This window comes from Flavobacterium sp. K77, assembly GCF_021608205.1.
Lineage (GTDB): Bacteria > Bacteroidota > Bacteroidia > Flavobacteriales > Flavobacteriaceae > Flavobacterium > Flavobacterium turcicum.
Genome location: NZ_JAKIHO010000006.1, coordinates 1 through 57671, shown reverse-complemented (window position 1 = coordinate 57671; position 57671 = coordinate 1). Strand labels below are relative to the sequence as shown.

The 57671-nt window shown below is 35.4% G+C and carries 38 protein-coding genes (1 of these 38 running past the window's edge); 28 read left to right on the top strand and 10 right to left on the bottom strand.

Annotation, left to right across the window (positions count from 1 at the left end):
- On the bottom strand, positions 1-4584 hold the 5' portion of the coding sequence (locus L1S34_RS11485; protein ID WP_236364136.1) for a PAS domain S-box protein. Its footprint begins 1458 nt before the window's first position; the window shows 4584 of its 6042 coding nt (coding positions 1-4584); its start codon is at positions 4582-4584; its stop codon lies beyond the left edge, outside the window.
- A 275-nt stretch (positions 4585-4859) separates the two neighbouring features.
- On the opposite strand from L1S34_RS11485, the gene L1S34_RS11480 reads away from it, so the two are divergent.
- The 14 genes from L1S34_RS11480 (at position 4860) to tamL (ending at position 22398) form a co-directional block, all read left to right on the top strand.
- On the top strand, positions 4860-5315 hold the full coding sequence (locus L1S34_RS11480) for a MarR family winged helix-turn-helix transcriptional regulator (RefSeq protein ID WP_236364135.1): 456 nt from the start codon (positions 4860-4862) through the stop codon (positions 5313-5315).
- Positions 5316-5330: 15 nt separating this feature from the next.
- The gene (locus L1S34_RS11475) at positions 5331-5963 is read left to right on the top strand and encodes an NAD(P)H-dependent oxidoreductase (RefSeq protein ID WP_236364134.1); all 633 of its coding nucleotides are present in this window, start codon (positions 5331-5333) and stop codon (positions 5961-5963) included.
- Between the two features lie 29 nt (positions 5964-5992).
- Complete coding sequence (locus tag L1S34_RS11470; protein WP_236364133.1) at positions 5993-6562, top strand: YceI family protein; 570 nt, start codon at positions 5993-5995, stop codon at positions 6560-6562.
- A gap of 345 nt (positions 6563-6907) precedes the next feature.
- The gene (locus L1S34_RS11465; RefSeq protein ID WP_236364132.1) at positions 6908-8308 is read left to right on the top strand and encodes an anthranilate synthase component I family protein; all 1401 of its coding nucleotides are present in this window, start codon (positions 6908-6910) and stop codon (positions 8306-8308) included.
- A gap of 125 nt (positions 8309-8433) precedes the next feature.
- Positions 8434-9000 (top strand): anthranilate synthase component II, encoded by a 567-nt coding sequence (locus L1S34_RS11460; RefSeq protein WP_236364131.1) that lies wholly within the window; start codon positions 8434-8436, stop codon positions 8998-9000.
- Positions 9001-9042: 42 nt separating this feature from the next.
- Positions 9043-10035, top strand: a complete 993-nt coding sequence (gene trpD, locus L1S34_RS11455; protein ID WP_236364130.1) for an anthranilate phosphoribosyltransferase — start codon at positions 9043-9045, stop codon at positions 10033-10035.
- A gap of 75 nt (positions 10036-10110) precedes the next feature.
- A complete protein-coding gene (gene trpC / locus L1S34_RS11450; RefSeq protein WP_236364129.1) occupies positions 10111-10893 on the top strand; it encodes an indole-3-glycerol phosphate synthase TrpC in 783 nt (260 codons plus the stop codon).
- Between the two features lie 37 nt (positions 10894-10930).
- Positions 10931-11596: a phosphoribosylanthranilate isomerase gene (locus tag L1S34_RS11445; RefSeq protein WP_236364128.1), complete on the top strand. Its 666-nt coding sequence runs from the start codon at positions 10931-10933 to the stop codon at positions 11594-11596.
- Positions 11597-11614: 18 nt separating this feature from the next.
- Entirely contained in the window at positions 11615-12796 is a 1182-nt protein-coding gene (trpB, locus tag L1S34_RS11440; protein WP_236364127.1) for a tryptophan synthase subunit beta, read from the top strand.
- A 131-nt stretch (positions 12797-12927) separates the two neighbouring features.
- On the top strand, positions 12928-13245 hold the full coding sequence (locus L1S34_RS11435) for a gamma-glutamylcyclotransferase family protein (RefSeq protein ID WP_236364126.1): 318 nt from the start codon (positions 12928-12930) through the stop codon (positions 13243-13245).
- An 83-nt stretch (positions 13246-13328) separates the two neighbouring features.
- On the top strand, positions 13329-14090 hold the full coding sequence (gene trpA, locus L1S34_RS11430) for a tryptophan synthase subunit alpha (protein ID WP_236364125.1): 762 nt from the start codon (positions 13329-13331) through the stop codon (positions 14088-14090).
- Between the two features lie 222 nt (positions 14091-14312).
- Complete coding sequence (locus L1S34_RS11425) at positions 14313-14750, top strand: acyl-CoA thioesterase (RefSeq protein WP_166133634.1); 438 nt, start codon at positions 14313-14315, stop codon at positions 14748-14750.
- Positions 14751-15113: 363 nt separating this feature from the next.
- Positions 15114-20102, top strand: coding sequence for a translocation/assembly module TamB domain-containing protein (locus L1S34_RS11420; protein ID WP_236364124.1), 4989 nt, complete (start codon positions 15114-15116; stop codon positions 20100-20102).
- Between the two features lie 4 nt (positions 20103-20106).
- Positions 20107-22398: a translocation and assembly module lipoprotein TamL gene (tamL, locus tag L1S34_RS11415; RefSeq protein WP_236364123.1), complete on the top strand. Its 2292-nt coding sequence runs from the start codon at positions 20107-20109 to the stop codon at positions 22396-22398.
- A gap of 63 nt (positions 22399-22461) precedes the next feature.
- Here tamL and L1S34_RS11410 read toward each other — a convergent pair whose 3' ends face one another.
- Positions 22462-24969 carry a M14 family zinc carboxypeptidase gene (locus L1S34_RS11410; protein ID WP_236364122.1) on the bottom strand — a complete coding sequence of 836 codons (2508 nt, stop codon included), beginning with the start codon at positions 24967-24969 and terminating at the stop codon, positions 22462-22464.
- Positions 24970-25204: 235 nt separating this feature from the next.
- Here L1S34_RS11410 and L1S34_RS11405 point away from each other — a divergent pair, with 235 nt between their 5' ends.
- The gene (locus L1S34_RS11405; protein WP_236364121.1) at positions 25205-26632 is read left to right on the top strand and encodes an L-serine ammonia-lyase; all 1428 of its coding nucleotides are present in this window, start codon (positions 25205-25207) and stop codon (positions 26630-26632) included.
- Positions 26633-26685: 53 nt separating this feature from the next.
- Here L1S34_RS11405 and L1S34_RS11400 read toward each other — a convergent pair whose 3' ends face one another.
- A complete protein-coding gene (locus L1S34_RS11400; RefSeq protein WP_236364120.1) occupies positions 26686-27129 on the bottom strand; it encodes a nuclear transport factor 2 family protein in 444 nt (147 codons plus the stop codon).
- A 100-nt stretch (positions 27130-27229) separates the two neighbouring features.
- On the opposite strand from L1S34_RS11400, the gene panB reads away from it, so the two are divergent.
- The 7 genes from panB (at position 27230) to L1S34_RS11365 (ending at position 37744) form a co-directional block, all read left to right on the top strand.
- Positions 27230-28048 carry a 3-methyl-2-oxobutanoate hydroxymethyltransferase gene (gene panB, locus L1S34_RS11395; protein WP_236364119.1) on the top strand — a complete coding sequence of 273 codons (819 nt, stop codon included), beginning with the start codon at positions 27230-27232 and terminating at the stop codon, positions 28046-28048.
- A gap of 27 nt (positions 28049-28075) precedes the next feature.
- A complete protein-coding gene (locus tag L1S34_RS11390; protein WP_236364118.1) occupies positions 28076-28765 on the top strand; it encodes an RluA family pseudouridine synthase in 690 nt (229 codons plus the stop codon).
- A gap of 128 nt (positions 28766-28893) precedes the next feature.
- Positions 28894-30222: an aldehyde dehydrogenase gene (locus L1S34_RS11385; protein ID WP_236364117.1), complete on the top strand. Its 1329-nt coding sequence runs from the start codon at positions 28894-28896 to the stop codon at positions 30220-30222.
- 146 nt (positions 30223-30368) lie between these two features.
- Positions 30369-31163, top strand: coding sequence for a hypothetical protein (locus L1S34_RS11380; protein ID WP_236364116.1), 795 nt, complete (start codon positions 30369-30371; stop codon positions 31161-31163).
- A gap of 180 nt (positions 31164-31343) precedes the next feature.
- Positions 31344-35354 (top strand): PAS domain S-box protein, encoded by a 4011-nt coding sequence (locus L1S34_RS11375; RefSeq protein WP_236364115.1) that lies wholly within the window; start codon positions 31344-31346, stop codon positions 35352-35354.
- A gap of 47 nt (positions 35355-35401) precedes the next feature.
- Positions 35402-36262: a KPN_02809 family neutral zinc metallopeptidase gene (gene ypfJ / locus L1S34_RS11370; protein ID WP_236364114.1), complete on the top strand. Its 861-nt coding sequence runs from the start codon at positions 35402-35404 to the stop codon at positions 36260-36262.
- Positions 36263-36454: 192 nt separating this feature from the next.
- Positions 36455-37744, top strand: a complete 1290-nt coding sequence (locus tag L1S34_RS11365; protein WP_236364113.1) for a DEAD/DEAH box helicase — start codon at positions 36455-36457, stop codon at positions 37742-37744.
- Between the two features lie 213 nt (positions 37745-37957).
- Here L1S34_RS11365 and L1S34_RS11360 read toward each other — a convergent pair whose 3' ends face one another.
- Positions 37958-39493, bottom strand: a complete 1536-nt coding sequence (locus L1S34_RS11360) for a YifB family Mg chelatase-like AAA ATPase (protein ID WP_236364112.1) — start codon at positions 39491-39493, stop codon at positions 37958-37960.
- Positions 39494-39727: 234 nt separating this feature from the next.
- Here L1S34_RS11360 and L1S34_RS11355 point away from each other — a divergent pair, with 234 nt between their 5' ends.
- From L1S34_RS11355 to L1S34_RS11340, 4 genes are all read left to right on the top strand, one after another.
- On the top strand, positions 39728-42721 hold the full coding sequence (locus tag L1S34_RS11355) for an amidohydrolase family protein (RefSeq protein WP_236364111.1): 2994 nt from the start codon (positions 39728-39730) through the stop codon (positions 42719-42721).
- A 66-nt stretch (positions 42722-42787) separates the two neighbouring features.
- Positions 42788-44095, top strand: coding sequence for an amidohydrolase family protein (locus tag L1S34_RS11350; RefSeq protein ID WP_236364110.1), 1308 nt, complete (start codon positions 42788-42790; stop codon positions 44093-44095).
- Positions 44096-44101: 6 nt separating this feature from the next.
- Positions 44102-44479 (top strand): PH domain-containing protein, encoded by a 378-nt coding sequence (locus tag L1S34_RS11345; protein ID WP_166133604.1) that lies wholly within the window; start codon positions 44102-44104, stop codon positions 44477-44479.
- A gap of 304 nt (positions 44480-44783) precedes the next feature.
- Complete coding sequence (locus tag L1S34_RS11340; protein ID WP_236364109.1) at positions 44784-46100, top strand: ammonium transporter; 1317 nt, start codon at positions 44784-44786, stop codon at positions 46098-46100.
- A 137-nt stretch (positions 46101-46237) separates the two neighbouring features.
- Here L1S34_RS11340 and L1S34_RS11335 read toward each other — a convergent pair whose 3' ends face one another.
- The 4 genes from L1S34_RS11335 to L1S34_RS11320 form a co-directional block, all read right to left on the bottom strand.
- Positions 46238-48085, bottom strand: coding sequence for a CocE/NonD family hydrolase (locus tag L1S34_RS11335; RefSeq protein ID WP_236364108.1), 1848 nt, complete (start codon positions 48083-48085; stop codon positions 46238-46240).
- A 233-nt stretch (positions 48086-48318) separates the two neighbouring features.
- Entirely contained in the window at positions 48319-50355 is a 2037-nt protein-coding gene (locus L1S34_RS11330; RefSeq protein WP_236364107.1) for a protein-disulfide reductase DsbD family protein, read from the bottom strand.
- A complete protein-coding gene (gene tilS / locus L1S34_RS11325) occupies positions 50355-51665 on the bottom strand; it encodes a tRNA lysidine(34) synthetase TilS (RefSeq protein WP_166133596.1) in 1311 nt (436 codons plus the stop codon). The genes L1S34_RS11330 and tilS overlap by 1 nt, the downstream gene beginning before the upstream one ends.
- A 24-nt stretch (positions 51666-51689) precedes the next feature.
- Entirely contained in the window at positions 51690-52979 is a 1290-nt protein-coding gene (locus L1S34_RS11320) for an anthranilate synthase component I family protein (protein WP_236364106.1), read from the bottom strand.
- A 250-nt stretch (positions 52980-53229) separates the two neighbouring features.
- Between L1S34_RS11320 and L1S34_RS11315 the strand changes: the two genes are divergently transcribed.
- Positions 53230-54123 (top strand): DUF4349 domain-containing protein, encoded by an 894-nt coding sequence (locus L1S34_RS11315; RefSeq protein WP_236364105.1) that lies wholly within the window; start codon positions 53230-53232, stop codon positions 54121-54123.
- A gap of 50 nt (positions 54124-54173) precedes the next feature.
- Here L1S34_RS11315 and lpdA read toward each other — a convergent pair whose 3' ends face one another.
- Positions 54174-55577 (bottom strand): dihydrolipoyl dehydrogenase, encoded by a 1404-nt coding sequence (lpdA, locus tag L1S34_RS11310; RefSeq protein WP_236364104.1) that lies wholly within the window; start codon positions 55575-55577, stop codon positions 54174-54176.
- 145 nt (positions 55578-55722) lie between these two features.
- Positions 55723-56181 (bottom strand): Lrp/AsnC family transcriptional regulator, encoded by a 459-nt coding sequence (locus L1S34_RS11305; RefSeq protein WP_236364268.1) that lies wholly within the window; start codon positions 56179-56181, stop codon positions 55723-55725.
- A 231-nt stretch (positions 56182-56412) separates the two neighbouring features.
- On the opposite strand from L1S34_RS11305, the gene L1S34_RS11300 reads away from it, so the two are divergent.
- Entirely contained in the window at positions 56413-57615 is a 1203-nt protein-coding gene (locus L1S34_RS11300; RefSeq protein ID WP_236364103.1) for an aminotransferase class I/II-fold pyridoxal phosphate-dependent enzyme, read from the top strand.
- Positions 57616-57671: the final 56 nt, after the last annotated feature.

Below are 57671 nucleotides of genomic sequence, written 5' to 3'. Positions count from 1 at the left end.
TACATCGTAAGCTAATAACTCAGCTGCCTTTTGATTCCACACAATGATTGAAGTATCAGGAGCGTGAACAATGATTCCGGCATCTAAATTGCTAATCAGTCCGCGGTAACGTTCTTCACTTTTAAAGAGCATAAGATCGGACTGCTTTGACTGCGTAATATCACGACTCAAACAAATATAATGCTTCTCATCGCTTGCACTGTCAGACATTGGTGCAACCGACAGTTCAAACCAATGCAAGCCTGATGTTGGTAGGTTAAGTGAATATTGACGTCCCGTTGAATATCCAAATTCACTAGCTTCTTTTAAAGCAGATAATATTAAGTTGGAAGCATCTGCTGGTAATATCTCCGAAAATAATTTCCCAATAAAGTACTCAGGTGTTGCTAGTAGCAATTCGTTGGTACGGGAATGATAATTATATATTTTCCCATCGCCATCTAACTCAAAAAGCATATCAGGAATGGCGCCAAGAATAGCCTCCATTTTTTTATGCATTTTCATAAACTCGTCGTCAATTTTTTTCCGTTCGCTAATATTTCTAACAATTGCCACAATCCTTCCGTCAGCAATCATCTTAGCAGTAATTTCGACAGCGACTAAAGAACCGTTTTTATGTTGCATACTGCGTTCTATTAACGTTTGATGGCCATCTGCTAATTCTTTATACATTATCGGTATTCGTTCGAGCTCTTCAATTTGATATAAATCTTTGACGTTTTTAGAGCACAATTCTTCTTTAGAATAGCCCAACATATTGCAAGCACTTTCGTTTACCTCTAACAAATCACCACAAAGATTATTTATAAAAATAGCGTCTGATGCTTGCTCTATTAAACTGCGGTATTGTTCTTCACTATTACTTAGTTTTTCTTTAATATTTTTTAACTCTGTAATTTCAGTTAGCGCCCCATTTAATCGAATAGCCTTACCATTATGGTCTCGGGTGACGATACCACGGTCGTAAAATATACCATAAGTTCCATCAGCTTTAAGAAAACGAAATTCATCGGACCAACTGCTTTCCGTTCCAGCATAAGTTTCATCTAATTTTTTCGTGACCCGTTCAAAATCGTCTGGATGTAATTTAGAACGCCATAAAACTGTATTTTGTAGCCCGTTAGGTTCTAAACTGCCAAAACCTAATAGATCAATAAATGTTTGATTGTTCCAACTTTGACCGGTAATTAAATCTACTTCAAAAACAGCATCATTTGTAGCCTTTGCAATAGTTTCAAAACGGGAGTTTGCAGTTTTGAGTTCCTCTTCGGCTTTTTTAATTTCAGATAGGTCAAGTCCCATTCCTAACAAACATCGTTCACTGTTGTATTGAATTGGTTTTGAGTTGATAAAATACGGAACCTTCACCTTATTTTTTGTATAAAAAACAACCTCAATTCCTGGCAATTTATCACCTTCTTCAAAGTTTATTGCAAATGCTAGTTCTATTCGATCTCTAATTTTTGATTTTTCATCGTCGTCAAACAAATCAAGCGCTCTTAATTGCCCCATTTCTTCGGACGAATAACCAGTGAGATTTTCAAAGTTTTTATTCCATTTTACAAACTTTCCATCCTCATTGTACAAATAGAAGATTCCTGGTAGATTATTAATAACTACTTCAGACAGCTGCTGCTCTTTTAAAATTGCAACTTCAGATTTTTTGCGTTCTGTTATGTCTGTTATAGTACCAACATATCCAACTACCTCATTTTTAATATTACGTTCTGGTATTGCTTGTCCCATTACCCAAACAATAGTACCATCGGGTTTCAAAAAACGATACTCTGTTATAGATTTTTCCTGTGTTTTTGAGTCCAAATGCCATCTTTTTGCCAAGTATTCCTTATCATCCGGATGCACTGCATCGAGCCAACCGTAACCAATGGCATCCTCAAAAGAAAAACCTGAAATCCGACTCCAATAAGGATTTACATACGTTGTATACCCTGTAATGTCAGTTCTAAAAATTCCAACAGGAGATACTTCTGTTAAAGTGTGGTAGCGCTGTTCGCTTTCAATTATTGCTTCAGATGCTTTTTTCCTTTGTGACTCATTTTCAAGAATTTCAAGTGCAAAGGCAATATCGTTGGTTGCCTCTTGCAATAATTGTATTTCTTCTTCATCAAAAAAGTTCTTTTCACCGGCATAAAACATGATGACACCTATTACTTCCTTAAATTTCTGAATAGGCAATGCTATCACAGATTTATAATTGCGTTTAAGTGCTTCTTCTTTCCAAGGCAACATCATTACATCTATCTCAACATCATTGCAAACTATATATTGGTTTTCAAGAAATGCTCTAGCAGCAGGGCCTTGACCTTCAGGTATATTTGCATTTGTTGAAGGAATTACAATATTTTTAAAATAATCTTGGTGATCACCCGCCATACGAACGGGTTGCAATAACTGCAGTTGCTCATCATACAATCCAATCCATGCCATTCTGAACTTTCCTTGTTCAACTGCAATTGTACAAGCCTCATAGAATAAATTTTCTTGATTAATTGTACGAACAATCATTTGGTTCATGTGACTAATAAAAGAGTATAAACGATTGGCTTTGATGATCTTTTGTTCCGCTATCACTCGAGCAGTAACATCTGTTATGATGCCATGACAAATTACTGTTCCTTGTGGCTCCAAAATTGGCAACGAATTTATATTATGCCACATTAAGCCCTTTGTAGGATGAAAATATCGGTATTCTGTTTGTAGTGGTACCAAATTATTTTTAGTATTGGTAACGCTAGCTAACAAAGGAGCAAGATCATCAGGATGTACGGCAGCATAAATTTGTTGCTGATTGTTTTCTATTTCTTCAAATCTAAATCCAAAAACATCTACAATCGCACTACTGGCGTAGGTATAAGTAAAGCTTCCGTCTAAATTTTGTCGTAACGAATAAATCATTCCTGGCGAGGCTTCAGCAATTTTTAAAAATTTATCCCGTTCCAGCTCCAATTGCATTTGAGCCGCTTTTGCTTGAGTAACATCTCGCATATTGGTAATAATCCCGCGCACATCAGGATCGTGCAAAAGGTTATTAACGTATCCCTCCATCCAAATAAAGTGCCCATCACTGTGCTTGACTTGAAACTGTACCGGAAATGACAAACCCGGATTTTTGATAGCCAAAGCCATTTTTTCTTTCACATATTGTAAATTGTCTGGATGTATAAAATCTAGGCCGCATAATTCTGAAAAATCATCGTTTGTCCAACCTGTGATTTTTTTTGAAGACTCACTTTTAAATAAAATTCGATAGTTTTCGTCTAATAAAGTGATACTATCTTGATTGTTTTGAATAAAAGCCCTAAATCGTCTTTCATTGCGAACAAGTTGTTCTTGAATGTTTTTTTGTTCTGTAATGTCTTTTACAAAACCTAAAAATTTATTTTCGGATAACTTTACAGCTTCGGCAGCCCAGCATCTCACTTCCCCAGATTTTGTTTTGATAAAAATTTCTTTTTTACCAACACCATTTTCTACCAATTTTTTAAATTCCTTAATGTACTCTTGAATCTCTTCTTCAATCGATAAGTCACCAAACTTCATTTTTAAAAGTTCTTCTCTTGAATATCCTGATAATGTGCATGCTGCTTGGTTGACCTCTAAATAATGACCTTTTTCACCTATTACAAAAACGCCATCGGGGGCATTGTCGATATAAGTTTTAAAGTTTGAATTACTTTCTCGCTCTTGTAGTTGCAATTCGTACTCAACTGCCGAAACGTCACGTTCTTTTATTTCTTGTTCGAAATTTTTCTTATTTGTAATGTCTTGAATCGTTCCTTTTAAATGGCGTACAACTCCATCTTCATCAACAATTGGAAAAACTTTCACATTTAAATACTTCCTCTTTCCATTTGATAAAATCGCACATTGTTCAAATACTAATTCTTCTTTTTCACTAGCGCAAGTTGCTATTTTGTTTAAAAAAAGGGCAGCAGATTCCTTAGTTAAAACTGATAAAAACTCCTGATAAAAATCTAATTGTGATATTTTTTCAACTTCATAAATAGCAAGCAATTGCTGCGACCATTGCATTTTTTTTGATCTGAGATCGAGTTCCCAACTGCCTATTTTTGCAATTTTTTCAATATCATTGGAAACTGTTTCGCCATCGAATAATAATTTTTGTGTAGTTTCTAAAACAGCAACTTCCCTACCAACACATTGGATGCACTTATTTTTTGATGACAGTATCAATAGCCATTCAAAATCAAAAATTCTTCCATCATTCCCTAGCAATCTATTGTTTAAAATAGTTCTAGAAACACCACTAGCTAACAAGTCTAATGCTTCCACAGTTTTTTCATGATCATCCGGATGTATAAAATCTAAAAAGGAACGACTGAGTAAATCTTGGTCTGAGAAACCAAATTTAGCTGTGAAAGTGCTTTCAATTTGCTTAAATAAACCATCGAATGTGACCATGCACTCCACTTCGTGGGACTGATAGAAACCATTTTCAAAATTTTTGAGTTCAGCATTTTCTTGCTCCAACCTACTAATTTGTTGCTCTTGGGCTTTGAGTTGCCTGATTAGATCGTCATAGGATGGTTCTTTTGATTGCATATTGTGAAAATATTAAAGAAAAAGCTAAATGTATAAATTTTTAAAACTTAAATCAAGTTTACTTTTTTCAAATTAAAACCTTCAAAAAATCAACAAATCAAATCATTAGACATTTAAAAATGTTTTAAAATTCAAGTTTAAAAAATGCATTTACATAACTTTGAATTGCTACTTTTCCTTGGCTCTTAAAAAATTAACAAAAATTTAATCAACATTTGTATATACAACATTAAATAAATACTACATTTGTACCCACAAATGACATATATACAAATATGAAAATTGAAGAAATATTAAAATCTACTGTTGCGATGGATAATTCTAAGAAAATTATCCTCAATATCATGTACACGCAAAATGTACTAGCAGAAAATTTTAATGAAATTTTGAAACCTTTTGAAATATCAAGTGAGCAGTACAATGTACTGCGCATTTTAAGAGGACAAAAAGGCAATCCAGCAAATATGTGCGTCATTCAAGAGCGTATGTTAGCAAAAACAAGTAACACCACTCGGTTAGTAGATAAATTACTTTTGAAAAGTTTTGTAACTCGTAAGGTTTGCTCGGACAACCGCCGAAAGATTGAAGTTTTGATTACGCAAAAAGGACTCGATATCCTTGCAGCATTAGACGAAAAAGTTTTGACTCACGAACAGTCTTTTTCAAAAAAGTTAACAGATCAAGAAATTGAAACACTAAATCAATTATTAGAAAAATATAGAAATCCATAAATACCAAAAACAAAAATGAATAGATTCTTAGAAAATCAAAATTGGAGATATGCAACAAAGAAATTTGATGCTTCCAAAAAAGTAAGCGCTGAAGATTTAAATACTTTAAAAGAGGCTATTAGACTCAGCGCTTCATCGTATGGTTTACAGCCATACAAAATTATCATTGTTGAAAATCCTGAATTAAGAGCTAAAATTCAGCCATCTGCTTGGGGACAAACACAAATCGTTGATGCTTCTCACCTATTGGTTTTTGCTAACGAGGTAAATTTTGGAGCTGAAGGAATTGATGCTGTGATTACCAACATGAGTGAAACAAGAAGTATTCCTGTTGAAAATTTAAAGCCTTATGCTGACTTGATGAAAAACAACCTGACTACACTTCCTGAAGAAGTACGTAACACTTGGGCAGCAAAACAGACTTACTTAGCAATGGGTAACTTATTGAATGCTGCAGCTGAACTAAAAATTGACGTTACGCCAATGGAAGGATTTGTTCCTGCTGATGTAAATGCAATATTAGGACTGAACGAATTAGGCTTGAACGCTTCTTTGATCGCGACCGTAGGTTACAGACATGAAGAAGATGCAACTCAATTTGCTAAGAAAGTACGTAAATCAACTGAAGAATTATTTATTACACTATAATTATTAATCCACATTAAACAAAAAAACAAATGAAAAATCTAAAATCAATTGCATTAGCAGTAGTAGTAGCTTTAGCTACAGTAACAGGAAACGCTCAAACTAAAAAAGTAGATGCTACTCAAAGCTCTATTAAATGGGTTGGAAAAAAAGTAACAGGTGCTCATGAAGGTAACATAAACCTTAAGAGTGGTAACCTTGTTTTTAAAAGTAAAAAATTAGTTGGTGGAAACTTTATTGTTGACATGAACTCAATGACTGTAACTGACTTAAAAGCAGGTCAAGGAAAAGAAAAATTAGAAGGACACTTAAAAGCTGATGACTTTTTTGGAACTGACAAATTCGCAACTTCAACTTTAGTGTTCAAAAAAGTAACTGCAAAATCTGCAAACGTTTACGCAGTAACAGCTGATTTGACTATCAAAGGAATTACTAAACCAGTAACTTTTGACTTGACTACAACTGCAAACACTGCAAATGCTAACGTAGTAGTTGATAGAACTAAATACAAAATTGAGTACAACTCAGCTAGTATCTTCAGCGCAATTGGTGACAAAGCCATCAACGATGATTTCACATTAGCTGTAGCTTTAAAATTCTAAGAATTTATAGCCCTCACACTATAACCCCAACAAGCAATTGTTGGGGTTCTTTTTTATACCAACTAATCTTCAGTCAGGATTTAACAAAATAGCGTGATAAGTGCTTCATTTTTAACAACCGTTTTATTTGCAAGTCCAATAATCATTTCTATATTTGCACTATAGAAAATAAAAAATGAACACAATTTTAAACAATACTTGGTGGTGGAACAATTTACGTCAGTCGTCGTGAAGAGAGCTCCTATAGTATGTTTAAAACTGCTTATACAAAAAGGCTTGTCATGACGACAAGCCTTTTTTTTATGTATCAAAAAATCAAACCCAATCAACTAAAAATACAAGATCTTGAAATCATTTGCTTTACATACCCACTACAAACAAATTCTTGCAGACACCATTACGCCTGTAAGTGTGTATTTAAAAATTAGAGATAAATTCCCTAACAGTTTACTGCTTGAGAGTAGCGATTACCATGGTAACGACAATAGCTTTTCCTATATTTGTTGCAATCCCATCGCTTCAATAAAAATAGAAAATGAAACGGTTTACAAGCAGTTCCCTGATGGAACTTTTGAAAAAGCGACAATCGAAGCTAGCACAGATGTACCGTCAATTATTCAAGAATTTTCAGGACAATTCAAATCTGAAAAAAATAATTTTAAATTCATCAACAATGGCTTGTTTGGGTATATTTCGTATGATGCAGTGCGTTATTTTGAAAAAGTAACTATTGCCAAAAAAGAGAATAGCAATACCATTCCCGATATTTATTATGCGGTTTACCAAAATATAATTGCCATCAACCACTTTAAAAATGAAGCTTATATTTTTTGCCACAGCATAAACGGTCACAATAATATTTCAGAAATTGAGCAATTGCTTCAGTCTCGCAATATTGCTTCGTATAAATTCACCAAGGAAGGAGCTGGATTTTCAAACTTAACGGATGCCGAGTTCAAGCATAATGTAGCTTTGGCTAAAAAACATTGCTTCCGCGGAGACGTTTTTCAATTGGTACTTTCACGCCGATTTACGCAAGGGTTTAAAGGAGACGAATTCAATGTATATCGCGCCTTACGCAGCATCAATCCTTCACCTTATTTGTTTTTCTTTGATTATGGCGATTTTAAAATATTTGGGTCGTCGCCCGAAGCGCAAATCATCGTAAAAGATCGTAAGGCTGAAATTCATCCAATAGCGGGAACTTTTAAACGAACTGGCGATGACGAAAAAGATGCTGAATTAGCCAAACAATTATCAGAAGATAAAAAAGAAAATAGCGAACACGTTATGCTTGTTGATTTGGCTCGAAACGATCTCAGTCGACATGGCCACGCAGTAAACGTGGAGCGCTATCGTGAGGTTCAATTTTTCTCGCATGTAATTCATTTGGTGTCAAAAGTAACAGGACATTTGCATGAAAATGCTACAACCATGCAAGTAGTAGCCGATACATTTCCAGCAGGAACCTTGAGTGGTGCTCCAAAACATAGAGCCATGCAACTGATTGAAGAGTACGAAAAAACAAATAGAAATTTTTACGGAGGCGCCATTGGTGTTATGGATTTTGAAGGCAACTTTAATCACGCGATTATGATTCGTACTTTTTTAAGTAAAAATCATCAATTGCATTGCCAAGCAGGCGCAGGAATTGTAGCAGGATCAGATGAAGAAAACGAAATGCAAGAAGTGTACAATAAATTAAGAGCATTAAATACGGCTTTGGATTTGGCGGAGACCATTTAAAAACTAATTTAAAGATTTAATAATTCAAGAATTTAAAGATTGTCAAAAAACAGAATTTTTTACACGAGCCTGAAAAACGAACTGGCGAAGCAATCTTTAAATCTTTCAATTTTTCAATAATAAAAATGAAAAAAATACTAGTCATAGACAATTACGATAGCTTCACTTACAATTTAGTGCACTACCTAGAAGATTTAAATTGCGAAGTTACGGTGTACCGAAACGATGAATTTGAGTTGGACGAAATTGCTTCGTTTGATAAAATTTTACTCTCGCCAGGTCCTGGTATTCCTGACGAAGCTGGTTTACTCAAAGCGGTTATTCAAAAATATGGACCAACAAAAAGTATATTTGGAGTATGCTTAGGGCAACAAGCTATTGGCGAAGTATACGGCGGAACATTAACCAACTTAGATAAAGTCTATCACGGTGTAAGCTCAATTGTGCAAACCACGGTTACTGATGAAGGTTTGTTTGAAGGTTTGGGTAATTCATTTGAAGTAGGACGTTACCATTCGTGGGTTGTCGAAAGCAATTTACCCGAAGTACTTGAGGCCACTTCTGTTGATGAAAACGGACAAATTATGTCTTTGCGACATAAAACTTTTGATGTTCGCGGCGTCCAATTTCATCCCGAAAGCGTTTTGACACCTAATGGCAAAAAGATATTAGAGAATTGGGTGAAAAATTAGTCCTAAGCTCGAAAGACTCTCAACTTTAAGACAGATACAAAAATGAAAAATATATTAAATCGCCTAATTAATCATGAAATACTTTCTAAGCAAGAGGCCAAGGAAGTATTGATTAATATTTCGAACGGAAGTTACAACAGCAGCCAAATCGCTTCTTTCTTGACCGTTTACATGATGCGAAGCATTACCATTGATGAGCTTGCAGGATTTCGCGAAGCCTTGCTAGAATTGTGCATTCGAGTTGACTTGTCTACCTATAATGCTATCGATTTATGCGGAACAGGAGGCGATGGAAAAGATACTTTTAATATTTCAACATTGGCGTCATTTGTGGCTGCGGGTGCTGGTATAAAAGTAGCAAAACACGGTAACTATGGCTTATCATCTGTTTCAGGATCGAGCAATGTCATGGAAAAAATGGGAATTAAGTTCAGTAACGACCCTGAGTTTTTAGAGCGTTCTATCGATCAAGCAGGTATTTGCGTATTGCATGCGCCACTTTTTCACCCTGCCATGAAAAATGTAGGACCAATTAGAAAAGAATTAGCAGTAAAAACCTTTTTTAATATGTTGGGACCGATGGTGAATCCGTCTTTTCCTAAAAATCAATTGGTAGGTGTTTTTAATTTAGAATTAGCTCGAATGTATGCCTATCTCTATCAAAATACCGAGGTAAATTTCACAATTTTGCACTCACTTGATGGCTATGACGAAGTATCGCTAACAGGTGCTACCAAAACCATCAGCAATACAATGGAAGGCATGTTGCACCCTGAAGATTTTGGGGCTAGCCTATTACTTCAAACAGATATTGAAGGCGGAAAAACAATTGACGAATCAGCTCAAATGTTTACTAACATCATTTCAGGCAAAGGTACTGAGGCTCAAAATAATGTAGTTTGTGCCAATGCAGCAATGGCTATTGCAACGGTTACTAAATGCAGTCCTTTAGAAGGATTTCAAATAGCAAAAGAAAGTTTAATATCCGGAAAAGGACTTTTATCTTTGACCAAATTGCAAGAATTGAGTAAATAACAAAAATTTAGGGTTTAAAGTAATTGATTTGAAAAACTTTAAACGTTAAACAAAGAAAACGTTAAACAAATAAGAATGAATATCTTAGATAAAATCATAATCGACAAAAAACGAGAAGTCATTCTCAAAAAAAATATCATTCCTGTTTCGCAGTTAGAATCGTCAGTGTTTTTCAATAAAGAAACCATTTCATTGCGAACTAATTTATTAAACAGCAGTTCCGGAATTATTGCCGAACACAAGCGCAGATCACCATCAAAAGCAGCAATAAATTACGACTTCACTGTAGAAGAAGTAACAAAAGGTTATGAGAATGCGGGTGCTTGCGGAATCTCGGTTTTAACCGATGGGAAATATTTTGGCGGATCGCTTGACGATTTACTTCTAGCAAGAGCAAGCGTAAATGTTCCGCTTTTGCGAAAAGAATTTATTGTTGACGAGTACCAAATTTTAGAAGCCAAAGCACATGGCGCCGACTTAATTTTACTAATCGCTGCAGTTTTAACGCGAGAGGAAATCAAATCATTATCTGAATTTGCTAAGAGTTTAAATCTAGAAGTTTTGCTCGAAGTACACAACCTTGAAGAGTTACACAAATCGATAATGCCTTCCTTAGATCTTATCGGCGTAAACAATCGCAATTTAAAAACATTCGAAGTCAGTTTAGATTTCAGTAAAGAATTAGCATCTCATATTCCGGATGAATTTGTTAGGGTTTCCGAAAGTGGTATTTCATCAGTAGCGGCGATTCAAGAATTAAAACCTTACGGATACAAAGGTTTCTTAATTGGAGAAAACTTCATGAAAACCGATAACGCAGGCGCAGCAGCTACTGAATTCATTCAACAATTAGGTTAAATAAAAAATTACAATAAACACTCTTAAATCGCGCACAATGCACAAACAAGAAATACCAATTACTGCAAAACCTACTGGCTATGCCATGAAAATTTGCGGCATGAAGTACTCTGAAAATATTCTAGAAGTAGCTGCGCTTTTGCCAGATTACATGGGTTTTATTTTTTGGGAACATTCGTCACGGTATTTCACAGGAACTATTCCAACCTTACCAGCATCAATAAAAAAAGTTGGCGTATTTGTAAATGCAAGCGTGATAGAAATACAAGCAAAAGTCAATCAACACGATTTACAAGCCGTACAATTACACGGACACGAATCTGTTGCATTTTGCCAAGAATTAAGAGAAGTTTTGGGTTTTAACATCGAAATTTTTAAAGTCTTCTCCGTCGGGAGTGATTTTGATTTCGAAATAATTAAAGAATTTGAAGACAGTTGCGATTTCTTCTTATTCGATACCAAAGGAAAATTACCGGGAGGCAACGGAACAGTATTCGACTGGAAAATGCTAGAAAATTATCCTTCACAAAAACCATTTTTCTTAAGTGGCGGAATTGGTCTTGATGAAGTAGCACAAGTAAAAGAAATAACAAAAAGCAACTTACCCGTATACGCCTTAGATTTGAATAGTAAATTTGAAATTGAGGCAGGATTAAAAAATAGTAATGCATTAAAGCAGTTTCAGGAACTACTGAGACAATAAACTTTTAAAAAAAATATCATGAGTTACAATGTAAACGAGAAAGGTTATTACGGAGAATTTGGTGGTGCATTTATCCCTGAAATGTTATATCCAAATGTAGAGGAACTACGTCAGAATTATTTAAAAATCACAGCCGAACCTTGTTTTCAAGAGGAGTTTGACAGTTTATTGCGTGAGTATGTAGGTCGCCCTACTCCACTGTACTTTGCCAAAAGATTATCAGAGCAATACAACACCAAAATTTACTTAAAGCGTGAAGATTTATGCCATACTGGTGCACATAAAGTAAACAATACAATCGGTCAAATTTTGTTAGCTAAACGCCTAGGAAAAACCCGCATCATTGCTGAAACTGGTGCAGGACAACACGGTGTAGCCACAGCAACTGTATGTGCATTAATGGGCTTAGAGTGTATTGTGTACATGGGCGAAGTCGACATCAAGCGTCAAGCTCCAAATGTGGCTCGTATGAAAATGTTAGGCGCTACCGTTCGCCCCGCAACTTCAGGATCAAAAACTTTAAAAGATGCTACTAACGAAGCAATCAGAGATTGGATTAACAATCCGCTTGACACTTATTACATCATTGGTTCAGTGGTGGGGCCGCATCCTTACCCTGATATGGTCGCGCGCTTCCAATCGGTTATTTCAAAAGAAATCAAAGCACAATTGCTTGAAAAAGAAGGCCGTGAAAACCCTGATTATGTGGTAGCTTGTGTAGGTGGCGGTAGCAATGCAGCCGGAACGTATTACCACTTTCTTGACGAAAAGGACGTGAACATTATTGCCGTTGAAGCAGCAGGATTAGGCGTTGATTCTGGCGAGAGTGCTGCAACCTCAGCACTAGGTAAAGTGGGTGTAATTCACGGTAGCAAAACTTTGTTAATGCAAACCACCGATGGTCAAATTACAGAGCCTTACAGTATTTCGGCTGGTCTTGATTATCCTGGTGTAGGTCCAATGCATGCGCACTTATTTGCTTCCGGACGTGCACAATTCATTTCAATTACCGATGCGCAAGCAATGGATTGGGGTATCAAATTATCAAAAACCGAAGGATTAATTCCTGCCATCGAGAGCGCTCACGCCTTTGCAGTTTTAGACGAAATGAAATTCAAGCCAGAGGATATTGTAGTCATCAACCTTTCTGGGCGTGGCGACAAAGATTTAAATACATACATTGATTATTTCAACTTATAACATCAGTATATTTGGGGCGTTTCCCGCCGGGTCGGGCTGTACGCTGTATCTTTTTCATGGCAAAAAAAGCCATGAAAAAGGATGCCGCTTCCATCCCTAACGCACACCAATAACCAGAAATCAAACTACTTATGGAATATTTATTCTCCTACGGTACCCTGCAGTCCAAAGAAATTCAGATGCAAGTTTTTAATAAACTTTTAATCGGAACCGAAGACCAGCTTACAGGATACAAACTAAAAGGTTTGCAAATTGAAGAAGAATTTGGAATGGAAGATTATTTTGTAGCCATGCCAAGCGATAATCCCGCTGATGCAATCACCGGAATTGCTTTTGCAGTTACCAGCGATGATCTTATCAAAGCAGATCAATTTGAATCAAACGCTTACAAAAGAATTCAAATCACATTAAAATCAGGCATCACTGCTTGGATTTTTATTGAAAGTTAATAGATAACAGTAATCGCATCAAACACAAAAAATAAATCCTTTAGCTCGATAATACCTTGCTGAAAGACACAAAAAAGTTTACAATGAACAGAATAAACCAGAAATTACAAGAATCAAAAAAAATACTTTCCATCTACTTTTCAGCTGGCTACCCAAGTTTAAATGATACCGTTCAAATCATTGAAGATTTAGAAAAAAATGGTGTCGATATGATCGAAATTGGTTTGCCATTTAGTGATCCTTTGGCTGACGGACCAACCATTCAAGAAAGTTCTACGCAGGCCTTACACAACGGTATGACCACGCAGGTCTTATTTGATCAACTAAAAGACATCCGTAAAACCGTTTCTATTCCGTTAATAATTATGGGATATTTTAACCCAATGTTGCAATATGGAATCGAAGAATTTTGCAAACAGTGCGCAGCTATTGGCATTGACGGACTCATTATTCCAGACTTACCCGTTGACGTTTATGCTGATTCCTATCAATCTACTTTTGAAAAATACGGTTTAAAAAACATTTTCCTAATCACTCCTCAAACTTCTGAAGCGCGCATTCAATTTATCGATAGTGTTTCTGACGGATTCATTTATATGGTAAGCTCGGCTAGTGTTACCGGCTCACAAACCGGATTTGGAACCTCGCAAGAATCCTACTTTGAACGCATTGCCAATATGAATTTGAAAAACCCGCAAGTAGTAGGTTTTGGTATCAATAATGCAGCTACTTTTCAACAAGCCACACAGTACGCAAAAGGAGCTATTATTGGAAGTGCATTCATCAAACATCTCACGGAACAAGGAACAGGAACCATTGCAGAATTTGTAAAAACGATTCGCTAAGCATTTCCACAAACAATTTCACAAATACAGATCAGCCTCTACCAAGAGGCTTTTTTTTATAAGATTAATAAAAAAACGAAGGCGCAAGAATGATTTCAACCACATACATTCAGTAGTAATTTCTTTTCCCCACAGCTCATTTTTCGTCAAAAACCACAAGAAATTGTCAATCTTTTTTTGCAATTTAGCAACAAATATATTTTATACTTTAAAACACCAAAAATGAATTCATTTACCAAAGAATTATCCTTTAGATGGTCTGATCTTGATCCTAATTTTCATGTTCGCCATAGTGCTTATTATGATTTTGGTGCACAACATCGAATTGAAATTTTAGAAAGCTTGGGGTTGACTATGAGAGTCATGCAAGCGCAAGGTTTTGGTCCTATTTTATTTAGAGAAGAATGCGTATTCAGAAAAGAAATCAAACTTTCGGATCGCATTGTCATGCATACCAAAACCTCAAAAGTTAATGAAGATGGCTCCCGCTGGTCTATCATTCACGAATTCAAAAACGAGCAAGATCAAGTGTGCGCAACCATAACCGTTGATGGCGCTTGGATGGATGTAAAACTGCGTAAACTGGCCTCTCCTACTCCAGAATTGGCTATGCAAGCTTTGAGTATTTTTCCTAAAAGCGATAATTTCTCAACAAAATAATTCAAATTATAACGCTCTCTTTTAAACCTATTTTAAAGGAAACAAGGTTTGCGTACCTACAAAACTAGGAGGATTATTATAAAATTTTCCTAGTTTTTTATTGACCTTCTTATTCAGTCTATTTTCAAAAAACATTTCGGTGCTTCTAGTTAAAAGCCTCTCAAAACTAATTTCTTATTAAAAATATTTTTGTTCAAATTTTAAAGTAAAAACTAATGCTTTGGCGAAAAGAGAAATTATACAATTTTAAACAAAAGTTTTATAAGCAATTGTAAGGCAAATTAGCGACCTTTGTAACAATTGAGTTCTCATCAGGACTGCAAAATTGCAACTAATAGTTGGTTTAAATTTAAATTGCTACGTTTGAAAAAATACTTACAAAAAAGTTTAAAAATCGCATTATGGATTTTGGGTGGTTTATTTACCCTTTTTCTACTGCTTTTGATTGTCATTCAAATTCCTTCTGTTCAGCTTTATGCCAAAGACAAAGCCGTAGTTTATTTGCAAGACAAAATTAAAACGAAAGTAAAAATTGAGCATCTCTCAATTGGTTTTCCCAAAAATGTAATCTTGCAAGGCGTTTACTTTGAAGACCAAAAAAAAGATACCCTTTTAGCTGGCGAAAAACTTGCGGTTGATATCAGTATGTTTCAATTGTTACGCAATAAAGTCGAAATTAATAGTATCGCACTCGAAGGAATCACAGCTAATATTTCTAGGTCAAAAAATGGCGTATTTAACTTTGATTATATTACTCAAGCATTTGCATCACCTCCAAAAAAAGAAGATAAAAATAGCACACCAATGACATTTTCGGTGGAGTCTATTGCGCTTGACCGTATTCAATTGCGCTACAAAGATGCGTCTGCCAACAATGAACTAAATACCAAAATCAATCATTTTCAAACGACCATCAAAAAGTTTGATTTGGAAAAGATGGATTTTGACGTTCCAAAAATTAAAATAAATGGGTTAGCAGTTCTTTACAAACAAGGGAAATCAGCTCCTAGCAATACAAAAATTGATGCTAACAATTCGAATCCAGCAACGCCTTTGCAATTAAAACTAGGCGTATTGGATTTTGGTAAAATTAAAGTAGCGTATGCGGATGAAAACAACAAAATCAATACTCAATTTTACTTTAAAAAACTGCTCGCAACAATTGATAAATTTGACCTCAACAACCAATTTGCAATTCTTGAAAGCGTTGAATTAACCGGAGTTGAAGGAGAATTAGCCCTGGATAAAAATACCACACAAAAAGTAGAAAAAGTTCAAGAAGTAGCTGCAACAACGGGTTGGGAAATCAAAATAAAGAAAACAGCTTTGCAGCGCATTGATTTTAAATTTAATAACAATAACGCGGCTCATGTTGCAAAAGGCATTGATTACAACCACTTGCACTTGCGCAACTTTAATATGGATTTAGAATCTTTAAACTACAATCCAGAAAACATTTCAGGAGACCTTACCAAACTTACAATTAAAGATAAAAGTGGTTTAAACATTCAATCTTTGAAAGGAAACTTCTTTTATGGAAAAAAGAATTCATTTATCAAAAATCTCTATCTAAAAACCCCAACTACTGAGCTTCGCGATGAAATTCAAGTTGGCTATCCTTCGCTTGAAGCACTATCTAAAAATCTGGGAGATTTAAGTGTCATCGCGCGTCTTAAAAAGAGTCGTTTGGGTGCTCAAGATATTTTGATTTTAGCACCTGCATTAGCCAGTAATCCACCGTTTAAAACCAATCCCAAAGCTATTATCTTGATTGATGGTGCCGTAAAAGGAAAACTTAAAAATTTGGTAATTCCCTCACTTGAGGTTAGCGGAATTGGCAGTACCAAATTAGCTGCAAGTGGTATAGTAAAAGGCTTACCAGACATGGAAAAAGCGGTTTTCGACTTGAAGATTAAAGAGTTTAAAACAACAGCAAAAGATATTTATTCGTTTGCTCCAAAAGGCATAATTCCAAATACGATTCAACTCCCGGCACTATTGAGCTTAAATGGTACTTTTAAAGGAACAATTCAGTCTTTCAAAACAATGCTCAATTTAAATAGCAGCATGGGAATCGCAAAAGTAAATGCTAGTTTGGATCAAAGAAGAAAAAACGCGGAACAGTACCAAGCGCAAGCTACCTTTGTAAATTTTGACTTAGGGAAACTACTAAAAAACGATTCTATTGGTAAAATAAGTGCTACTGCCAATGTAAAAGGAACTGGTTTTAATCCAAAAACTGCAACAGCGGCATTAAATGCCAATGTTGTAAAAGCATATTTTAATAAATACAATTACAAAAACATTGCTTTAAAAGGCGCTATCAAAAAAGGATTATTTCAAGCAACTGCCACGGCAAAAGATCCTAATTTGAATTTCACCATGTTGAGCTCGGGAAGTTTTAGAGACAAATATCCAACTGGGAAAATCAAGCTCAATATGGATATTGCCGATCTTGAAAAATTAAATCTGCATGCAGGTCCTTTAAAACTAAGAGGCTTTGTAGATGCTGATATCCAGTCGGCAAATTTAGATTTTCTGAACGGAACAATTGTGGCACAAAATATTGAAATTACAAATGCAAAAGAGCAATTTGTAATTGATTCTATTCAAGTTACAGCAAAATCTACAGCGCAAAGCAATGTTATAGAATTGAAAGCACCATTTATGAATGCTGCTGTAAATGGACGTTTTTCGTTATCACAATTAGGAACAGCTTTATCCCAATCAATCGCTGCTTACTACACTACAAATCCTGTTCAAAAGAAAAAAAATACAGCACCACAGAACTTTGATTTTAAAGTAGCCCTACTAGATCATCCTATCTTATTTCAATTGCTACCAGATCTTAAAAGTCTAGAGCCAATTGCATTATCAGGTCGATACAATTCGGTTAACGATACAATTATAATGCAAGGAACCGTTCCAAAAATGGTATATGCAGGTGTAACCGTTACTAATGCTGCTCTAAAGGTTGACACCCAAAATCAAGCTTTAGTGTATGAGTTTTTGGTGGATGACATCCAAAACAGCGCTTTAGAATTGCCTCATACAGAATTGAAAGGCAGTGTGAAAAATAATACTGTCGAATACCTATTACAATTAAAAGATAAGAAAGATAAAGAACGCTACCTTTTGACAGGAGAATTAGTTGCTATAAATGGTAATCAAGAACTGTCTCTCGATAGTAATCGTTTCGTTTTGAATTACGAACCTTGGGAAATTGCCAACCGTAATCGCATTCGTTTTGGTAAAAAAGGACTATTGATTACCGATTTTAACTTGAATAAAAACGGAAGCGGGATACAAATTCAATCGGAACCAAATACCGAAAATGCACCTTTGCAACTAGAATTTAATGATTTTGACATCAGTACAATTACAAGTTTTGTTGAGAAAAACGACTTGCAATTGAGCGGTAAAATTAATGGTTCAGCAAAGGTTACAATCAACACACCAAGTCCACTTTTTACTTCTGATTTGGATGTTCAGAATCTAACCTTTAAAAAAGATACCGTTGGTAACCTGCAAATTAAAATTGATAACGCAATAGCCAATCAATATAACGCCAATATTGAAATAAGTGGTCAAGAGAATCAAGCGGAATTGAAGGGAATATACAATGCCCTAAACAGTACTTTTGACTTGAATATCGATCTAAAAGCGTTACAATTAAAAAGTATTCAAGGCTTTACATTAGGTAATTTAACTGAAAGCAATGGCTTTCTATCGGGTCAATTGAATCTAAAAGGAAACACCTCACAACCTGAACTTTTAGGAGAAGTACAATTTAACTCTGTTGGTTTTACAGTGAAACCCTTGAACGCTAAGTTTCAAAAAATCAATGATAAAATTACTTTCACACCCAATACTGTTGTACTGAATCGCTTTACAATCAAAGATGAAAAAGAGAATGACCTTATTATTGACGGCAAAATAGACATTAGCAACCTCACTAATATGGGATTTGATTTAGCCATCGATGCTAAAAACTTTAAAGCTGTCAACTCGAAAGCCAAAGATAACGATTTGTATTATGGTGAATTGTATCTTGACAACCAATTACAAATTAGCGGAACATTAGACAGCCCGCAAATTGAAGGGACAGTTAAAATTAACAAAGACACCAAATTTAACATTGTTTTACCACAATCAGACCCATCGATCGCCGACCGCGAAGGCATTGTTGAATTTATTGATCAGGACAAACCAAAAGCTGCAACAGCAATCGCACTACAAGAATTTAGCAGCAGCACTGAGGTAAAAGGAATTAACGCATCGGTAAATATCGAGGTTGATAAAGACGCTGAACTTTCAATTATTATCGATAAAGCAAACGGTGATTTCTTAAAACTTAAAGGTGAGGCACAATTAAACGGCGGTATTGATCCATCAGGAAAAACCAGTTTAACGGGCCGCTACGAACTTTCTGAAGGAAGTTATGAAATGAATTTTAACGCCATCAAAAGGAAATTCGATATCAAATCAGGAAGCTATATTTTATGGACAGGCGAGCCAACAACAGCTGATATTAACATCACTGCAGTATACAAAACTGAGGCCGCTCCTATTGATTTGGTTAATGATCAATTGGGCGATGTAAGTGCATCAGTTCGCAACACCTACAAAGAGAAAATTCCGTTTGAAACCGAGCTTAAAATGAATGGCGAATTGCTACAACCAACTATCTCTTTTGATATTGTTTTGCCAGATGGCAATAATAATGTGGCTACCGAAATTATCAATTCGACTCAAGCCAAATTAGCACAGATTAGAACGCAGCAGGACGAATTGAATAAGCAAGTTTTTGCGCTTTTGCTTTTGAATCGTTTCATTGGTGAAAATCCATTTGCCAGCGAAAATGGCGGCACCTCAGTTTCGGCTTTGGCTAGAGAGAGTGCTAGTAAACTTTTATCGCAACAATTGAACAATTTAGCAGGCGATTTAATTCAAGGTGTTGAACTCAACTTTGACTTAAATACTTCCGAAGATTTCACCACCGGCCAGCGTGAAAACAAAACCGATTTAAGTGTAGGGATTTCGAAAAAATTGTTAAACGACCGTTTAAAAGTAACAGTTGGAAGTAGTTTTGGCCTCGAAGGATCTCAGCAAGCCAACCAAAACGCAAGCAATATTGCAGGTGACGTAGCTCTTGATTATCAGATATCAAAAGATGGAAGATACAAAGCGCGCGCCTATCGAGTAAACAAATACCAAGTAGCACTGCAGGGTGAAGTCATTGAAACTGGTGTTTCATTTGTAATTACGATGGATTACAATAAATTCAGCGAATTGTTTAAAAAGAGTCAAGCACCAAAAGAAAAATCAAAAAAAGCAACACCAAAAAAATAACAACATGAAGAGTCATTATTTACCATTGGTACTTTGCCTATTTTTGCTATCTGCTTGCAGCGGTACACAATTTTTACCCGAAGGTGAACTTTTATACACTGGCGCTAAAGTAATGGTAAAAGATACCGCCACCTCAAAGGAAGATCAAAAATTACTAAAAAATAGTCTAGAAGATTTGGTACGTCCAAAACCAAACGCAAGTTTTTTTGGTATGCGACCAAGATTATACCTTTACGCTTTTGCGGGTAATCCAAAAAAAGAAAAGGGTTTCAGGTATTGGCTGAAAAACAAAGCAGGACAAGCGCCCGTACTTTACAGCCAAGTAGATCCTGAATACACCAAAAATGTGCTGCAAAATTATAGTGAAAATTCAGGATTTTTTACAACACGAGTTACAGCCGACTCTACCACGAAAGGCAAACTAGCTAGTATTAGGTATACCGTTAAACCGGGGAAACCGTATACGATTAAATCTGTAAAATTCCCAACCGACTCTTCTGCAATTGGTAAAGCAGTAAACGCTGCGATGCGCCGTAGCCTTTTAAAAATCAATAAACCATACAGCTTAGAGGTTATAAAAGAGGAACGCATTCGTATTGACAGCCGCTTAAAAGAAAAAGGGTTTTACTATTTTAATCCAGATTATATCTTAGTGCAAGTGGATAGCACTGTAGCCAAAAATCAAGTTGATTTAATTGTAAAAATCAAAGAAGCTACGCCAAAATTAGCCTTAACGCCATACAAAATAAACAAAATAATCGTTTATCCCAATTTTTCTATTGGTCCAAATAGCATCAAACAGTCAGCAGATTCTATCACGAAATACAATGATTTAACTATTATTGATTCTACAAATTTATTCAAACCACGCATTTTCGACAGAGCACTTTACTTTAAAAAAGACGATTTATACAATCGTACTAATCATAATTTATCTTTAAATAGATTGGTGAATTTGGGTACTTTTAAATTCGTAAAAAATCAATTCACAGTTTCAGATACTACAGCTAACTATCTTGACGCGTATTATTACCTCACTCCTTTGCCAAGAAAATCTTTGCAGTTGGAACTTCTTGGTAAAACCAATTCTGCGAACTATACAGGTACAGAACTCAACTTGAATTGGAGTAACCGAAACACTTTTCGTGGAGCCGAATTACTGACAGTCTCTGCTTTTGGAGGTGTCGAAGTTCAAGTATCAGGGCAAAATAACGGTTTTAATGTATATCGTGTGGGAACCGAAGCTAATTTAATTTGGCCACGATTGATATCACCATTTAAACTAAAAGCGCCAACTGGCTTTGTACCAAAAACAAAAGCAACACTTGGTTACGAATTTCAAAACAGAACCAATTTGTACTCTTTGCAAACATTTAAAGGTTCGTTTGGTTATTTGTGGAAAGAAAACGAACGCAAAGAACACGTTTTGCAAATTTCAGAGATTACCTATGCAAGTCCTCAAAACGTAACCGATCTTTATTTACAACAAATTGCTAGCAACCCTACTCTAGAAAAAGTTATCGAAAAGCAGCTTATTTTTGGTCCTACCTATTCGTACACGTACACCAATACGATGCAAAAAAGGAAGAAAAACACTTTTTATTACAAAGGAAGTATTGACTTGGCAGGGAATATTGCAGGTTTAGCAACGGGTGCAAACATTCAAAAAGGAGATACCATATCTATCTTTAATGTTCCGTTCAGTCAGTTTATAAAAATTGAAAATGATTTTAGACATTATTATAAATTGGGTCGCGAGTCGCAATTGGCTACAAGAGTAATTGCAGGTGTAGGTTACGCTTATGGAAACTCGAGAGAAATGCCGTTTATCAAACAATTTTTTATTGGTGGCACAAACAGTTTGCGTGCTTTTAGAGCGCGCTCAATTGGCCCAGGAAGTTTTGATGGATCAACTACAAACAGCAATGCCTTTTTACCTGATCAATCAGGAGATATCAAACTTGAGTTTAACACGGAGTATCGAGCACAAATTTATGGTCCCGTAAAAGGAGCTCTTTTTGTAGATGCTGGAAATATCTGGTTGTTAAACGAAAATAGCGACAAGCCAGGAGCTAAGTTTACCAAGAATTTCATGAGTGAACTCGCAGTAGGTGCCGGAGCCGGACTAAGATTTGATTTTTCATTTCTAGTTTTGCGAACCGATTTTGCTTTTCCTTTGCGAAAACCGAATTTACCCTCAGGAAATCGTTGGGTTTTAGATCAAATCAATTTCGGAAATGGAACTTGGCGCAAAGAAAACCTCATCTTCAATCTAGCCATTGGATATCCTTTTTAAACAAGCATAAAAAAAGAGCATCATTTTGTAATGATGCTCTTTTTTATTTGAATTAGAGTTGGTTTAATTTACCAAGAACAAAGCATTGCTGAACAGTAAGTTTCCGTTTTCCCAAAAACCTCTAAACAAAGGATTATCAACCATATAAATAACGGTTCCGTTTCCTTTATAATCAACAGCAAAACTTACCGTGTTGTCTAATTTTTTGCGAATATTACTTCCAACAAAGCCATAACTTTTAAAATCTTTAGGTACGTAAACCACATTTGTTGCTCCTTTTAACAACGAATAATGTCTGTCATCGGTACGCAAACTAAAATATTTGTCGCCCAAACCAAAAGCCAACGGATGTGTTTTGTTTAATACATTTTCAATAATTGCACCCGGAATTGATTTTGAAATCGATCTACGTTCTGCATCTTGAAAATCCAAAAAACGCTCTTTTAGTTCGGCTTCGTCATCGGCTTTCGCTGCATTTTCTTTTTCTTCATCAGTGGCAAAAGGCGTAAGAGCGAAATTTTCTTTACCATCAAATAGAGAAAGCGCATTGTTCATTGCAATTACTTTTCCACCATTGGAAACCCACTCGGCTAATTTTTTTTGTTGCTCTTCCGACAAGGAATAATAACCATCAGCTAATATTAAAGTAGTATAGCTGTTCCAGTTCACTCTATTGAAATTAGCAGTCTCGACAACACTCACAGGATAACCAATTGTTTCTTGCATATAATACCACGCGGCACCAAACTCAGTACTTGAAACTCCTTTTCCTGATAACAAAGCTACTTTTGGCGCTCGTAACAAAACGAAATTTTCTCCACCAATATCTTTCGCATTAGATGAATATCCCGTTTGTATAAAATTGTAATCGTTCTTAACTTTGATAATATTAGAAACGGTATTTTCAAAATCAGCCATTTTGATATTATCTGTTTTGGTCACAATCAATCCACCCGGCTCCACCACAACATCACCAAAAACAGCTTTTTTCATGGCTGAACGCACTTTGATATTTTTTTGATGCAATGCAGACAAAACTTGTGCTGAAACCCTGTTATTCCACGGAATATAAAAAGCATATACCTGTTTTGGAACTACTTTTTCAGCGTTTTCAATACTCTTTTTTGTGGGAACAAGAAGGTTGTTTTTTAAAGCATAACCCTGAACTCCGTAAGCTAACGGAAGTGCCCACGCAGTGATATCATAGGATAAACTATCGTTTAATTTTTGATTCGGTTCAAATAAAACTTGTGCAAAAACTGCCTTTTGCTGGTCCACTTTTACAATCATATCATTTGGCTCTACCGAAAAAGCCTTATCGGATTTTGTGTAATAATCAAACCCTGTTGCTTTTTGAGAACCTGCTGCATAGCTGTACTCGATATTGTTTTTAACGAGCAAATCGGCTAGTTGTACTAATTTAGGGTTTTGCTTTAAGACATAAGTTTTGTAATTCCCTTTTACCGTTTTACGAGAATTATTCATAAAACCTCTAAAGCCTTTCAATAAAACATCTGCTTGCCCTGCTGCTGATTCTACCACCGTTAAGACTGCAGTGGCATGATGGGTTAAACGATCTTTTATAGTTAAAACAGTTCCATTACTCATCAATACTGCACGTCCTGCGCCTATTCCACCCTGCTCCATCGTCATTCCAACTGCACCGTTGTAGGTTGGATAAGTATCTCCATAACTAGGATAAAACAAATCAAAACGCTCACTTGTATTGTACATCCAGTTTTGGGCATCGAATTTCTTTGAGATATTTTGGCCTAAAGTAGCATGAAAATCTTTTTGATAGGGTTCAATGTATTCGTGCAAAGGTTCTGCTGATGGCGGGAAAAAATAAGGAGAATCATACCCCATTTCGTGCACATCGGTATGTACTTGCGGCATCCATTGGTTGTAGAGCGCTATGCGTTGCTGCGACTCAATTTGCGTTTGCCAAGCCCAATCACGATTCAAATCGAACATATAATGATTGTAGCGCCCGCCTGGCCAAGCTTCCATGTGTTCTCTATCTGATAATTCAGGGTGCGTTTGCTTTCCAGATATTTCGCGTAACCAATTTCCATATCTTGAATATCCGTCTGGATTAATACAAGGATCAAGAATAACGATCGTGTTTTCTAACCATTTTTTAGTGGTTGCATTACTTGGATTGAGTAATTCATAAGCCACTGTCATGGCACTTTCAGTTCCCGCAAACTCGTTTCCGTGTACGTTAAAACTCAACCAAACAATCAATTTATCGCCAATACTTGCAGTACGATTGGCTGACATACCAATAGCTGCAAGATTATTATTTCTGATAGCATCTAATTGCGATAAATTTTCTTCTGAGGAGATAAAATAAACACTCAAATCGCGTTGCTCAGCAGTTACTCCATACTTTTGATGTTTAATCAGAGGAGATTTTTCGGTTAAATGTTTGAAATAATTTTCTACTTGGTGGTAGTATGAAATTTGTTTCCCATAAAGAGGTAAAAATTCCGAAGGACTTTGAACTTGCGCCTGCATATTCCAGACAAAAGCAAGCAGTAGTCCGAAAGAAAAAATAGTTTTTTTCATATTGTTTCAATTAGTTATGCCTCAAAAATAGCCATTTAGTGTATTATCCACAAACTATTTTGAACCGAAAAAGTAGCTTTGAATAACTCATTATACATCCATCAAAATCAACTATTTTTTATCAAATACTGATAATACAGCGACAATCATTACTAAAAAAACAATAATATTTAATTTTTAACTAGCATCATTGCCACATTCTATTATATTTGCAAGCAACAAAATCACACTACAAATGGAAGAATGTATCTCTGTTTTTGACATGTTAAAAATTGGCGTTGGCCCATCGAGTTCTCACACTTTAGGCCCGTGGAGAGCGGCAGAGCGTTTTTTGACAGAACTTCGTGAAGCAACTATTTTTACAGAAGTAACGCGAATCAAAATCGATTTATACGGATCTCTTTCGCTAACGGGAAAAGGACACGCTACTGACCTTGCCGTGATGCTTGGGTTAAGCGGACAAGATCCAGAGTATATTCCGATTGCCAACATCAACAGCATCATTCAAAGCATCGAAAACACGAATACATTGTTGTTGGGTGACGAAAAAAATATTCCATTTTACTTTTTACAAGACATAGTTTTCAATAAAAACTTTTTACCTTTTCATGCCAATGCGCTCACTTTTACTGCCTATTTGAGCGATGAAAAAGAGTATGCTTCCACCTTTTACTCCATTGGTGGCGGATTTGTAGTAAAGGAAGAACGTGTAATTGCCAAGGAAAAATTAAAGATAAAATGCTCCTTCCCCTATCCTATTGACAAAGCAACCGAATTATTAGCCATTTGCCGTCAGGAAAACAAATCGATCTCAGAGATTGTTTACGAGAATGAAAAATCAATGCGAAGCGAAGATATCATTGATCACGAGTTATTGCGCATTTGGCATACCATGTTAGAATGTATGTATATTGGTTGCCATTCAGAAGGTATATTACCCGGAGGACTGAATGTACGTCGTCGTGCTTTCGACATGCACCAAAATTTAATTGGTTTATCTAACTATAATTCGCCACAAACTTGGTTGGAAGAAATCAGAAAAACCGAAGTTAAATTCAGACAAATTTTGCAATGGGTTTCTACTTTTGCCCTTGCGGTAAATGAGGTAAACGCTGCACTCGGACGTGTAGTTACGGCTCCTACTAATGGTAGCGCAGGAGTAATTCCAGCCGTATTGATGTATTATTTGGTCATTGAAAATCATCAAGCAGGTAACAAGGAAATTAAACAATTTTTGATGGTTGCGGGTGAAATTGGAAGTATTTTCAAAAAAGGATCTACAATATCAGCAGCAATGGGAGGCTGTCAAGCAGAAATTGGCGTATCATCAGCGATGGCCGCAGCCGCTTTGTGCGAGGTAATGGGCGGAACTCCAGAACAAGTTTTGATGGCTGCTGAAATAGCGATGGAACATCACTTGGGACTTACCTGCGACCCAATTGGCGGATTGGTTCAAATTCCGTGTATTGAGCGCAATACTATGGGCGCCATAAAAGCGATCAATGCCGCTGAACTTGCCTTGCAAACCGATCCTAAAAATGCAAAAGTACCGTTAGACAAAGTGGTCGATACCATGTGGCAAACAGCTAAAGACATGAACAACAAATACAAAGAAACATCCGAAGGCGGTCTTGCCATTGCAGTAAATATGGCCGACTGTTAAAATGATGATCCTATCATTTTGTTAGACCTTCAGCCCAAATGATTCGATAAACTCTATTTTTTGCGAGTATCAATCAGGTGCACAATTTGCCAAGTATCAGCATTTTTCACGAAAGTGAAAGCGTTAATACCAGTATGACTCAGTTTGCCATTCACCGAAAAAACATAAGGCGTCCAAGCATGTGCCATAGCGCCATTTACTTGAATATGAAATCCTTTTAACTCCTCCTTAAAGGCCATTCCCGCTGGAATTGAAGCAATCGATTTCATAAAACTGGCCACGCCATCAGCAGTTACCGTTGCAGTTGTCAGCTTTTCTGCTATGGATTGCATGAGCATTTTAGGGTGACAAAATGTTTTGAGTTGTGCCGTGTCTTTGGCATGAAAAGACTCAAAAAACTGAATTATTGTAGTTTTTACTTTTTCTTTTTCTTGTTCCTGTGCTTGCAAACTTCCCACAAAAAAGCACAAAATCATTACGGTAACTATACGCTTCATATCTTCCATTTTTATAATTAGTACTTTTACAAACTTAGTGTTACATTTTTGATTAAAAAATATTCATTTTAGTACCTTTACCGCCTCAAATAAAAGAATTATGTCTGTAGCAAAAAAAGATTACAAACGCATCACAACAAAATCATTGATCGAGATGAAAGCCAATGGCGAGAAAATCTCGATGCTTACCGCTTATGATTATACCATGGCCAAAATTGTTGATACTGCTGGTATTGACGTTATTTTAGTTGGAGATTCAGCATCAAATGTTATGGCAGGTCACGAAACGACTTTACCAATTACGTTAGATCAAATGATTTACCACGCCTCATCAGTAGTGAGAGCTATTGAAAGAGCCTTAGTTGTGGTTGATTTGCCTTTTGGAAGTTACCAATCAGACCCAAAAGAAGCATTACGCTCTGCTATCCGAATCATGAAGGAAAGTGGTGGTCACGCTGTAAAATTAGAAGGCGGTCACGAGATTAAAGATTCGATTAAAAAAATACTACATGCTGGAATTCCGGTGATGGGACATTTAGGTCTTACACCGCAATCTATCTATAAATTTGGTACGTATACAGTTCGTGCAAAAGAAGAAGAAGAAGCAGATAAATTAATCGAAGACGCCAAATTATTAGAGCGTCTAGGATGTTTTGCTTTGGTTTTAGAAAAAATTCCTGCGCACTTAGCTGAAAAAGTAGCGCAAAGTATATCGATTCCTGTAATTGGTATTGGTGCTGGTGGTGGTGTAGACGGTCAAGTATTGGTTATTCACGACATGTTGGGTATGAATAATGAATTCAGTCCTCGTTTTTTACGTCGCTATATGAACCTTTACGAAGGAATGACGAAAGCCATTGGACAATATGTGGCCGATGTAAAATCGTCTGATTTTCCAAACGCTAGCGAACAATATTAAGCCCTAATCCCCTACTGGGAAATCCGAATGAAAATAATATCCAATAAAAGCAACCTTCAAATTCTGCACGAAGACAACCATCTTATTGTTGTTAATAAACGTGTAGGAGATCTTGTTCAAGGTGACAAAACCGGAGACAAACCCTTACCAGATGTTGTTAAAGAATATATCAAAGAAAAGTACAATAAGCCAGGTGCTGTGTTTCTAGGAGTTGTTCATCGTTTGGACCGCCCAACTACAGGGATTGTAGTTTTTGCAAAAACCAGTAAGGCATTGAGCAGAATGAACGAATTGTTTAGCAATCGTGAAACTCAAAAAACCTATTGGTGTGTGGTTAAAAACAAACCGCAAAAAAGCCATGACAAATTGGTGCACTACTTGAAAAGAACCGAAAAAAACAATACTTCTAAAGTACATTTAAAAGAAGTACCCGACAGTAAATTGGCCAGTTTAGATTATACAATCATAAAAGAACTTAATAATTATTGTGCCCTTGAAATTAATTTGCACACCGGGAGACACCATCAAATTCGCGCCCAATTATCTGCAATTGGTTCTCCTATCAAAGGTGATTTAAAATATGGTTTTGACCGCAGCAATCCCGATGGAGGAATTCATTTGCATGCCAGGAAATTAGTTTTTGACCATCCGGTTACAAAAGAAAAACTAGAAATTATTGCTCCAACACCCGATGATGTAATTTGGAATGCCATTTAAAAAACCCATTCCTTCTAATTTTAGAGACACGAAAACCAAATACGGCGAGCTATGACAGCTCGCTTTTTTATTAAAATCAAAATTGGCTTTGAACTAATTAAATTGTACTTTTAAAATAAAATCATCTGATGAAATATAAAACCGATCTAGAGTACCGAAAAGAATCGTTAAAAAAATTGCTTGACGTAATTACGCAACACGAAGACGAAATTATTAAAGCCCTATATGATGATTTTAAAAAACCCGACTTTGAAGCTGTTTTAACCGAAACAAATTATGTTATTAGTGACCTTAAAGCAACGATCAAAAATTTTGACTCTTATACCAAACCTAAAAAAGTTCGCACTTCCTTACTCAACTTTCCTTCATCTGACTACATCTACAGCGAACCTTACGGACATGTTTTAATTTTGTCTCCTTGGAACTATCCTTTTCAACTTGCTTTTTGTCCGCTTGTTGCAGCTGTAGCCGCGGGTAATGCTGTTACACTAAAACCCTCAGAACTCACACCAAATACCGCTGCTATAATTGCTAAAATTGTTCGTTTAACTTTTACCGTACAACATGTCGTAGTAGTTACTGGTGATGCCAAAGTAGCAGCAGATTTATTAGAAAAACGATGGGATTACATCTTTTTTACGGGTAGTGTGGCAGTAGGTAAAATAGTTGCCACGGCGGCAGCACAACATCTTACACCAGTTACGCTAGAGTTGGGAGGTAAAAGTCCCTGCATTGTTGATGAAACCGCCAATATTAAAATTAGTGCACGAAGAATTGTTTGGGGAAAAATTGTAAATGCTGGCCAAACTTGCGTAGCACCTGATTATGTTTTGGTACATGAATCTGTTAAACAGCAATTGATTGAGGCGCTGCGTTTTGAAATTATTGCGGCATTGGGCGAAAATCCAAAAGAGTCTCCAGATTACGCTCGCATTATCAACCAAAAAAATTGGGAACGACAACTACAACTCCTCGAAAACCAATCGATACTTTTTGGAGGACAATCGGACAAAAATAGTTTTTACGTAGCTCCAACATTAGTTGACGAACCCAAAAAAGATAGTTTGCTAATGACAGAGGAGATTTTTGGTCCAATACTTCCAATAATCTCCTACTCTAATATTTCTGAAGTAGATCAAATTATCAACAGTTACGAAAAACCGCTTGCACTCTATTTGTTTTCTGAAAACAAAAAATATGTTGATTATGTTTTGCAAAATCATTCTTTTGGAGGCGGTTGCATCAATGACACAGTGGTGCATTTGGTAAACGAGAGGCTTCCATTCGGTGGTGTAGGACATTCCGGGATGGGCGCTTATCACGGAAAGCTAAGTTTTGATATTTTCTCCCATCAAAAATCGATCGTAAAAAGAGGAACTTGGCTTGATCTACCGCTGCGCTACGCACCTTATAAAGAAAAATTAAAAACCATTCGCAAACTACTAAAATGGATGTAGTTGCACAAAATATTCGGAGCCGCACAATCTTTTTATGATAAATAATATTTGAAGAAGTAGTAGATTCATAAAATTATTTAAAACAAAAAATGAAACTTTTTACAAAAAATGCGACTATTAAAACATAACAATCTAAAACCAAACCGATGCAAACAACCTCCAGCACGTACACAAAAAAACGTCTAGCCGAAATCAAAGAACAAGGATACGAACTTGATTTTGGAACCGTATTCAACAATACCATAGAAAACTATAAAAAAATTGCCTGGTATGGAGGTTTAATGATTTTTGTGTTTTTTACTCTTTTTAGTTTAGTTCTTTTCGGAATAGCCATTGCTTTTATTGGATTTCCTGAATTAAAAGCCATTTTAAAACCAGAAAATTTACAATTAGAAACTTTACCTCTGGAAATTTTACTATATGTTTCTGTCGCAACAGTATTTATTGCTGCTATTACATGTCCTTTTCCAGCTGGTTTAACAAAAATGGCACAAAGCGCTGACAAAGATGAAGAATTTGGTATTGCCACTATGTTTCAATATTATAAAGCACCCTATTTTACTGAACTCTTAGTAGCTACAATATTATTGGCTATAGTAGGCTCAGTAACGCAAAACACCATTGCCTATTTTCAAATTCCTTTTTTAAGCTCCGTTTTATCAATGATAATTTCGCTTTTTACCTTTTTAACAGTCCCTTTCATTATTTTTGGCAACTTAAAAGCTATTGAAGCAATTAAGGCTAGTGTACTTGTGGCCTCTAAACAGCCATTGATTCTTTTAGGATTAATTGTAGTAAGCTCGATTGCAATTTGTATCGGATTATTGGGATGTTGTATTGGAATTGTGTTTACGATTCCTTTTATATATTCATTATACTACGTAGTTTACAAAGAAATAATAGGTATTGAAACTCCTGAAGATTTAGAGTATAATGGCTAGAAAAGTTTTTTTTTAATAAGAACCAAAACAGACCGATTACTTGTTTTGGTTCTTATTAAAAAATTACTTAATTTTCAATCAAATTAGAAGTACTTTTCAAATTTTATTGAATTAAAGCCAAAACAAATCATGACTTACGCTTGTAAAACTATAGCAGCTTTACAATTAAAAAATTCCTTGATGGAAGAGATATCTGTGCTTGCGAGTGCTGTCCCTGTCTCATTCATTGATAAACTTGCGATGAATAATAATTTATTCCGCATTCTTAATCCTTTTATTTTACTTCTATTGTTTTTGATTATTTTCAAATTTTCAAAAATCACACAGCTTCTTTTTCCCGATTTCATCAAAAGAAATTCTGTAAAAGACTCAAAAAGTGAGGAATACCAGCTTTATTTTTTGTTTATTGGAATTATAATTCCTTTTCTAGAAATTAGCTTTGAAATTTTTGAAATAAGAGATTCCAGCTTGTTAGCTACAAATTCTTTCATAGGTATTTTCTTTTTGGGACTTTATTTTTTAAGCAAAAAAAATGATTTTATTTACCGGAATGGAGAGAAAATTTTCCGAGTATTATTCTTAATAGCTCTAGTTTACATTGCTCGAAATATCATTTTATACTCTCCTGATATCATTCCTTCTATTGCATTTGTTACTGCTTTTTTCTTCTCGTATTCTATAGTAAAGCCACAAAAATGGTATTGGACTTTAGTAGCAATTGTTTTCATTTTCTTGCTTGTATTAATGGTTTTTGAAATCATTCCTATAAACACTGCCATCATTTTATTCAATTATTGCATAGCAGTTGTGGTGGTTAATTACATAAGACAGCTTTCTATTTTAAATTTAAAAAACAAACTCAATTTTAACAACCAAATTATTAACAAAGGGAACTCGTTAATTTTAGCAACGAATATTAAAGGTGAAATCGTATTTTGTAGTGAAAATGTTGAAACTATTTTAGGATATTCTGTAGATCAAGTAATGGGCTTAGGTTATTGGAAATTAACTGAGGATACGGAGTTTTATGGCGAAGATTATCACAAAAAATTTCAAGTAGATCGCGTATTTACACGCCGACTCAAGTGTAAAAATGGAGATTACAAGATCATTAGGTGGAATGACAAAAAATTTTCGGATGACCTCATCATTGGAATTGGCCAAGATGTTACTCATGAGATGGAAATGCAAAATCAATATGAAAACCTCATTCAAAACGCAATTGATTTAATTTATGAAGTAAATAACAGGGGGCAGTTTGTATTTGTAAACGAATTCTCTATCAAAGCTTTAGGATACAAAAAAGAACAAATAATTGGTAGTTATTTTACTGATTTCATACGTAAGGACTTTGAATCTTCCATGACTGATTATTATTTAAATAACACAACTGATAAAAGTTTTTTCCCTACCGTTGAATTCCCAATGATTAAAAGCAATGGCGATGAATTGTGGGTATCGCAAAAAGTAATTATTCGTCGTAACGAGCAAGGTAAAATTATTGCTTACTCAGGTATCGCCAGAGATATTACAAAGTTCAAAGAAATTGAATTCAATACCAAAACGCGACAGAAAAAATTAGACGAATACAACAAAACCATAACAAAACTATCTACAACCAATTTTAGTAGCTATACTAACCTTGAGCTTGGTATAAATCAAATTATTGAGACTGCCGCTAAAGTCATGAAATGTAACAGGGTAAGTTACTGGAAATATGAAAAAGACAAAATTATTTGTGAAAGTTTGTTCGAATTAGATCGAAATTGCTTCAGCAAAGGTGAAGTATTATACCAAGAAAATTTCCCTTTATACTTTGAGAAATTAACTACTCGGAAACAAATTTGTGCATCCAATGTTCTTAAAAAGAAAAGCTTAAAAGAACTTAATGCCGAATATTTCACAAAACATAATATAAAATCACTTCTAGATATTCCGCTAATTTTAAACGGTGAATTGTTTGCTATTTTATGTTTAGAATCGACCCATTATAAAATAAAATGGGACAACGAAGATATCAGTTTCGCTAAAACAATTGCAGATATTATTGCTCTAAATATTATTTCACAAAGCCGCTTTGAAACAGAAGGTAAACTCGCGTACAAAAGTGAACTTTTGTCTGCAATGGCTTTGTGTACCGAAAATTTCTTAAATTCTACTAATCTCAACGATATCTTTGAAGATGCTTTGATCATTATGGGTAAAGCAACCAAATCCCATCGATCTTATTACTACGAACACAATCAAGAAACAGGATTAATTAGTCAAAAGCACCGTTGGTTTGTACAAAACGATAAATTAACCGCAACCAACCCAAGACTTCAAAACATACCTCATTCAGAATTTGAAGATCTTTTAATTCCGTTATTAAATAACGAAATTTACGAGGCTACTATTTCGCATATCGAAAATAAATCGCTTCGCCAAAAACTAGAGGGTGTTGATGTAAAATCGCTAATATTATTTCCAGTTTTCATTAAAGATAAATTCCAAGGCTTTTTAGGCTTTGATGATACAGTAACTGAGCGCTATTGGAGCGAAGACGAGGTAACCATTTTAAAAACCTTGGCGCGTAATATTGCCTCTTCTATAGAACGCATTACCAATGAAACCGCCATTTATGAAAGTGAAGAGAAATTTCGTTCCTTAGCTAACAACATACCTGGAACGGTATATTTGTCAAACTACGATGAGAACAATACTAAAATTTACATAAACGATGAAGTAGAAAAATTAACAGGATATCCAAAATCTGCTTTTTTAAATAATGAATTATCGTTTATCGATCTCATTCATCCGGAGGATAAAATGAAAACGATTAACGAGCAAAAAGAAGCAATTGAAAATAAAAAGTCTATTCGACAAACATACCGCATTATCCATAAAGAAAATCGCGTAGTTTGGGTTGAAGAATTTGGAGATGCCATCTACAAAAATGACAAAATTGCTTTTTTAGAAGGAATTTTTATTGATATCACTGAGCGTGTAATTGCTGAAACCGCAATTCAAGAAAAAGAGCTGGCTGAAGCGGCCAACAAGGCAAAATCAGAGTTCTTAGCCAATATGAGCCATGAAATACGAACACCTCTTAATGGTATTATCGGCTTTACAGATCTGCTCATGAAAACGACGCTAGGACCTACTCAAAGTAAGTACATGAAAACCATTAGTCAGTCTGCACACTCTTTGCTTGATATCATCAACGACATTCTGGATTTTTCGAAAATTGAGGCTGGAAAACTAGAGTTGTACGTCGAAAAATGCAACATTATCGAACTTTTACATCAAGTGATTGATTTAATTTTAATTGAGTCTAATCAAAAAAAGTTAGCATTACAATTGGATATCGCAGAGGATTTGCCAAAATTCTTCTTGTTGGATAGTGTTCGACTAAAACAAATTTTGATTAACCTATTAGCCAATGCAGTAAAATTTACTGAAAAAGGAAGTATCAAATTAGAAGTAAAAATGCTCAACCCTCTTCAGGATGGTAGCGCTACTATTCGCTTTGCAGTAAAGGATACAGGAATAGGAATATTGGACGAAAATAAAAAGAAAATCTTTCGTGCTTTTTCACAAGAAGACGGATCTACAACAAGAAAATTTGGAGGAACTGGTTTAGGACTTACCATATCTAACCAGTTACTTGGACTAATGAATAGCAAGTTGCAGCTCGAAAGCACTTCCAAAAAAGGTAGTACCTTTTATTTTGACATAAAATTACAAACTTGCTCTGAAATTATTGTTAGCGAAAGTCTCTTTGATACTGATTTTAACACCATAAAAGACATGGTTGTAAAAAATAAAATAAGCTCAAAAATGGCAACCATACTAATTGTAGAGGACAATAAAGTAAATATGCTGTTATTAAAAACAATTTTAAAAAACCTTTCCTTTCCTACTACAATTCACGAAGCCGCAAATGGATCACAAGCTGTAGAGCAATTTGAAAAATGGAAACCTGATTTTGTATTTATGGATATCCAAATGCCAATCATGAATGGTTACGAAGCCACAGAACAAATACGAAAATTAGAATCAGGCAAACAGGTACCTATTATTGCAATCACTGCCGGAACCGAAAAACAAGAAAGAGACAACTGCCTAAAAGCCGGAATGAACGATTATATACCAAAACCAATCATTAAAGGCATTGTCGAGGAAACGTTTTTCAAATGGCAACAAGCGTAACAAAAACAGAAATTAAATAAAAAAAAGTAACAGTTAAATTAAAACTTATGAAATGGAGTGGCAGACGCGAAAGCGGAAATCTTGAAGACCGCAGAGGAATGTCTTCTGGTGGTAAAACAATTGTTGGCGGAGGAATAATAGGAATTATAATTCTTCTATTAAATACTTTTGGTGGTGAAAATGCGCAAATGCTAACTCCTATATTAGAACAATTAAATCAAGGCGGTCAAAGTGCGCCAACCGAGCAAAGAGACCTTACGCAAGCTGAGCTTACAGAGGGCAAAATGGTAGATGCGATTATAACTGACACTGAGGATGTTTGGACCAAAATTTTTCAAGAAAACAACTTACAATACAAAGAACCAACTGTGGTTTTATTTTCAGATGCTGTAGATACGGAGTGTGGAAGTGCGACATCAGCGTCAGGACCTTTTTACTGCCCTGCTGACCAAAAAGTTTATATGGACTTGACCTTCTTTAATGATCTAAAAACCAAATTTGGTGCTCAAGGAGGCGATTTTGCAACAGCCTACGTAATTGCGCATGAAATAGGACACCATGTACAAACCTTATTGGGTACATCAGCCAAGATGCGACAAATGCAACAAGGAAAAAGTCAAGCCGAAGCAAACAAATTATCAGTAGCTCTCGAGTTGCAAGCTGATTTTTATGCCGGTCTATGGACACATTACAATCAAAATATGAAAAACTTCCTTGAAGAGGGAGACCTAGATGATGCACTTAGCGCTGCACATGCCGTAGGCGACGATGCAATTCAGTCGAAAATTCAAGGGCATATCGTTCCAGAATCATTCACACACGGTACTTCCGCGCAACGTAAACAATGGTTTATGAAAGGCTATAAAAGTGGTGACATTAGACAGGGAAATACTTTCGAAGAACTATAAAGGTCTTAATGAATTAAAAAGAAAGATAGGGTTCGACCCTATTTTTTTTTACTAAAAAAACAATATTATAGTTAAAAGATTACAAAAAATAAGTAATGTTCGCTATAAACCAGCATATCAAAAAATTAGCAGTACCTTCGCGCACAATTAAAAGAAGTATTTTTTTATGTAAATACTTCGTAAAAACCATATATGTCATTCAAATCGTTAGGATTATCTGATGAGCTACTCAAAGCGATCAGCAAAAAAGGTTACACTACCCCTTCACCAATACAACAAAAAGCAATTCCACCCATTTTAGATGGAAAAGATGTATTAGCCTCAGCTCAAACCGGTACCGGAAAAACAGCTGGATTTACATTGCCAATTTTACATACGCTCGCTCAAGGAGTACAACTCCGTAACCGCCCAATTAGAGCGCTAATACTTACACCAACACGTGAATTAGCAGCTCAAATTTTAGCAAATATTAAAGAGTACAGCATCTTTTTAGACTTAAAAAGTGCCGTGATTTTTGGTGGAGTAAATCAAAATCCGCAAGTAACTCAATTACGCCAAGGCGTTGATATTTTGGTTGCAACCCCAGGACGATTGATCGATTTAAACAATCAAGGTTTAATAAGCTTGAATAAAATTGAAATCCTTGTACTAGATGAGGCTGATCGCATGCTCGACATGGGATTTTTAAGAGACATTGAGCGAATTTTAAAAATCATTCCTGCCAAAAGACAAAACTTATTATTCTCAGCCACGTTTTCTCCAGATATCAAAAAACTAGCAATGGGTATTTTACACCAACCCGTTCATGTTGAGGCAACTCCTGAAAACACAACTGTTGAAGCAATTGCTCAAAAAATATATCCTGCAGCCAAAGAGAAAAAAACCGAATTAATCATCAAATTGATTTCGGAGGGTAATTGGAAACAAACACTCGTTTTTACGCGCACCAAACAAGGTGCCAATAAATTGTGCGAGAGCATGAACAAAGCCGGAATTGTAGCTGCTGCCATCCATGGAAACAAAGGACAAGGTGCACGAACAAAGGCTTTAGACGGCTTTAAAAAAGGAACTGTCGCAGTGCTTGTAGCAACCGATATTGCTGCAAGAGGACTCGATATTCCATTATTACCGCACGTAGTTAACTTCGAATTGCCAAATATTCCTGAAGATTATGTACACCGCATTGGTCGTACAGGTCGCGCGGGTGCCAGCGGCGAAGCTATTTCATTGTTTAGTCCTGACGAAACACAATTTTTAAGAGATATCGAAAAACTAATTGGATTGCGCTTGCCTAAAGAGCAAATTCCAGGTTTTGAGGCCGACCCAAATGCATCTACCGCTCCTATTAAACAAGGGCAAGGCAGACCGCAACGCAATTCCACACCAAAGCAACCTAAAGCTGATGCTAGTAAACGTACAAGCTCAAATAGCTTTGGACCACGAAAACCTAAACAAAATAACGAAAGACGTTCATCTAACTAATATTGGTTGTTTTAGGAGCAGAAAATCTCATTTCAGATCCTAACTTGTCCCGCTTTCCATTGCAATCTCCCGAGAAAAATCGAGAGGATTTACACTTCAATCGGGGCTAAAATCACGTTTATCTTTCAAAATTAAAATCAAAACTACTTTCATTTACGAGAGTAGTTTTATTTTGAATTTATACTACCAATTTTCAATGACACTTTAATAGAACTAGCCCAGCCAACCATCGCGATCCAAACTTCGGTACTGAATGGCTTCTGTAATATGCATAGCTAAAACATTCGGAGCCGCATCTAAATCGGCTATCGTTCTTGCTACTTTCAAAATCCGATCATACGCTCGAGCCGACAAGTTCAACCGCTCCATCGCTGTTTTTAATAATTGTTTTGAACTTTCGTCAAGCATACAGTATTCACGAATATGCTTGGTATTCATTTGTGCATTGTAATGAATGTGGTCCATTTGCTCAAAACGCAATGTTTGAATTTCTCTTGCTGCCGTAACTCGCTCACGAATCGAAACACTATTTTCTGCCTTGCGATCATCTGATAATTTATCAAAAGGAACAGGAGTTACTTCAATGTGAATATCAATGCGGTCCAATAAAGGCCCAGAAATTTTACTCAAATACCGCTGCATTTCATATGGGGAAGAAGTTTGTGGAGCATCAGGATCGTTAAAAAATCCACTCGGACTCGGGTTCATACTGGCCACCAACATAAAAGAAGATGGATAAGTTACTGTGAATTTAGCTCGTGAAATAGTTACTTCTCGATCTTCAAGTGGCTGTCGCATCACCTCCAAAACATCTCGTTTAAACTCCGGCAACTCATCCAAAAACAATACACCATTGTGTGCCATTGATATTTCACCCGGCTGCGGATAACTACCTCCACCCACCAAAGCTACGTTTGAAATCGTGTGGTGCGGACTCCTGAATGGCCTTTGATTCATCAAGCCTACTTCTTTTAATTTTCCAGCTACACTATGAATTTTGGTGGTTTCAAGCGCTTCGCGTAAAGTCATTGGTGGTAATATACTTGGCAATCGCTTGGCTAACATGGTTTTTCCTGCTCCAGGCGGACCTATTAAAATAATATTGTGCCCTCCAGCTGCTGCAATTTCCATACACCGCTTAATGCTCTCCTGCCCCTTCACATCCGAAAAATCAAACTCAGGAAAGTCTAAGGTTTTATAAAACTCAGCTCTCGTATCTATTTTTGTAGGTTCCAAAGTACCCTTGCCTTCAAAAAAATCAATTACTTCTTGTACGTTCTCAACACCATAAACATCTAAACCTGCAACGATAGCGGCCTCTTTTACATTTTGCTTTGGCAGAAAAAAACCTTTAAAACCCTCTTCTTTCGCTTTAATTGCAATAGGCAAAGCACCTCGAATAGGTTGTAAACTGCCATCGAGTGACAGTTCGCCCATAATAATATACTCAGCCAACGCTTCGGCTTGAATTTGCGCAGAAGCTACAAGAATACCCATCGTCAAAGTTAAATCATAAGCAGAACCCTCTTTTCGTAAATCAGCAGGAGCCATATTAATTGTAATTTTTTTACCAGGCATGGCAAATCCGTTATTTTTAAGAGCGGCTGCTATGCGGTAACTACTTTCTTTTATGGCATTATCAGGCAATCCTACTAAATGGTAGCCAATACCTTTATCCATGTTAACTTCTACGGTTATTGTAGTTGCTTCGACTCCAAAAACAGCACTCCCAAAAACTTTAACTAGCATACAATCAATATTTTATTTTTAAAAGTAAATAAAATTTTAAATTATACCTACAAATCTTACATATTTTATCAATTATTGAACATTAACTAAAAAAGATTACATATCTCTGTAAATTTTTATTAAAATCACTTCAAATTGGTTGATTAACTATCAAAAATAAATGTTAAAATGTATTAAAGACAAGGAGAAATATTAACATTTTTTTACTTTTAAGGACTAATTATAAACTAAACTATGAAAAAAATCGTACTACTGCTGGTTTTAAGCATTTTCATGCCTAAATCCTATGCACAGGAGTACTTTCCTAACAACGAAAGTATCCCCAACAAGACCAACAATTTTACGGCATTTACTAATGCTAAAATTTATGTAACACCCACACAAATTATCCAGAAAGGAACTTTATTAATCCAAAATGGAAAAGTAGTAAATGCGGGAACTAATGTAACAATCCCAAAAAATTGCACTACTATTGATCTAAATGGTAAATCGATTTACCCATCGTTTATCGATTTGTACACTAGCTTTGGAATAGAGAAACCAAAACCTGCAGCAACAGCGGGTCGTGGTTCATTATACGATACCAAACGCGTGGGTTATTATTGGAATGAAAACATCAAATCAGAGCAAAACGCTTACCAAGCCTTTAAGTACGACCAAACTAAGGCCGAAGAATTACTAAAAGCTGGTTTTGGTGTTGTAGGTTCGCACATCCCTGACGGAATTGCTCGCGGTACAGGAACTCTGGTTGCATTAAATAATTTTGATAACAGCAATCAATTACTAACTGATAAGTTGACTAATCATTTTGCCTTTTCAAGAAGTGTAACAACGGCGCAATCTTACCCAAGTTCATTGATGGGAATGATGGCACTATTACGCCAGATGTACTACGATTTGGACTGGTACAAAAAAGGAAATTCCAAAACAAAAGATTTATCTCTTGAAGCATTGGCGAGTAATGAAAAATTGGTACAAATTTTTACTACCGAAGATAAACTGAACAGTTTACGTGCTGCCAAAATTGCAAAAGAATTCGGTCTAAACTACATTCTTAAAGGAAGCGGTAACGAATTTGAACGTATTGAAGAAATCAAACAAACGAATTCGAAATTCATTATTCCAATCAACTTTCCAGAGGCTTATGATGTTTCCGACCCGAATCAGGCCAACCAAATGGAGTTAAAAGATTTAAGATATTGGAATCAAGCACCTAGTAATTTAAAAGTATTGTCAGATAACGGAATTGTTTTTGCTTTGACCACTGATAAATTGAAAAAAATTGAAGATTTTAGAACCAATCTTTTAAAAGCCATCCAATACGGTTTTGATAGTACCAAAGCATTAGAGGCATTAACAACAGTTCCTGCAGCACTTTTAGGAAAAAGTAATGAAGTAGGATCTTTAAAAAATGGAAGTTTAGCCAATTTCGTGATTACATCTGGAGCAATATTTGACGCTAAGACGGTAATGTATGAAAACTGGGTACAAGGAAATAAATTCGTAATCAACGATTTAAACACCAAAGATATCAGAGGAAACTACGATTTAACCATTGGAAATGAAAAATTAAAATGGAAAATCAACGGAGAAATCAACGCTCCTAAATCAGAAATTACAACAACTGATGCTAAAAAAGTGAATTCAAAATTGACATTCACAAACAATTGGGTTTCTACAGTGGTAAAACCACTTGATTCGACCAAAACAAACTTTACTAGATTAATTGGTTATGTTGACAATACCGATAATTTATCTGGAAAAGCGGTTTTGTTTGATGGATCAGAATTGAAATGGGCTGCTGTAAAGACGGCTGCATTTGCAAAAGCAGTAGATTCTTCAAAAGTAGAAAAAGGACCAGCAATAATGCCTGTTACTTACCCGAACATTGCTTACGGAAACGCAAAAAAACTAACAGCAACTACCCTTTTATTCAAAAATGCAACTGTTTGGACGAACGAAAAAGAAGGAATTCTTGAAGAAACAGATGTACTTGTTAAGAATGGAAAAATTGCTGCCGTTGGAAAAAATCTTTCAGATGCAAGCGCCACTGTGGTAGATGCAAAAGGAAAACACCTTACTAGCGGTATAATCGACGAACACTCGCACATTGCCATTTCAAATGGGGTAAACGAAGGAGGTCACAACTCTAGCGCCGAGGTAACTATTCAAGACGTGGTAAACTCAGAGGATGTTAATATTTATAGAGAATTAGCTGGTGGAGTAACTACTTCGCAATTGCTTCATGGATCAGCAAACCCTATTGGTGGTCGCTCTGCCATTGTAAAATGGAAATGGGGTGCTGCTGCAGATGAAATGTTATACAAAAACCAACCAGGCTTTATCAAATTTGCACTTGGTGAAAACGTAAAACAATCGAACTGGGGTAATGTAAACCCAACTCGCTTCCCACAAAGTAGAATGGGAGTCGAACAAGTATTTACGGATTATTTTCAACGTGCAAAAGATTATGATACTGCTTGGAAAGCATACAATTCAAGCAACAAAAAAGGGAAAGCACCTCGCGTAGATTTAGAATTACAAACCTTAGCTGAAATTTTAAACAAAGAGCGTTTTATTTCTTGTCACTCTTACGTACAGTCTGAAATCTTGATGTTGATGAAGGTGGCTGAGAAATTCAACTTTAGAGTAAATACATATACGCATATCTTAGAGGGATACAAAGTTGCCGACAAAATGAAAGAACATGGTGTTGGAGCTTCTACTTTCTCTGATTGGTGGGCCTACAAATTTGAGGTGAATGACGCTATTCCGTTTAACGGACCTATCATGCACAACGCTGGATTGGTTGTAGCTTACAACTCTGATGATGCCGAAATGTCAAGAAGATTGAACCAAGAAGCTGCAAAAGCAGTTAAATACGGTAATGTATCTGAAGAAGATGCTTGGAAATTTGTAACCTTAAACCCTGCAAAATTATTACACATTGATGATAAAGTAGGAAGTATCAAAACTGGTAAAGATGCTGATATCGTGTTATGGAACGCCAATCCGTTATCGATTTATGCCAAAGCAGAAAAAACTTTAATTGAAGGTGTTGTATATTATGATATTCAAAAAGACGAAGAACAAAGAAAAGCAATCACTAAAGAGAGAAGCGAATTGATTGGACAATTATTGCAAGAGAAAAACAAAGGAATGAGCACACAACCTGCTAAAAAGAAAGAAAAAGTAGAATACCACTGTGATTCTCTTGAAGAATTGTAGTTAGTAGTACAATCGATTTCTTTAAATGTAGAGCACTGCTCGAATCAATCCTAAAATTTTAAAATTATGAACTATAAAAAAATAATGCTTGCAACCTTGATGCTTGGTGCATCTACTCTTTTGCAAGCGCAACAAACTCCAGCCAATAAGCAAACCAAGTCTGTTTTGATCTTGAATGCAACTGCACACATCGGTGATGGAACTGTTATTGAAAACAGCGCCATTGGTTTTAAAGATGGTAAAATAACGCTAATTGCCGATGCAAAAACGATCCGCTTAGCTGCAGATGCTTATGATACAACAATAAACGCGGGAGGCAAACACGTATATCCTGGCTTTATTGCACCCAACTCTACACTAGGTTTAGTTGAAATTGATGCCGTAAAATCATCTGATGATGAAAGCGAAATTGGAAGTATGAATCCAAATGTTCGCAGTATAATTGCTTACACAGCTGATTCTAAGGTAATCGAAACCGTACGACCAAACGGAATTTTAATGGCTCAAATTACGCCAAGAGGTGGAATCATTTCAGGCTCTTCTTCAATTGTACAATTGGATGCTTGGCATTGGCAAGACGCTTTGGTTAAGGAAAACGATGGAATGCACTTGAATTTTCCATCTACTTTTAGAAGAAGCGGTTGGTGGGCAGAGCCAGGAGCAATTGAGGCGAATAAGGACTATCCAAAACAAGTGAATGATCTAAGTTCTTTTTTCACCAATGCAAAAGCCTATTTGGGTGATACGGCAAAAGAGAGAAACTTGGTGTTAGAGTCTACAAAAGGACTATTTGATGGTACGCAAACATTGTACATTCATGCTAATGAAGAAAAACAAATCATTGATGCCGTACAATTTGCCAAACAAAACGGAATTAAAAAAATGGCAATTGTTGGAGGTTACGAAGCGTATAAAGCAGCTGAATTATTGCAAAAAAACAACGTGGGTGTATTGTTGAAGCGCGTACATGACATGCCAGAAAACGATGATCACGATGTTGATTTGCCTTATAAAAACGCAAGACTATTGACCGAAAAAGGAGTTTTAGTGGGGTTAGAAAACAGTGGCTCACACGAAAGAATGAACACCAGAAACTTACCATTCCTTGCAGGTACTTGTGCCGCTTATGGTTTAGATAAAGAAACAGCATTACAATTAATTACTTCAAATACTGCTAAAATTTTGGGTATTGATGAACAATGTGGTACCTTAACACAAGGTAAAGACGCGACTTTATTTATATCAGAAGGGGATGCTTTGGATATGAGAACAAATAAACTTACCAACGCCTTCATTCAAGGAAGAGCTATTAGTTTAGAAACACACCAAACCCGATTAAACGAGCGCTACAAAACAAAATACAATCAAAAATAAAAGAAAATGGGACTATTTAATGCAATTTTAGGAAATGCCTCAGAAGTCGATATCGAAAAAATTTCAGCTGAGTTTGAGCCCATCTTGATCGATGGAGAACATATTGAAAAAGCATACAAGCTAATCAAAGATCTCTTTTTGTTTACAAATAAGCGACTTATATTGGTCGAGAAACAACTTGTAGGCACCAAGGTAGACTATCTTACCATTCCCTATTCTAGCATTAAAAAGTTCTCAAAAGAAAGTGCTGGAATCTTAGATATGGATGCAGAGCTAAAAATTTGGCTGAATCATGATAATGCTCCAATTACAAAACAATTTGGAAAGGGAGGCAACAACATTAATGAAGTCTATAAAATTTTAAGCAAGCATACTTTAAAGTAAGTACTTTTAAATTCAAAGTCAAAGCGCTATTCGAGTCAAATCGAATGGCGCTTTTTTTATGCAGTGCATTTGCTTACTAAATTTATAGTGACTAATCTATCGGAAAGACCTCAATTGTAATTTGTACCCACTAAAGCGTTAACCTTATTTTAACAAATTACAAAATTAATGATTCAATAATTATATACCTATAAAAAAACAGGGGTGCTAATGTAAAAATGATAAAAATTTTATAGTAACTATTATTTTTTATAGGGTATAATGATGATTTTTATACTTTTATCAAAATTTAAAACAAACAACTATGAGAAAAATTATTTTAAGTGTGATTTTAATCGCCATTTTGCTACTGACCCTTTTTTCAAATTATTTTATAATTGATAGTCCCGCTCCTACCGAACCCGTAAAATTTGATACAGGAGATACGGCTTGGATGATTGTAGCAACAGCACTTGTTTTAATAATGACTCCTGGATTAGGATTTTTTTACGGAGGAATGGTTGGCAAAAAAAATGTAATTAGTACCATGCTGCAAAGTTTCATGGCCATGATAATCGTAACTGTATTATGGGTTATAGTTGGCTTTGGTTTATCATTCGGCCCAACAGTTAACGGAATTATCGGTAATCCACTACCAAATTTAATGTTTCAAGGCGTAGGAACAAATACCGCTTGGAGTCTTGCTCCAACAATACCTTTCTTATTATTTGCTTTGTTTCAGGCGAAGTTTGCTATCATTACTCCCGCATTAATCACGGGTGCATTTGCTGAAAGAATCCGTTTTTGGGCTTACCTTTTATTCATGGTATTGTTCATTTTATTAATATACACCCCTTTAGCACACATGACTTGGCATCCTGAGGGGATATTCTTTAAAATGGGAGTATTAGATTTTGCTGGTGGAACAGTTGTACACATGAGTGCAGGTTGGGCAGCATTAGCAGGAGCCATTTTTTTAGGAAAAAGAAAAGCACAAAAACCTAATCCTGCCCGTATCACTTATGTATTATTAGGAACAGGTTTATTATGGTTTGGATGGTTTGGTTTCAATGCTGGATCTGCATTAGGTTCTAACGGCTTAGCAGTTCAAGCACTTGGAACTACTACTGTTGCAGCTGCAGCAGCAGGAATGGCATGGGTATTTCTTGACAAAATCCTTGGACAAAAATTATCAGCAATGGGCGCATGTATTGGTGTAGTTGTAGGTTTAGTAGCTATTACTCCAGCAGCCGGTTTTGTTAGTATTTCCCACGGGATTTTTATCGGTGCCTTTGCAAGTATCGTAAGTAATCTTGTTGTAAGAGCTTTCCATAAAGGTAAAATTGACGATGCTTTGGATGTATTTGCTTGTCATGGTGTAGGCGGAATGGTAGGAATGCTTCTTACAGGAGTTTTTGCATCAAAATCAATCAACTCAGTAGTTGGCGATAACCAAGGACTTATTTTTGGAGATACCACTTTATTTCTAAATCAACTAACTGCTTTGGTAATTGTATCTGTTTTTGCCTTTACTGCTTCATACGCTTTGTTTTTCATTGTAAATAAAATTACTCCACTTAGAGTAAGCGAAGAAAAAGAAGAACTTGGACTTGACATCACACAACACGGTGAGTTTTTATAAGAAGAACAAACCAATTTAAATAAAAAAACACTCTGAAAATTCAGAGTGTTTTTTGTTTGGTATAATTTTATTTTAAGTAGAAATTTTAAAGCAAGCCTTTATCTACTATTTAAAAGAATATAGAATAAGTATTTCATTTATTTTAACACCGTAAATTCAATACTTGAATCGTTATAAATTCGATGTGTTTGTTTTTGAAAATCTTCTGGCTTGGCATAAAAAATATTTTCAACAAAAGTCTGTGGATTCAAATCAATTAAAGGAAACCAAGTACTTTGGACTTGAATTTGGATTTTATGTCCTTTTTTGAAAGTATGAAAAACATCTTGTAACTTAATGGCAACAGCTGTTTTTTCATTCGCAACAAATGGTTCTGGTTTAGAAAAACTATTACGGAAACGCCCACGCATCACTTCGCTACGAACCATCATTTGGTAATTACTCATTTTTAAATAAGGAGCAACGTCTTTTGTTTCTGGTTCATCAGCAGGAAAAACATCAATAACTTTTACAATCCAATCAGCATCAGTTCCTGTGGTTGCAACTTGTAGTTTTGCTAAAATTTCACCTGCCAGAGTCGTGTCATCTTGTAAAACTTCTGTTTCAAAAACAACTACATCAGGGCGTCTTGCCGCAAAACGCTGATCATCGGTCATGTATTTTCTGGGTGTAAGACCTTGCTGCTTGATATCTTCTGAATACGGAACTGGTTTTTTAGGATCACTCACAAATTCTTCAAAAACAAAACTTTTATTAGCTTTCCTAGTTAACTGATTGCCTTGTAAATAAAAATTTTGCTTCTCTGTATTTTGAGGTGGCCATGTTTCGTAGGTTTTCCACTCTTTTTTACCTGTATCAAAAACATAAGCCTCTGGTAATTTATTTTCTCCTTTGCCATTATTTTTTAAGAAATGACGGAAAAAATTCGCCTCAATATTTTTTTGGTAATAAGCTGAAATACTATCCCCAAAATTGATATTACCAATAACTTGCTTAGCAGAATTGCGAGCCCAATCACCGTGACTCCATGGTCCCATAACGATGGTATTGTAATTTTTGCTGTTTTTTTCAATAGTGCTGTAAGTATTTAATGGACCATACAAATCTTCCGCATCAAACCATCCACCCACTGTCATTACCGCTGGCTTGATATTTTTTAAATGTTGCAATAACCCTCTTTTTTGCCAAAAATCATCATAGCTTGAATGGTCTTTCAATTGCTGCCAAAATTCATTGTCTTTAGCATAATACTTGTCTAAATTAGATAAAGGTCCTGCATCAAGGAAAAACTGATAATCGTCATTCGTTCCTACATTACTAAATTTATACCACGGTTCAGTAGTGCGCTTCGTTTTTTGTGGTCCAAACAATGGTGTTACCTTCCAGTAACTCAATAAATATGCCCCATTGTGATGAAAATCATCAAAAAAGAAATCAGCAATACACGCTTGCGGAGAAACCGCTTTTAAAGCTGGGTGATTACTTAGCAAAGAATAACTCGCGTAAAATCCAGGATATGAAATACCCCAAGTACCTACATTTCCGTTATTATTTGGAACATTTTTAACCAACCAATCAATCGTATCGTATGTATCAGAAGCTTCATCAACGGCTATTTTTCCTTTTTTGTTTGGTATGTATGCTCGCATATTGTCATACAAACCATCGCTCATAAAACGTCCACGTACATCCTGATAAACAACAATATAACCTTCTTTCATCATAGTCTCACTAGGCCCAACAGCACGCTTGTACTGCCCTTCACCGTAAGGTCCAGAATTATAAGGAGTACGCTGCATGATGATGGGATATTTTTTAGAAACATCCTTTGGAGAATAAATAGAAGTGAATAAGGATTGCCCATCGCGCATTTTTATATGTACCTCTTTTTTAGTATAGTTTTCGGCTACATAATTGGGCACTTTTTCTTGTGCTAAGAGAATCGTACTGACAAAAAGCAGTACAACACTGAATAGTTTTTTCATAAGTTTTTTAATTAAAAAATAGTGTTTAAAGATATAAAAACTACTCGGAATTAAGAGCCAATAGCCCGCATTTTTAGAAAGAAATCAAGTAATTAATTCAAAAAAGAAATTAAAAATAAATGCAATTTTAATAGCTATTGTGACCTATACAAATTACCCTAAAAACAAAAAAACACTAAAAACACTTTTATTCAAGTGCTTTTAGTGCATTTTTGTTAAGTAAAAAAATGTATTTACTTTTTGTTGAAAGCATCTATACCCTGACGCAACCATTCTTGATAAGCCGTAGCATCTGAATTGTAACTTTCCGGTTTTTTTGATAAAGAATTACCATCATGATCTAAAATAATATAGTACGGCTGAGCATTGGACTTGAATTTTGTAATTTGAAAATCACTCCATTTATTTCCTATTGTTACGATTTCTTTTCCAGTTTCTTTCGAAACGTATTGTTCGCTTTTTGGCAACTCTTTTTTAGAATCGACATACAATGAAATTAGAACAACTTCCTTTTGTAAAATAGATAAAATCTTAGGCTGAGACCAAACATAATCCTCCATCTTACGGCAATTTACGCAGGCATAACCAGTAAAATCAAGTAAAACAGGTTTGTTAACCGATTTCGCGTAAGCCATACCTTTTTCATAATCTTCAAAAGCAATTAAATCATGTGGCCCAAGATGAGCTCCATCAGGCAACGATTGACTTGAACTTGCTGCAGTTCCTTTTGAATTTCCCACACCATAAGGGCTTTCACTGTAAGTCATGGGCGGTGGAAAACCAGAAATAATCTTTAGTGGCGCTCCCCAAAGTCCCGGAATTAAATAAACAGTAAAGGCTAATACAACTAATCCGAGTGATAATCTACCAACAGAAATACTGCTCAAAGGGCTATCATGCGGTAAAGTAATTTTTCCTAATAAGTACAAAGCAAGAGCACCAAAAATTGCAATCCAGATAGATAAAAATACTTCACGCTCTAACAAATGCAACTGCAATACTAGATCTGCATTTGATAAAAATTTGAATGCCAATGCCAATTCTAAAAATCCTAAAACGACCTTAACAGTATTTAACCATCCTCCTGATTTTGGTAAAGAATTCAACCAACCTGGGAACATAGCAAACAACATAAAAGGCAAGGCTAAAGCCAGTGAAAAACCAAACATTCCCACAACAGGAGCAATTCCGCCTTTAGAGGCTGCTTCTACTAATAACGTTCCAACAATTGGTCCCGTACAAGAAAAAGATACAATTGCTAAAGCCAAAGCCATGAATAAAATACCAACCAAACCACCTCTGTCAGCTTGCGAATCGACTTTATTTGCCCAAGAGTTAGGCAACATTATTTCGAACGCTCCTAAAAATGAAGCCGCAAAAACAACTAAAAGAATAAAAAAGATAATATTGAACCAAACATTTGTAGACAACGCATTCAAAGCATCGGCACCAAAAATAGCAGTTACCAATAATCCTAAAACTACATAAATAAAAATAATAGATACGCCATAAATCACTGCATTACGAATTCCAGCTGCTTTGGTTTTACTCTGTTTTGTAAAAAAACTCACGGTCATAGGAATCATAGGAAACACACAAGGTGTTAATAATGCTGCAAAACCAGATAAAAATGCAATAAAAAAGATAGATAGCAAACCCTTTTTCTCTGTGGTATCCTCCACTTTTACAACTTCAGTAGAAGGCACTGAAGCTGTAGATTGTTCTTGAACTGTATCCGCTGTTGGCGCAACAACTGAATCAGTTGCTGATTTAATGGTATCAACTTTTGCAATTGTAGGCATTGTAGCTTGGATCGCAGTAGCTGCAGGAACTTTTAAAGTAAAATTTTTCTCCTGATTGATACAAACCTCTTTACAAACCTGATAATTAAGGTCAACTTTTATTTCGGTTAATTTCGGATTTATAACCTTGATTTCTTGTTGGATTTGTGCTTTCTTCTCGAAAAAAGTTTCATTCACTTCAAAAATATCATTGTAGGCAGTTCTAGTTTTACTTTCTTTGGCTTTACCAACCAAAGTATAGCTGCCTTTTTGATTTTTAAAAATAATTTCTAATGCTAGAGGACCGCCATCTGGTGTGAATTGAGAGTACAAGTGCCAATCATTTTCAATAACAGCATTAAAAGTTAATAAATAAGTAGAGCCCCCTTTATTTTCAATTTTGGTAGTCCACTTAGCAGGATCTAAAACTTGTGCACTTGAATTAGCGTATACCAAAAAAGCACATAAAAGAAAGAATAATTTTTTCATTACCGTAGTTCTATTTTTAAAATATTTTTAGTTGTTTCGGTTACTTTAAACCGTTCGTCTGGTCTTAATCCAACAATCCAAACAATTTTTTCATCGGAATATAGCAACCAAGTTTGCTCTTTTTCATTTAAAGACAATTTTTCATCTTTAAAAAATTTACTGACTTTTTTTGACTTCCCTTGCATACCAAAAGGATGAAAAACAGCTCCCTCACTCCACTTTTGCAATCGTAATGGGTAGTGTAACAAATCTGAGTCTACAAAGATAGAAGTATTTGTGGCGATACTAATGTCGGCTACTTTGCAAAACGTCAGATTTAAGGGAATATTAACTTCTTTTTGATTTTCAGAAATAAAATATTCCTCAGCAGGATTTACGTAATTTATTGGACTTAGGATTAAATAATTCCTGTCTTTTAATAAGCGATATGTTGGCGAATAAACAAACTTACCCGTCTGACTTTCGACCAAATTGTAAATATCATCCCAAGCCGTAAAGCCAAATTCATTAAGCCATTGGTATAAATAGGATTGGTAATTTGGTAACTTTTTTAATTTATTTAAATCAAAATAAATTGAATCATCCTCTTGTTTTGCTACTTGCTGGTAAATCATGATTGCTGCATCTTCAACCATTACTTGCGCTTCTTGCAAATAGTTTTGCGTTTTTTGAAAGGAAACCAAAAAATTCGAATTTAAATCCTTTAGAATAGGAACTAAATGATGACGAATTTTATTCCGAAGATACTTATCAGAGGCATTACTGCTGTCTTCGCGCCATTCAATACCGTTTTCAGCCGCATACAACTCAATTTCTTCTAGGGTAAATGTAAGCAGCGGACGAATTATTTTATCGTTTTGCTCAGGAATGCCTGTCAAACCCTCTATACCTGTTCCTCGACTTAAATTGATCAAAAAAGTTTCTAAACTATCATCTGCATGATGTGCAGTAATTACATAATCAAAGTTCTCGGTTTCTAACAATTCATAAAACCAGTTGTAACGCAATTCACGTGCGGCAACTTGAGTGGAAACCTTATAATCTTCGGCAAAAGCTTTTGTATCAAATTGTGTTATAAAAACTGGAATGCCATGATTTTCCGCATAAGTTTTTATAAAATTTTGATCCTCGAAACTTTCAATACCACGCAATTGAAAATTACAATGTGCGATTGCAAAATCGTAATTCAAATTCTGAAACAAATGCAACAGAACCATGCTATCCTTTCCGCCGCTAACAGCCAACAACAGTCGCCTCTTATCAAGAAATGAAAAACGTTCCGAAAGAATTTCTTTTAAAGTATTAATCATTAGGATAATTTTATTGATTAGAATTTACTCTTGCAAAACTGCATACATCGCCTTAGCTTTTAATAAACATTCTTCGTACTCTTTTTCAGGAATTGAATTAGCTGTAATTGCACTTCCTACTGAAAAAGAAAGGTATTTTTTCACATCATTATACAAAATACTACGAATAACAACATTAAAATCGAAATCGCCATTTGGAGTAAAATACCCAACAGCACCACTGTAAACGCCCCGTTTAGTTTCTTCCAAACGATCTACAATATTCATGGCTGAAATTTTTGGTGCTCCCGTCATGCTTCCCATTGGGAAAGTCGATTTTATGACATCAACAGCCGTATAAGGTTCTGCCAAACGTGCTGTAATTGTCGAAATCATTTGATGTACTTGTAAAAAAGAGTAAATTTTACAAAGTTCAGTTACTTGAACGCTTCCTTTCTGAGCGTTTCTTGACATATCATTTCGAACTAAATCAGTAATCATAATATTTTCAGAGCGTTCTTTCGGATCAGCGAGCAAGGCATTTTTTGACTCCTCGTCTTGTTCCACATCCAAAAAGCGCTTAGCCGTGCCTTTTATTGGTTGCGAAATTATCAAATCTACTTCTTTACGCAAGTAACGCTCTGGCGAGGCAGATAAAATAAAATGCTTATTATTCTTAAAAAATACAGCAAATGGAGGTTTTGAAATTTCGTTCAACTTCAAAAATTTTTCCAACGGATTAATCTCCGCTTTTTCTGCAAAAAACTCCATACAAAAGTTGACTTCGTAAATATCTCCTCGATGAATATGACTTAAAATATCATTAACCTTGGTTACATAATCCTTTTGTGAAATTCTTTCTTCAATAGTTACCGTTCCCAAACTATTAATTTGCGATTCTTCAGTTGCCTGAATGGACTCAAAATCGAACTCAATTTCATCATCACATAAAAACAAATATTGCATTTCTAATTCTTGCCCCTTCAAGATAAATATCTTTTTAGGTTGAAAAAAAAACAAATCAGGAAAATCTAGATTATCTGGATTGGAAGAAGTAACGCTTTCAATATCATTCTTTAAATCATAAGACAAATAACCAAATAACCAATCCTTAGTACTTTCTTGATATTGTTTCAAGTCTTCAAAAGCGTTCACATAGTCTGTTTGTATGGCTGTAAAAGCATCAACAGCAAGTATACAATCGGCACTAGAATATTGTTGTGGATAAGAATTACTGTTTAAAAATACAACTTCGCGAAACTGTTGCGCCCATTTTACAAGTTGTTGCTTGGTTTGCAATGGATTTTCGACATTTTTTATAATGGATGTTCTCAATGAATTGAAATGTTTTTGATAGCTCAAAATTACAACAATTTTACGTGAAAAAAGCAACCGTGAACTATTCTCGAAGGTAATAATCTTCAAAGTTTTTAATTAAAATGCGTACCCGTTTATACCAACCTAAATTTATCGGCATGAAATTTGGATTGCGTGAATTGTATCATTTTACTTAAGTAATAAAACGCAATTGAAGAAGAAAAAACCTATTAACAAATAAATTATTCACCTAAAAAACAAAAAAATTATGCTTAAAAAACACCATGTTCTATTGCCTTTACTGCTAATAATTTTAGCTATTTCTTGCAAAAAAGCCGATGCTTTAGAAGAAACTGCTTCAGATACTACAACTTCTTCAAGCGGCAGTACCAACATACTTTCTTCAGCTGCTGCAGTGGAACCAAAAAATAGCGATCGGAAATTTGTTCGTACTGCCGATATTAAATTTAAAGTAAAAAATGTTCCCATTTCCACTTACATCATTGAAAATGCTACCACTAAATTTGGAGGTTTTGTAACTAATACCAATTTACAAAGCACAATTTCTGAAAAGAATGAAGTTAAAATTAGCCAAGACAGCACTTTAGAAATTACCAAATATACAGTAGAAAATAACATTACCATTCGGGTTCCCAACACACAAATGGATACCGTAATTAAAACCATTGCCAAACAAATTGATTTTCTGGAATACCGAGTAATCAAAGCCGATGATGTTTCATTACAACTACTCTCGAATCAATTAAAAGAAAAACGAGAAGCAAATCAGGAAAAGCGCCTCACAAAAGCGATTGACAGCAAAGGCAAGAAACTAAATGAAGTAGTGCAAGCTGAAAACGATCTGAATCAAAAATCTGAACAAAAAGACAATAGTAAACTCGAAAATATCTCACTAGCTGACCAAGTAAATTTTAGCACATTAACGTTACAAATTTACCAGCGTGAAACTATTAAGAAAGAAATGATCGCTAATGAAAAACAATACCGTCAAGGTTTTGGTTCGAAAATAATTGATGGTCTAGAAAATGGTTGGTATCTTATTGAAGGAATAATTTCATTAATCGTACAATTGTGGTCGATTATTTTGATAGGGATTTTAGGCTATTTCGTTTACAAAAAATATTTTCAAAAAGGCAATTAAATAAAAAACCCGTTCAATTTTGAACGGGTTTTTGTTAAAATATAATGTACTTATACGTGTAAAGCTCTATTGTCGGTAGCCGCAAGAGCTGCCTCTTTAATTGCTTCCGCAAAAGTTGGATGCGCATGAGACATTCTAGAAATATCCTCTGCCGATGCTTTAAACTCCATAGCCGTAACTGCTTCGGCAATTAAGTCAGCACAACGAGCACCAATCATGTGAACTCCCAGAACTTCATCTGTCTTTGCATCTGCCAAGATTTTCACAAAACCATCCGTATCTCCACCTGCTCTTGCACGACCTAACGCTTTAAAAGGAAAACTTCCAGCTTTGTAGGCTACGCCGTTTGCTTTTAATTGCTCTTCCGTTTGACCCACTGCTGCTACCTCTGGCCAAGTATAAACCACACCTGGAATTAAATTGTAATCGATATGAGGTTTTTGACCTGCTAAAATTTCAGCAACCATAACTCCTTCTTCCTCTGCTTTGTGCGCTAACATTGCTCCACGAACAACATCACCAATTGCATAAATATTAGGAATATTGGTTTGTAAATGATCGTTTACTTCAACCATTCCTCTTTCGGTTACTTTAACGCCAGCTTTATCTGCATTCAATCCATCAGTGTATGGGCGACGACCTACAGAAACTAATGCGTAATCTCCTTCAAGTGTTATTGTTTCTCCTTTTGCATTCTCAGCTTGCACAACAACAGCATCTCCATTTCTATCAACAGATTGAACTTTGTGCGAAACATAGAATTTCATACCTTGTTTCTTCAATACTTTTGTCAATTCTTTAGATAAAGACGCATCCATTCCCGGAATGATTCTGTCTAAATATTCAACTACTGAAACTTGCGCTCCTAATCTCAAATATACTTGACCAAGCTCAATACCAATAACTCCACCACCAATAATTACCAAATGTTTTGGCACTTCTTTAAGCTTCAAGGCTTCTGTTGAAGTGATAATTCTTTCTTTGTCAATTTTGATAAAAGGTAGAGAAGATGGCTTTGAACCAGTTGCGATGATAATATTTTTTGCTTCAATAGTCTCTGAAGTACCATCAGCTTTTGCTATTGCTACGTGAGTTGCATCAACAAATGAACCCAGACCTTCCAAAACTGTAATATTGTTTTTATCCATCAAAAATTTAACTCCACCAGAAGTCTGATCAACAACAGCTTGTTTGCGAGCAATCATTTTTTCCAGATTTACTTTTACTTCGCCAGAAAGCTCAATACCATGGTCACCAAAATGAGCAATTTCACTGTAGTGATGAGAAGAAGCTAGTAATGCTTTAGATGGAATACAACCCACATTCAAGCATGTTCCGCCTAAGGTTGAATATTTTTCAATAATGGCAGTTTTGAAACCTAATTGTGCACAACGAATTGCTGATACATATCCGCCTGGTCCTGAACCTATAATGACTACGTCAAATGAACTCATAGTAAATTTTTTAAATGGTTTTATAAAAGTGATACAAAATTAAGGAATTAAGTTTTGTTAAAAGTTGAATTATGAAGGTTTTTGTATGCTTTTTAGAGGTATTAACATTTACTTATCATTTAATCCTTCAACCAAATATTTCTATCTATAAAACAATTTCAGTGGTGTTTTTTATTTCATCAATCATAAAAGTACTGTGTGTACTACCAATATGACTCAAAGAAGTAAGTTTGTTTATCAAAAATTGCCTGTACGCCTCCATATCTTTCACAACTATTTTTAGGATATAATCATAATCTCCGCTCACATGATAACATTCGACAACTTCAGAAAGTTGCGCTACCTCCTTCTCAAATATTTGAATGTATTCTCTTGAATGTTGTATTAACTTAAGGTGGCAAAAAACTAAAAACCCTTTTTCAACTTTCGATTTATTGACTATTGCTACGTATTTTTCAATAATTCCCTCCCGTTCTAATTTTCTTACGCGCTCATAAACGGCAGTAACAGATAAATTTAGCTTTATCGACAACTCTTTAGTTGTTTTTTTACTATCGTTTTGAACTAGCTCGAGTATTTTTTTATCAATCGCGTCTAATACCATCATAAAATAAAATGTATAAAATATCTATAATTCAACTTAAAAAGTCATTCCCATAATTATTTAAACTACCAAATTACACAATAATAGATAATAAAACTAAAATAAAGACTAAGTATTGACAAAACACCTATAAAGAGCGAATTTAGACCTAAAAAAGTAGAAAGTATCATTGAATAGTAACAAAAACAAATTTTAGTTTAAAAATAAAATTCATTACTAAATAATCAACAAATGAAAAATTTTAATCCAGCAAACAACATTCAAGACCTTCAATATTTTGGCGAATTTGGAGGAGTAAATCCATCGATTTCAGATTCATCAACTTACACTTTCCTATCAGCAAAAACAATGTTTGATACTTTTGAGGGTAATATGGAAGGATGTTACTTATATTCTAGACATTCCTCACCTAGTAATTTATATCTGGATCAAGCATTAGCTGCTATGGAAGGTACAGAAGCAGCCAATGTATCGGCCTCTGGAATGGGTGCCATTACACCTACAATATTACAATTATGCGGAACTGGAGATCACATTGTTTCGAGCAGAACAATTTACGGAGGAACATATGCTTTCTTAAAAAATTTCACTCCAAGATTAGGCATCAAAACTACCTTTGTAGATATTACAAAATTAGATGTTGTACAGGCTGCTATTACTCCAGATACTAAAGTGTTATATTGTGAAACAGTTAGTAATCCGTTGCTGGAAGTTGCTGATATTAAAGAACTTTCTTCACTTGCAAAAAAACACAACTTAACGCTCGTGGTTGACAATACTTTTTCACCATTATCGGTTTCTCCAGCTAAATTAGGCGCTGATATTGTAATTCATAGTTTAACGAAATATATAAACGGTAGTAGTGATACTGTAGGCGGTGTAACGTGCGCTTCACAAGACTTTATAAATAGTTTAAAAAATGTAAATAATGGAGCCAGTATGTTATTAGGTCCTACAATGGATAGTTTAAGATCGGCAAGCATAATGAAAAATTTACGAACCCTACACATTAGAATGAAACAGCATAGCAACAATGCTTTTTTCCTAGCGGAACGTTTTGAAAAAGATGGAATAAAGACCGTATATCCAGGATTAGAAAGTCATCCAAGCCATACGCTCTATAAAAATATGATTAATCCAGAATACGGTTTTGGCGGAATGATGACCATAGATGTAGGAACACTTGAAAAAGCAAATGAACTTATGGAATTAATGCAAGAAAGAAATTTAGGCTATTTAGCAGTAAGTTTAGGGTTTTATAAAACTTTATTTAGTGCTCCAGGAACATCAACCTCAAGTGAAATTCCTTTGGAAGAACAAAAAGAAATGGGTTTAACTGATGGTTTAATTAGATTTTCAATTGGATTAGATAATGACATTGAAAGAACATACCAATCCATGAAACAATGTATGATTGAATTAAACATCTTGTAATTAAAGTATAATTTTTAAATGTACAAAAAAAATCAAATTACCAACTTACAACAAAG

What these genes read in the sequence shown, in the direction of transcription:
- L1S34_RS11380 (WP_236364116.1), top strand. Translation starts at nt 30,369, where the DNA reads ATGCAAACAACCTCCAGCACGTACACAAAAAAACGTCTAGCCGAAATC.
- L1S34_RS11305 (WP_236364268.1), bottom strand. Translation starts at nt 56,181, where the DNA reads ATGGTATTAGACGCGATTGATAAAAAAATACTCGAGCTAGTTCAAAAC.
- L1S34_RS11445 (WP_236364128.1), top strand. Translation starts at nt 10,931, where the DNA reads ATGCACAAACAAGAAATACCAATTACTGCAAAACCTACTGGCTATGCC.
- trpD (WP_236364130.1), top strand. Translation starts at nt 9,043, where the DNA reads ATGAAAAATATATTAAATCGCCTAATTAATCATGAAATACTTTCTAAG.
- trpC (WP_236364129.1), top strand. Translation starts at nt 10,111, where the DNA reads ATGAATATCTTAGATAAAATCATAATCGACAAAAAACGAGAAGTCATT.
- L1S34_RS11480 (WP_236364135.1), top strand. Translation starts at nt 4,860, where the DNA reads ATGAAAATTGAAGAAATATTAAAATCTACTGTTGCGATGGATAATTCT.
- L1S34_RS11365 (WP_236364113.1), top strand. Translation starts at nt 36,455, where the DNA reads ATGTCATTCAAATCGTTAGGATTATCTGATGAGCTACTCAAAGCGATC.
- L1S34_RS11390 (WP_236364118.1), top strand. Translation starts at nt 28,076, where the DNA reads ATGAAAATAATATCCAATAAAAGCAACCTTCAAATTCTGCACGAAGAC.
- L1S34_RS11375 (WP_236364115.1), top strand. Translation starts at nt 31,344, where the DNA reads ATGGAAGAGATATCTGTGCTTGCGAGTGCTGTCCCTGTCTCATTCATT.
- L1S34_RS11475 (WP_236364134.1), top strand. Translation starts at nt 5,331, where the DNA reads ATGAATAGATTCTTAGAAAATCAAAATTGGAGATATGCAACAAAGAAA.
- L1S34_RS11350 (WP_236364110.1), top strand. Translation starts at nt 42,788, where the DNA reads ATGAACTATAAAAAAATAATGCTTGCAACCTTGATGCTTGGTGCATCT.
- L1S34_RS11405 (WP_236364121.1), top strand. Translation starts at nt 25,205, where the DNA reads ATGGAAGAATGTATCTCTGTTTTTGACATGTTAAAAATTGGCGTTGGC.
- tamL (WP_236364123.1), top strand. Translation starts at nt 20,107, where the DNA reads ATGAAGAGTCATTATTTACCATTGGTACTTTGCCTATTTTTGCTATCT.
- tilS (WP_166133596.1), bottom strand. Translation starts at nt 51,665, where the DNA reads ATGATTAATACTTTAAAAGAAATTCTTTCGGAACGTTTTTCATTTCTT.
- L1S34_RS11330 (WP_236364107.1), bottom strand. Translation starts at nt 50,355, where the DNA reads ATGAAAAAATTATTCTTTCTTTTATGTGCTTTTTTGGTATACGCTAAT.
- L1S34_RS11400 (WP_236364120.1), bottom strand. Translation starts at nt 27,129, where the DNA reads ATGAAGCGTATAGTTACCGTAATGATTTTGTGCTTTTTTGTGGGAAGT.
- L1S34_RS11385 (WP_236364117.1), top strand. Translation starts at nt 28,894, where the DNA reads ATGAAATATAAAACCGATCTAGAGTACCGAAAAGAATCGTTAAAAAAA.
- L1S34_RS11335 (WP_236364108.1), bottom strand. Translation starts at nt 48,085, where the DNA reads ATGAAAAAACTATTCAGTGTTGTACTGCTTTTTGTCAGTACGATTCTC.
- L1S34_RS11460 (WP_236364131.1), top strand. Translation starts at nt 8,434, where the DNA reads ATGAAAAAAATACTAGTCATAGACAATTACGATAGCTTCACTTACAAT.
- L1S34_RS11300 (WP_236364103.1), top strand. Translation starts at nt 56,413, where the DNA reads ATGAAAAATTTTAATCCAGCAAACAACATTCAAGACCTTCAATATTTT.
- trpB (WP_236364127.1), top strand. Translation starts at nt 11,615, where the DNA reads ATGAGTTACAATGTAAACGAGAAAGGTTATTACGGAGAATTTGGTGGT.
- trpA (WP_236364125.1), top strand. Translation starts at nt 13,329, where the DNA reads ATGAACAGAATAAACCAGAAATTACAAGAATCAAAAAAAATACTTTCC.
- L1S34_RS11410 (WP_236364122.1), bottom strand. Translation starts at nt 24,969, where the DNA reads ATGAAAAAAACTATTTTTTCTTTCGGACTACTGCTTGCTTTTGTCTGG.
- L1S34_RS11340 (WP_236364109.1), top strand. Translation starts at nt 44,784, where the DNA reads ATGAGAAAAATTATTTTAAGTGTGATTTTAATCGCCATTTTGCTACTG.
- L1S34_RS11315 (WP_236364105.1), top strand. Translation starts at nt 53,230, where the DNA reads ATGCTTAAAAAACACCATGTTCTATTGCCTTTACTGCTAATAATTTTA.
- L1S34_RS11435 (WP_236364126.1), top strand. Translation starts at nt 12,928, where the DNA reads ATGGAATATTTATTCTCCTACGGTACCCTGCAGTCCAAAGAAATTCAG.
- L1S34_RS11355 (WP_236364111.1), top strand. Translation starts at nt 39,728, where the DNA reads ATGAAAAAAATCGTACTACTGCTGGTTTTAAGCATTTTCATGCCTAAA.
- L1S34_RS11425 (WP_166133634.1), top strand. Translation starts at nt 14,313, where the DNA reads ATGAATTCATTTACCAAAGAATTATCCTTTAGATGGTCTGATCTTGAT.
- L1S34_RS11360 (WP_236364112.1), bottom strand. Translation starts at nt 39,493, where the DNA reads ATGCTAGTTAAAGTTTTTGGGAGTGCTGTTTTTGGAGTCGAAGCAACT.
- ypfJ (WP_236364114.1), top strand. Translation starts at nt 35,402, where the DNA reads ATGAAATGGAGTGGCAGACGCGAAAGCGGAAATCTTGAAGACCGCAGA.
- L1S34_RS11345 (WP_166133604.1), top strand. Translation starts at nt 44,102, where the DNA reads ATGGGACTATTTAATGCAATTTTAGGAAATGCCTCAGAAGTCGATATC.
- panB (WP_236364119.1), top strand. Translation starts at nt 27,230, where the DNA reads ATGTCTGTAGCAAAAAAAGATTACAAACGCATCACAACAAAATCATTG.
- lpdA (WP_236364104.1), bottom strand. Translation starts at nt 55,577, where the DNA reads ATGAGTTCATTTGACGTAGTCATTATAGGTTCAGGACCAGGCGGATAT.
- L1S34_RS11470 (WP_236364133.1), top strand. Translation starts at nt 5,993, where the DNA reads ATGAAAAATCTAAAATCAATTGCATTAGCAGTAGTAGTAGCTTTAGCT.